At 36.6% G+C, this 57671-nt stretch carries 60 protein-coding genes and 2 riboswitches (2 of these 62 only partly in view); of the genes, 18 read left to right on the top strand and 42 right to left on the bottom strand.

Going from position 1 to position 57671, the window contains the following annotated elements; genetic code table 11:
* A protein-coding gene (locus HNR27_RS03710; protein WP_429338800.1) for a MalY/PatB family protein crosses the window boundary here: on the top strand, nt 1-39 show its final stretch. It extends 1128 nt beyond the left edge of the window; only the last 39 of its 1167 coding nucleotides appear in the window; its start codon lies beyond the left edge, outside the window; the stop codon is at nt 37-39.
* 91 nt (nt 40-130) lie between these two features.
* Here the strand turns inward: HNR27_RS03710 and HNR27_RS03705 are convergent, their stop codons facing one another.
* Both HNR27_RS03705 and HNR27_RS03700 read right to left on the bottom strand, forming a co-directional pair.
* A complete protein-coding gene (locus tag HNR27_RS03705; protein WP_429338799.1) occupies nt 131-712 on the bottom strand; it encodes a superoxide dismutase family protein in 582 nt (193 codons plus the stop codon).
* A gap of 120 nt (nt 713-832) precedes the next feature.
* Nucleotides 833-1030: a hypothetical protein gene (locus tag HNR27_RS03700; protein ID WP_212922077.1), complete on the bottom strand. Its 198-nt coding sequence runs from the start codon at nt 1028-1030 to the stop codon at nt 833-835.
* A 156-nt stretch (nt 1031-1186) separates the two neighbouring features.
* Between HNR27_RS03700 and kapB the strand changes: the two genes are divergently transcribed.
* A complete protein-coding gene (gene kapB, locus HNR27_RS03695) occupies nt 1187-1573 on the top strand; it encodes a kinase-associated lipoprotein KapB (RefSeq protein ID WP_429338798.1) in 387 nt (128 codons plus the stop codon).
* Between the two features lie 86 nt (nt 1574-1659).
* Here the strand turns inward: kapB and HNR27_RS03690 are convergent, their stop codons facing one another.
* A complete protein-coding gene (locus HNR27_RS03690) occupies nt 1660-1923 on the bottom strand; it encodes a phosphocarrier protein HPr (RefSeq protein WP_212922079.1) in 264 nt (87 codons plus the stop codon).
* A 210-nt stretch (nt 1924-2133) separates the two neighbouring features.
* Here HNR27_RS03690 and deoD point away from each other — a divergent pair, with 210 nt between their 5' ends.
* Together deoD and HNR27_RS03680 are read left to right on the top strand one after the other, a co-directional pair.
* A complete protein-coding gene (deoD, locus tag HNR27_RS03685; RefSeq protein WP_429338797.1) occupies nt 2134-2841 on the top strand; it encodes a purine-nucleoside phosphorylase in 708 nt (235 codons plus the stop codon).
* 173 nt (nt 2842-3014) lie between these two features.
* Nucleotides 3015-3491: a divergent PAP2 family protein gene (locus HNR27_RS03680; RefSeq protein WP_429338796.1), complete on the top strand. Its 477-nt coding sequence runs from the start codon at nt 3015-3017 to the stop codon at nt 3489-3491.
* Nucleotides 3492-3555: 64 nt separating this feature from the next.
* Here the strand turns inward: HNR27_RS03680 and HNR27_RS03675 are convergent, their stop codons facing one another.
* The 3 genes from HNR27_RS03675 to HNR27_RS03665 form a co-directional block, all read right to left on the bottom strand.
* Nucleotides 3556-4206 carry a 3D domain-containing protein gene (locus tag HNR27_RS03675; RefSeq protein WP_429338795.1) on the bottom strand — a complete coding sequence of 217 codons (651 nt, stop codon included), beginning with the start codon at nt 4204-4206 and terminating at the stop codon, nt 3556-3558.
* A gap of 121 nt (nt 4207-4327) precedes the next feature.
* A complete protein-coding gene (locus HNR27_RS03670) occupies nt 4328-4639 on the bottom strand; it encodes a YuiB family protein (protein WP_429338794.1) in 312 nt (103 codons plus the stop codon).
* Between the two features lie 112 nt (nt 4640-4751).
* Complete coding sequence (locus tag HNR27_RS03665) at nt 4752-5963, bottom strand: NAD(P)/FAD-dependent oxidoreductase (protein WP_429338793.1); 1212 nt, start codon at nt 5961-5963, stop codon at nt 4752-4754.
* A gap of 312 nt (nt 5964-6275) precedes the next feature.
* Here HNR27_RS03665 and HNR27_RS03660 point away from each other — a divergent pair, with 312 nt between their 5' ends.
* A complete protein-coding gene (locus tag HNR27_RS03660; RefSeq protein WP_212922085.1) occupies nt 6276-7265 on the top strand; it encodes an NAD(P)/FAD-dependent oxidoreductase in 990 nt (329 codons plus the stop codon).
* Between the two features lie 107 nt (nt 7266-7372).
* Here HNR27_RS03660 and HNR27_RS03655 read toward each other — a convergent pair whose 3' ends face one another.
* The 3 genes from HNR27_RS03655 to HNR27_RS03645 all read right to left on the bottom strand — a co-directional run bounded on the left by HNR27_RS03655 (nt 7373) and on the right by HNR27_RS03645 (nt 8996).
* Entirely contained in the window at nt 7373-7729 is a 357-nt protein-coding gene (locus HNR27_RS03655; RefSeq protein ID WP_212922086.1) for a HesB/IscA family protein, read from the bottom strand.
* A gap of 82 nt (nt 7730-7811) precedes the next feature.
* Nucleotides 7812-8645 carry a diaminopimelate epimerase gene (dapF, locus tag HNR27_RS03650; RefSeq protein ID WP_429338843.1) on the bottom strand — a complete coding sequence of 278 codons (834 nt, stop codon included), beginning with the start codon at nt 8643-8645 and terminating at the stop codon, nt 7812-7814.
* Between the two features lie 30 nt (nt 8646-8675).
* Nucleotides 8676-8996 (bottom strand): YuzD family protein, encoded by a 321-nt coding sequence (locus tag HNR27_RS03645; RefSeq protein WP_429338842.1) that lies wholly within the window; start codon nt 8994-8996, stop codon nt 8676-8678.
* Nucleotides 8997-9172: 176 nt separating this feature from the next.
* Between HNR27_RS03645 and HNR27_RS03640 the strand changes: the two genes are divergently transcribed.
* Entirely contained in the window at nt 9173-9397 is a 225-nt protein-coding gene (locus HNR27_RS03640; RefSeq protein WP_212922088.1) for a NifU family protein, read from the top strand.
* 42 nt (nt 9398-9439) lie between these two features.
* On the opposite strand, the gene HNR27_RS03635 is transcribed toward HNR27_RS03640, so the two are convergent.
* Nucleotides 9440-10426: a protein kinase family protein gene (locus HNR27_RS03635; protein WP_429338792.1), complete on the bottom strand. Its 987-nt coding sequence runs from the start codon at nt 10424-10426 to the stop codon at nt 9440-9442.
* 80 nt (nt 10427-10506) lie between these two features.
* Between HNR27_RS03635 and HNR27_RS03630 the strand changes: the two genes are divergently transcribed.
* The gene (locus HNR27_RS03630; RefSeq protein ID WP_212922089.1) at nt 10507-11004 is read left to right on the top strand and encodes a phosphatidylglycerophosphatase A family protein; all 498 of its coding nucleotides are present in this window, start codon (nt 10507-10509) and stop codon (nt 11002-11004) included.
* Nucleotides 11005-11050: 46 nt separating this feature from the next.
* Here the strand turns inward: HNR27_RS03630 and HNR27_RS03625 are convergent, their stop codons facing one another.
* Together HNR27_RS03625 and hepT are read right to left on the bottom strand one after the other, a co-directional pair.
* Nucleotides 11051-11818, bottom strand: a complete 768-nt coding sequence (locus tag HNR27_RS03625; RefSeq protein WP_429338791.1) for a TIGR01457 family HAD-type hydrolase — start codon at nt 11816-11818, stop codon at nt 11051-11053.
* A gap of 12 nt (nt 11819-11830) precedes the next feature.
* On the bottom strand, nt 11831-12268 hold the full coding sequence (hepT, locus tag HNR27_RS03620) for a type VII toxin-antitoxin system HepT family RNase toxin (RefSeq protein WP_212922091.1): 438 nt from the start codon (nt 12266-12268) through the stop codon (nt 11831-11833).
* A gap of 143 nt (nt 12269-12411) precedes the next feature.
* Here hepT and HNR27_RS03615 point away from each other — a divergent pair, with 143 nt between their 5' ends.
* On the top strand, nt 12412-12693 hold the full coding sequence (locus HNR27_RS03615) for a hypothetical protein (protein ID WP_429338790.1): 282 nt from the start codon (nt 12412-12414) through the stop codon (nt 12691-12693).
* Nucleotides 12694-12732: 39 nt separating this feature from the next.
* Here HNR27_RS03615 and HNR27_RS03610 read toward each other — a convergent pair whose 3' ends face one another.
* Nucleotides 12733-13005 (bottom strand): YutD family protein, encoded by a 273-nt coding sequence (locus HNR27_RS03610; protein ID WP_212922187.1) that lies wholly within the window; start codon nt 13003-13005, stop codon nt 12733-12735.
* Nucleotides 13006-13142: 137 nt separating this feature from the next.
* Here HNR27_RS03610 and HNR27_RS03605 point away from each other — a divergent pair, with 137 nt between their 5' ends.
* Both HNR27_RS03605 and HNR27_RS03600 read left to right on the top strand, forming a co-directional pair.
* The gene (locus HNR27_RS03605) at nt 13143-13718 is read left to right on the top strand and encodes a YhcN/YlaJ family sporulation lipoprotein (RefSeq protein WP_429338789.1); all 576 of its coding nucleotides are present in this window, start codon (nt 13143-13145) and stop codon (nt 13716-13718) included.
* A 45-nt stretch (nt 13719-13763) separates the two neighbouring features.
* The gene (locus tag HNR27_RS03600) at nt 13764-14735 is read left to right on the top strand and encodes a M23 family metallopeptidase (RefSeq protein ID WP_429338841.1); all 972 of its coding nucleotides are present in this window, start codon (nt 13764-13766) and stop codon (nt 14733-14735) included.
* Nucleotides 14736-14782: 47 nt separating this feature from the next.
* On the opposite strand, the gene HNR27_RS03595 is transcribed toward HNR27_RS03600, so the two are convergent.
* The 12 genes from HNR27_RS03595 to HNR27_RS03540 form a co-directional block, all read right to left on the bottom strand.
* Nucleotides 14783-14884, bottom strand: a complete 102-nt coding sequence (locus tag HNR27_RS03595) for a MetS family NSS transporter small subunit (RefSeq protein WP_429338788.1) — start codon at nt 14882-14884, stop codon at nt 14783-14785.
* A gap of 2 nt (nt 14885-14886) precedes the next feature.
* Entirely contained in the window at nt 14887-16422 is a 1536-nt protein-coding gene (locus HNR27_RS03590) for a sodium-dependent transporter (RefSeq protein WP_429338787.1), read from the bottom strand.
* A 341-nt stretch (nt 16423-16763) separates the two neighbouring features.
* Complete coding sequence (gene tatC / locus HNR27_RS03585; protein ID WP_244853706.1) at nt 16764-17492, bottom strand: twin-arginine translocase subunit TatC; 729 nt, start codon at nt 17490-17492, stop codon at nt 16764-16766.
* A 90-nt stretch (nt 17493-17582) separates the two neighbouring features.
* Entirely contained in the window at nt 17583-19127 is a 1545-nt protein-coding gene (locus tag HNR27_RS03580) for a Na+/H+ antiporter NhaC family protein (RefSeq protein ID WP_429338786.1), read from the bottom strand.
* Between the two features lie 133 nt (nt 19128-19260).
* Nucleotides 19261-19436, bottom strand: a riboswitch (Lysine riboswitch).
* 44 nt (nt 19437-19480) lie between these two features.
* Nucleotides 19481-20263, bottom strand: a complete 783-nt coding sequence (gene yunB, locus HNR27_RS03575) for a sporulation protein YunB (protein WP_429338785.1) — start codon at nt 20261-20263, stop codon at nt 19481-19483.
* Nucleotides 20264-20317: 54 nt separating this feature from the next.
* On the bottom strand, nt 20318-21403 hold the full coding sequence (locus tag HNR27_RS03570) for an HD-GYP domain-containing protein (RefSeq protein ID WP_429338784.1): 1086 nt from the start codon (nt 21401-21403) through the stop codon (nt 20318-20320).
* A 708-nt stretch (nt 21404-22111) separates the two neighbouring features.
* On the bottom strand, nt 22112-22414 hold the full coding sequence (locus tag HNR27_RS03565; protein ID WP_429338783.1) for a YunC family protein: 303 nt from the start codon (nt 22412-22414) through the stop codon (nt 22112-22114).
* A gap of 79 nt (nt 22415-22493) precedes the next feature.
* Nucleotides 22494-23891, bottom strand: coding sequence for a bifunctional metallophosphatase/5'-nucleotidase (locus HNR27_RS03560; protein WP_429338782.1), 1398 nt, complete (start codon nt 23889-23891; stop codon nt 22494-22496).
* Nucleotides 23892-23903: 12 nt separating this feature from the next.
* Nucleotides 23904-24722, bottom strand: a complete 819-nt coding sequence (locus tag HNR27_RS03555; protein ID WP_429338781.1) for a sulfite exporter TauE/SafE family protein — start codon at nt 24720-24722, stop codon at nt 23904-23906.
* A gap of 439 nt (nt 24723-25161) precedes the next feature.
* Nucleotides 25162-29538 carry an isopeptide-forming domain-containing fimbrial protein gene (locus HNR27_RS03550; RefSeq protein WP_429338780.1) on the bottom strand — a complete coding sequence of 1459 codons (4377 nt, stop codon included), beginning with the start codon at nt 29536-29538 and terminating at the stop codon, nt 25162-25164.
* Between the two features lie 177 nt (nt 29539-29715).
* Complete coding sequence (locus HNR27_RS03545) at nt 29716-31113, bottom strand: L-type lectin-domain containing protein (RefSeq protein ID WP_429338779.1); 1398 nt, start codon at nt 31111-31113, stop codon at nt 29716-29718.
* Between the two features lie 339 nt (nt 31114-31452).
* Nucleotides 31453-31668, bottom strand: a complete 216-nt coding sequence (locus tag HNR27_RS03540; protein ID WP_429338778.1) for a hypothetical protein — start codon at nt 31666-31668, stop codon at nt 31453-31455.
* Between the two features lie 479 nt (nt 31669-32147).
* On the opposite strand from HNR27_RS03540, the gene HNR27_RS03535 reads away from it, so the two are divergent.
* Both HNR27_RS03535 and HNR27_RS03530 read left to right on the top strand, forming a co-directional pair.
* Entirely contained in the window at nt 32148-33014 is an 867-nt protein-coding gene (locus tag HNR27_RS03535) for an ABC transporter ATP-binding protein (RefSeq protein ID WP_429338777.1), read from the top strand.
* Between the two features lie 154 nt (nt 33015-33168).
* Nucleotides 33169-33876 (top strand): hypothetical protein, encoded by a 708-nt coding sequence (locus HNR27_RS03530; protein WP_429338776.1) that lies wholly within the window; start codon nt 33169-33171, stop codon nt 33874-33876.
* Between the two features lie 297 nt (nt 33877-34173).
* Here the strand turns inward: HNR27_RS03530 and sufB are convergent, their stop codons facing one another.
* From sufB to HNR27_RS03495, 7 genes are all read right to left on the bottom strand, one after another.
* Nucleotides 34174-35571 (bottom strand): Fe-S cluster assembly protein SufB, encoded by a 1398-nt coding sequence (gene sufB / locus HNR27_RS03525; protein WP_212922105.1) that lies wholly within the window; start codon nt 35569-35571, stop codon nt 34174-34176.
* 36 nt (nt 35572-35607) lie between these two features.
* Nucleotides 35608-36039 carry a Fe-S cluster assembly sulfur transfer protein SufU gene (gene sufU / locus HNR27_RS03520; protein WP_429338775.1) on the bottom strand — a complete coding sequence of 144 codons (432 nt, stop codon included), beginning with the start codon at nt 36037-36039 and terminating at the stop codon, nt 35608-35610.
* Nucleotides 36029-37249 carry a cysteine desulfurase gene (locus tag HNR27_RS03515; protein ID WP_429338774.1) on the bottom strand — a complete coding sequence of 407 codons (1221 nt, stop codon included), beginning with the start codon at nt 37247-37249 and terminating at the stop codon, nt 36029-36031. The genes sufU and HNR27_RS03515 overlap by 11 nt, the downstream gene beginning before the upstream one ends.
* Complete coding sequence (gene sufD, locus HNR27_RS03510; RefSeq protein WP_212922108.1) at nt 37249-38556, bottom strand: Fe-S cluster assembly protein SufD; 1308 nt, start codon at nt 38554-38556, stop codon at nt 37249-37251. The genes HNR27_RS03515 and sufD overlap by 1 nt, the downstream gene beginning before the upstream one ends.
* A gap of 18 nt (nt 38557-38574) precedes the next feature.
* Entirely contained in the window at nt 38575-39360 is a 786-nt protein-coding gene (gene sufC / locus HNR27_RS03505) for a Fe-S cluster assembly ATPase SufC (protein WP_212922109.1), read from the bottom strand.
* A 270-nt stretch (nt 39361-39630) separates the two neighbouring features.
* Entirely contained in the window at nt 39631-39801 is a 171-nt protein-coding gene (locus tag HNR27_RS03500; RefSeq protein WP_212922110.1) for a YuzK family famiily protein, read from the bottom strand.
* Between the two features lie 248 nt (nt 39802-40049).
* Entirely contained in the window at nt 40050-42062 is a 2013-nt protein-coding gene (locus HNR27_RS03495; protein WP_429338773.1) for a penicillin-binding transpeptidase domain-containing protein, read from the bottom strand.
* Nucleotides 42063-42261: 199 nt separating this feature from the next.
* Between HNR27_RS03495 and HNR27_RS03490 the strand changes: the two genes are divergently transcribed.
* Both HNR27_RS03490 and blaI read left to right on the top strand, forming a co-directional pair.
* Nucleotides 42262-44040 (top strand): BlaR1 family beta-lactam sensor/signal transducer, encoded by a 1779-nt coding sequence (locus HNR27_RS03490; protein ID WP_429338772.1) that lies wholly within the window; start codon nt 42262-42264, stop codon nt 44038-44040.
* A 34-nt stretch (nt 44041-44074) separates the two neighbouring features.
* On the top strand, nt 44075-44479 hold the full coding sequence (blaI, locus tag HNR27_RS03485) for a penicillinase repressor BlaI (RefSeq protein WP_429338771.1): 405 nt from the start codon (nt 44075-44077) through the stop codon (nt 44477-44479).
* Nucleotides 44480-44546: 67 nt separating this feature from the next.
* Here blaI and HNR27_RS03480 read toward each other — a convergent pair whose 3' ends face one another.
* From HNR27_RS03480 to HNR27_RS03450, 7 genes are all read right to left on the bottom strand, one after another.
* Nucleotides 44547-45392: a MetQ/NlpA family ABC transporter substrate-binding protein gene (locus HNR27_RS03480; protein WP_429338770.1), complete on the bottom strand. Its 846-nt coding sequence runs from the start codon at nt 45390-45392 to the stop codon at nt 44547-44549.
* A gap of 59 nt (nt 45393-45451) precedes the next feature.
* Nucleotides 45452-46120: a methionine ABC transporter permease gene (locus HNR27_RS03475; RefSeq protein ID WP_212922115.1), complete on the bottom strand. Its 669-nt coding sequence runs from the start codon at nt 46118-46120 to the stop codon at nt 45452-45454.
* Nucleotides 46110-47138 carry a methionine ABC transporter ATP-binding protein gene (locus HNR27_RS03470; RefSeq protein ID WP_429338769.1) on the bottom strand — a complete coding sequence of 343 codons (1029 nt, stop codon included), beginning with the start codon at nt 47136-47138 and terminating at the stop codon, nt 46110-46112. The genes HNR27_RS03475 and HNR27_RS03470 overlap by 11 nt, the downstream gene beginning before the upstream one ends.
* A 150-nt stretch (nt 47139-47288) precedes the next feature.
* A riboswitch (SAM riboswitch) is annotated at nt 47289-47403 on the bottom strand.
* Between the two features lie 83 nt (nt 47404-47486).
* A complete protein-coding gene (locus HNR27_RS03465; RefSeq protein ID WP_429338768.1) occupies nt 47487-47804 on the bottom strand; it encodes a thioredoxin family protein in 318 nt (105 codons plus the stop codon).
* Nucleotides 47805-47824: 20 nt separating this feature from the next.
* Complete coding sequence (locus tag HNR27_RS03460; protein WP_212922118.1) at nt 47825-48175, bottom strand: toprim domain-containing protein; 351 nt, start codon at nt 48173-48175, stop codon at nt 47825-47827.
* Nucleotides 48176-48275: 100 nt separating this feature from the next.
* Complete coding sequence (gene gcvH / locus HNR27_RS03455; RefSeq protein WP_429338767.1) at nt 48276-48659, bottom strand: glycine cleavage system protein GcvH; 384 nt, start codon at nt 48657-48659, stop codon at nt 48276-48278.
* Between the two features lie 75 nt (nt 48660-48734).
* On the bottom strand, nt 48735-49097 hold the full coding sequence (locus HNR27_RS03450; RefSeq protein ID WP_429338766.1) for an arsenate reductase family protein: 363 nt from the start codon (nt 49095-49097) through the stop codon (nt 48735-48737).
* A 420-nt stretch (nt 49098-49517) separates the two neighbouring features.
* Here HNR27_RS03450 and HNR27_RS03445 point away from each other — a divergent pair, with 420 nt between their 5' ends.
* From HNR27_RS03445 to HNR27_RS03430, 4 genes are all read left to right on the top strand, one after another.
* Nucleotides 49518-50072, top strand: a complete 555-nt coding sequence (locus tag HNR27_RS03445) for a VanZ family protein (RefSeq protein WP_429338765.1) — start codon at nt 49518-49520, stop codon at nt 50070-50072.
* 662 nt (nt 50073-50734) lie between these two features.
* On the top strand, nt 50735-50953 hold the full coding sequence (locus tag HNR27_RS03440) for a helix-turn-helix transcriptional regulator (protein WP_429338764.1): 219 nt from the start codon (nt 50735-50737) through the stop codon (nt 50951-50953).
* Entirely contained in the window at nt 50950-51354 is a 405-nt protein-coding gene (locus HNR27_RS03435) for a hypothetical protein (RefSeq protein WP_429338763.1), read from the top strand. Before HNR27_RS03440 ends, HNR27_RS03435 begins: the two co-directional genes overlap by 4 nt.
* A 205-nt stretch (nt 51355-51559) precedes the next feature.
* Complete coding sequence (locus HNR27_RS03430; RefSeq protein ID WP_429338762.1) at nt 51560-52360, top strand: halocin C8 precursor-like protein; 801 nt, start codon at nt 51560-51562, stop codon at nt 52358-52360.
* A gap of 169 nt (nt 52361-52529) precedes the next feature.
* Here HNR27_RS03430 and HNR27_RS03425 read toward each other — a convergent pair whose 3' ends face one another.
* From HNR27_RS03425 to HNR27_RS03415, 3 genes are all read right to left on the bottom strand, one after another.
* A complete protein-coding gene (locus HNR27_RS03425) occupies nt 52530-54314 on the bottom strand; it encodes an acyl-CoA dehydrogenase family protein (RefSeq protein ID WP_429338761.1) in 1785 nt (594 codons plus the stop codon).
* Nucleotides 54315-54396: 82 nt separating this feature from the next.
* A complete protein-coding gene (locus HNR27_RS03420; protein ID WP_429338840.1) occupies nt 54397-55572 on the bottom strand; it encodes an acetyl-CoA C-acetyltransferase in 1176 nt (391 codons plus the stop codon).
* A gap of 19 nt (nt 55573-55591) precedes the next feature.
* Nucleotides 55592-57671: the 3' portion of a 3-hydroxyacyl-CoA dehydrogenase/enoyl-CoA hydratase family protein gene (locus HNR27_RS03415; RefSeq protein WP_429338760.1), read on the bottom strand. 320 nt of this gene lie beyond the right edge of the window; only the last 2080 of its 2400 coding nucleotides appear in the window; the start codon falls outside the window, past its right edge; it ends in the stop codon at nt 55592-55594.

Here is a 57671-nt window from a genome sequence, read left to right as displayed (position 1 = left end):
GGTGTACAGCGTATTATTGATGCTGTAACAAATAGATAAAGTAATTAAGCGCGGAAACACTCTAATTCCGCGCTTCTAATTTGAAGAGTTAATAAAAATGCTTTTGACTATAAAAATCAACGTGATTAATTTATTCATCTTTTTGTTTTTCATTAAATTCTGTTGGATCTGTAGGTGTTTGTTCTGGAACTTTTCCTTTACCAGATTTTATTTTACCACAAAGTATTCTTACTCCCGAGTCACCACCAGGCTGCGACACGCCGTCATCCTGTCCTTCTGTAACAACTAACGAGGTTCCCTCACCACGAAGTAAGGACATTTTTCCTTCCTTAAGCGTTGCCTTTGGTAGCATCAATTCGGCATCTACTAATCCATCTGAATCCGCCTCCACATTAGGTAAATCTCCTAAATGGGAACCCTTTGGATGCATTAATCCATGTTCCTTTCCCTCTGGATTTAAATGGCTACCTGCTGATTTAAAGTCTGGTGCATCACATTTTGGATATTCATGTACATGAATACCGTGAAATCCGGGAGTTAACCCTTCTAGTTTTAATTTTATCTTCACACCATCTGCCTCTTCTGATAATTCAGCTGTTCCTACCATATCACCCGATGCATTATACATGTCCACTGTTTTCGTTGTTATTATCTTACTTTGGCAAGCGGTAAGTAAGAATACTGCTAAAAGGAATATAAGCGATTTTCGCATTTACACTTCTCCTTTTGTGCTTAGTATAAGTAGTATTTGCAAAATTCATTAGGGTAAACATATGCGGTTTGAATTATTGAAGATAGCTATAAAAAAAGAGATAAAGCTATACGCTCTATCTCATTGAGTAGTTGAAGTATCATCATGCTTTTCAATTTTTAAATTTTTATATTGCTCATCAAATTTCTTTTCTTGTTTTTTGGAATATTTATAAATAAGGTATAATGCTACACCAGCACCTATCATAAATATTACCAGTGAAATGACAGCTGGGATATATTCTGATTTATCGTCAGGAAAATACAAAAATGGCATCATATTAAATCACAATCCTCTCCCAATAAGTATACCAAATATAAGGCAGTTACAATAGTCCTGAAGCCTAATTGTTCGCTAATTCGTCGAAAATTTGGCACAATGAGAGAAATGACCTGTTACATTATTGGAGAGGAAAAGGAGGCTCATTACGTTATTATGTCTACTCTTAAATTAGGAAAAATCATTCAAGTACCTTATAAATCGGGAATATATGTTGGAGAAATTGTGGAAGACCGTGGTGATAATTATCTTATAAAAACATTAGCTGTACTAAAGCATCCGATGCAAGGGGATCTGCACCATCCAAAACAAGTAGAAAATGTCATCTTTCACGAGAGAAAAGCATTATCACAATATGAGAAGTTTAATGCGTTAAAAGATATTGTAACAGCATATACAGAACCAGTACCTGATTATGGTACTTCTTTAAAAAATTCTGTAATAGCTTATAAAGAAAAATTAGCAAATAAAGCCAATGACTACAATACTGCCGCTCTAAAGGCATTAGAAACTGTGGAGAGTAGCTATTACTTAGGACTATGATTAGAGAATATGAGGTTTGACTCTTTTTGAGCTGCCTCTAAAATTTCCTGTAAAAAATAAAGCCAGAGTTTCCTCTGGCCCTTTGATTACTCACCCAAGTTTTCTTTAATTACTTCGGCAATTCCTTGAATTGCTTCTTCCTCGTCATTACCAGTAGCTGTAATCTTGATTTCCGCACCCTTTGGAATTCCAAGTGACATAACACCCATGATTGATTTTAAATTCACAGTTTTATCGTTATATGTCATTTCAATTTCTGACTGATACTGACCAGCTTTATTTACTAATAAAGTTGCTGGGCGCGCATGTACCCCTGTCTCTGCAGTGATTTTAAATGTTTGTTCCTTCATTTTGTTTCATCCTTCCAAACGTAATATTCGCCTGTACAAATTTTATGTACTTTTTTCCTTGATTATTCAATATTATACGTGAATAATTGAACTTACTTACATTATATACAAATTTATCACTTATTCAAAATAAAAAGACTGTGAAATTTGTTTTTAAATAGGGATTATGATAACTTTAGTTTTAGATTAGGCTACTAGGAGGGCATAAACATGAGTGTGCATATTGGTGCAAAAAATGGAGAAATTGCTGATAAGATATTATTACCAGGAGATCCTCTTCGCGCAAAATATATAGCGGAAACTTTTCTGGAAGATGTTAGTCAATATAATGAAGTTCGAGGTATGTACGGATTTACTGGTACATATAAAGGGGAACGAGTATCTGTTCAAGGAACAGGCATGGGTGTTCCATCTATTTCCATTTATGTTAATGAATTAATTCAAAGCTATGGCGTCAAAAAACTTATTCGTGTAGGTACATGTGGTGCTATCCAAAAAGATGTAAAGGTTCGTGATGTGATCTTAGCTCAAGGAGCAACAACAGATTCTCGCATTAACCAGCTTATCTTTAACGGAATTGATTATGCACCACTAGCCGATTTTGATTTGTTACGTACTGCTTATGAAATTGGTACGGAAAAAGGCTTAAGCATCCGTGTCGGGAACGTATTTACAAGTGATACGTTTTATCGTGATAATGCAAAAGAGGTGAATGAATTACTAGCCAAATATAAAGTACTAGCAATTGAAATGGAAACAACTGCATTATACACATTGGCAGCAAAATTTGATTGTCAGGCACTATCTGTCCTTACCGTATCAGATCACATTCTTACTGGAGAGGAAACAACCTCTGAGGAACGGCAGACTACCTTTAATGAAATGATGGAAATCGCTTTGGAAACAGCAATTAAATAGGTTTTCATAGGAAGCTTGGCTATCCCAGGCTTCTATTTTTTATTTATTAGATGGTTCTGAAGAATACCCAGTTAAAATAGTTTAAGCTAAAGGAATAGTATTCATAACATATTATCAGATGGTTATGATAAAATATCATCAACTATATACGTCTAACTGAAAGGAATCACGTAATGCAACTATTTTCCAATTATCCGTTAATTGCAGCACTATCTGCTATTATCTTTGCACAAGTCATTAAAATACCTATACGATTTATTGCCACTCGAGAGTTTTTGCCAGGCTTGGCATTTAGTACTGGTGGTATGCCAAGTAGTCATTCAGCAGCAGTTAGTGCATTATCGACAGCAATTGGCATCGTGGAAGGTTTTAGCTCAACCATATTTGCGGTTTCAGCAATTTTTAGTGTGATTACGATGTTTGATGCATCAGGAGTTCGCCGTCATGCTGGAGAACATGCTACATTATTAAATCAATTAGTAAAGGACTTCCAAATTGTCATCGCTGGCGCCAAGAACTGGGACAGTAAACGAGACTATGAAAAGAAAGAAGATTTAAAGGAATTACTTGGCCATAAACCGATTGAAGTATTTTTTGGTGCGTTATCTGGAATTATGGTCGCTATTTTGCTTTACCAATTATATGTGTAAAAAACACCACTTCATATGGAATACCATAATGAAGTGGTGCTTTTAATGCTAATTCAAACGAGTATCATTCACTTTTCCGAAATACTTGTAATGCTTGATTTTCATTAAGGTCCTTCATAACCTCTTCAGATAGTTCCCCTGTTCCTTTTTCAATAATATAAACATCAACCTCTCGTTTTCCCCACTCCGAATACACCTTTTCTACCGTATCAAAATAAAGGTCTATTTTATTACCGTTAATTGCTCGGCCCTTATCCGCTACAACCCCAAAACCATAATCTGGTATCCAAAGTATCGTTCCGATTGGGTACACGGATAGATCTGCTGCAATTGTAGAATACAAGTCCCGCTTTACCTTAACTCCAGAATAGGTTATACCGTACTGTGGGTGATCTGGTGTCTTTCCAGTTGACTCTACCCCAGCTGTATATCCAGTAGCGATTACTTTTGCCTTTGGGAACTTTTCAATATTTATAGCCTCTTCCACCTTTTTTGGGGCATCTATTTGTTCACTTGAAATATATTGCTTCTGCTTTTTTAACATCAATAGTTCTTTTTCATGTAACGCTATCTTTCTATGTTCCGCCAGTTCTGCATAATAAATATCTGCGGCCACAGCTTCACTATGCTTCAGCATCATGGCTAAATCTGTGTAAGTCACATTGGATATACTGGATAACGTTGTCCAAAATGCTAACAAAAATAGCGTCGTCATGCATATCCTTCTAAATATACTACTGATTTTCAATAATAACACCTCTCTGGATGTCATCATTTCCAATCTAGTAGGAAATTATGCATTTTGCATAGAAAAGTAATCTTTTGAAAAAATAATATTAAAACATCTGGTACCCACTTTTACGTAAAAATCGAATGACAAAACCAGATACTATCGTGCCTAAAAAGCCAGAAAGTAAAATGATAAAATCAAAACCAGTAATAGAAATTAATCGAGAGAAAGCAGTTGAAAATGCCTCACCTGGTGAAGTGAAATAGTTACTTATAGCTATGTTGTCAACGATAAAAAGAACAACAAAAGGATAAATAAAGGCCATTAGCCATGTTCTTCTAAGTAACATATTTAGGATAAATGCGATTCCGAAAAAAATAACAAAAAATAATATAATGGAAACGATAAATTGTATCAAGTTCTATGTTCTCCTTTGCATTCTTCGCTTATTTATAGTTTTAATTCTATAAGCAAATCATAAAAAAAGCAAAGACGAGGTAATCGCCTTTGCTTTCTAAGATTGGCATATATTAATAAAAGAAATTAAATTTACCTTTTTTAAGCATTAAGCCAACTCCACCTAATTTTAATAGGTAGCGGTTATCACTCATTTTCTTCATGAACGTTGCTTTCCAACCAAATAGCTTCTTGTCTCCAAATACAACACCCATAGCATCATTATGACCAAGTGAAGCAAGTGTTCCTAGTGGCTTATACTCAAAAGCTTCTAATTCATGTCCTTTTATAAGTGCTACAACATTATGAGCAACTATTCCAGACTGCTGAATTGCAATTTGAGCTGTTGGTGGATAAGGTCGGCCATTTTCTTCGTTCATGATTAGTGCACAATCCCCAACTACAAATACATTATCATATTCAGGTGAACGCAAATCAGGACGAACTTGGATTTTTCCACGATTTGTTTCAAATCCAGACTTCTCCACGATAGTGTTTGCTTTTACACCAGCCGCCCAAATCGTTGTTAGAGTTGGAATCTCATTTAATTTTCCATCTTTTTCGTATACAACACTTTCAGGCTTGCTTTCTTTCAATAGTGCACCTGTAACGAATTCAACACCACGAGCTTCTAAAGAATTCATCGCATACTCTACTAATTCAGGGTCAAATCCTGGTAAAACAGTTGGTGCTCCTTCAATATTAATGATACGAACTTGTGACTTATCGATATCATACTCTTTACATAATTCTGGGATTCTATTTGCTAATTCACCGACGAATTCAATACCTGTGAATCCGCCACCCCCAACCACAATATTTAAACGTGAAGGATTATTATCCTTATGAAACTCTGCAAAATTATAATCTAGATGCTCTCTAATTAAGCGAGAAGAATTAATATCATTAATCATGAAAGCGTTTTCTTCTAATCCTGGAATTCCAAACGTTGCAGATTCAAAACCTAAGCCAATGACAAGGTAATCGTACTCTAATTCACTATTTTGAAGTTTAACCTTGTTTTCCCCTGGTTTAATTTCAACAACAGTATCCTGCACAAAGTTTACTTTATGTTGATTGATAACATCCTTGATTGCAATTCTTGCTTGATCTTGATGAACTGTTCCAGCTGATACCTCATGTAACCAAGTTGTTTGGTAATGATAGTCGTTCTTGTTCACTAAGGTAATGTTTGCTTCATTTACTCCTAGTGACTTTTGTAATTTTACTGTGGTCATAATACCACCGTAACCAGCACCTAACACTACGATATTAGGCTTTTTCATTCATCATCACATCCATTTTAATATTTGTAATCTATTACATTGTGTATGTGACATTTTTCACGAATAAGATCAAAAAAAGAGATAAAACCAATAGAAAGTGATTGTCACATCTTCGTAATATATTGTCCATCCTATATAATAGCCCTTTTAACTATAATTTTCAACCCTAAAAATATTTTTAAACTCTTTTCGTAAAAGCCTGATTTATTACAAGTGAAACTATTTTATGGTACGATATTAGTGGTATTTTTTGAGATAACTAGAATGAACACTACTTTCATACCCAATAAAACTGTAAGAGGAGGTAAATATATGTCAGAGCAAGTATTCGATGTTACAATTATTGGCGCAGGTCCTGTTGGGCTTTTTACTGCTTTTTATGGTGGAATGCGTCAAGCAAGTGTAAAAATAATTGAGAGTTTACCACATACTGGTGGGCAATTAGCAGCCCTTTATCCAGAGAAATATATATATGATATCGCCGGATTTCCTAAGGTGAGAGCACAAGACTTAGTAGACAATCTTGAAGAACAAGTAAAGCTGTTTAATCCAACGATCGTATTAGGTCAATCTGTAGAGACTGTCGAACGACTTGAAGATAACTCGTTTAAATTAACATCTAGCACTGGTGAAGTCCACTATACAAAGACCATGATTATTACTGCTGGGAATGGTGCATTCCAGCCTAGAAGATTAAACATCATGAACTCTGAAGAATTCGAGGATATCAACCTTCATTACTATGTGAAAGATATGAACCGTTTTAAAGATAGAAAAGTAGCCATTCTCGGTGGCGGTGATTCAGCAGTTGACTGGGCACTAATGCTAGAGCCAATCGCTGAAAAAGTATACTTGGTTCATCGACGTAATGAATTTCGCGCGCATGAGCATAGTGTGGAAACTTTATTAAACTCGAAGGTAGAAGTACTTACTCCATATACACCGAATGAAATTACTGCTTCCGACAGAATTGAAAAAGTTTTGTTAGAAGAAGTAAAAGGTGAAAAAAAACTTGAGTTAGAGATTGATGATGTCATTTGCAACTATGGATTTATATCTACATTAGGTCCTATTAAGAACTGGGGTCTTGAAATCGAAAAAAATAGTATTGTAGTTAATACCAAAATGGAGACCAATATTCCAGGGATATATGCTGCAGGAGATATCTGTACCTATCCCGGAAAAGTAAAGCTTATTGCAACTGGTTTTGGTGAAGGACCAACTGCAATTAATAACGCAAAACAATACATCGATCCAAAAGCTCGTGTACAACCAAAGCACTCAACCAGTATGTTTGAATAATAATCATTGGTACCAGGTAGGGTTTCGGAGCCAACAATTCAACCTACCTAAATAAGGATAACTATAACGAAAAGCATGAAAAGGGAACATCCTCTTCATGCTTTTTATTAACATTTCTCTGGGGCACCAACTGTTTCTTTTGTGCGGAATGATGATCCACATCCACAAGAAATAATCGCATTTGGATTATCGATACTAAATCCGCCACCCATCATGTTTTGTTTAAAATCAATTGTTGTTCCTTGAATTATTGGAATGTCTTGTTTGAAGATGAGAACTGGGATACCGTTGATTTCTTCCTCATGATCTAATTCTTCATTTACATGTTCATCAAAACCGAGTGAATAAGACAATCCGCTGCAGCCGCCACCCTTCACTCCAAAACGCAAACGCACGTTTGGTGATTCTTCTTTCATCATTTCTTTTATTTGGAGACATGCACTATCTGTTAGCGTTATAACCATTCTTATTCCTCCTCATTAATTGCTTATGTTAAGTATACCTACGGTGGATCATGGTTTTCAAATATTAAGATTTTCCAATACATCATACATAGTGATAGGTACCTGCTGCTACTACCTCAGCTTGACCAGTCATCCATACAAAACCAGCTTGATCCCACTTTACCATTAAGTCCCCACCATCCAAGTGTACCCTAATGGTTTGGTCTTTCGGAATAAGTTGATTTAATGTCGCTGCAACTACTGCTGCACAAGCACCCGTACCACAAGCCATCGTTATTCCAGATCCACGCTCCCAAACGCGAAAATTTAATTCTCTACCGTTGACTACTTCCACAAATTCTACATTAACCCCTTCAGGGAATCGTGAATCTTTTTCAATAATCTCACCTAATTCATTCAAAGGGGCCTCCGCAATTTTATCTACGAAAAACACTGCATGAGGATTTCCCATCGAAACTGCTGTAACATATAATACTTGGTTACCCACCTTAAATGGTTCATTCACCACAGTCTCCAGCTCTTCCCCAACCATTGGAATCGAGGATCTGCTCAATCTAGGTCTTCCCATATTAATCGTAATTTCATACACCTTCTCATTATGAACCATAACTTCAACATCAACATTGCCGGATTTTGTCTCGATTTGGAAGATACGGTTCTTTACCAGCCCTGCTTCATAGGCATATTTAGCTGTACACCGTAGACCATTTCCACAGTTTTTTCCCTCTGACCCATCTTTATTAAATATTCGCATCCCAACATCCGCTTCTTCACTCGGATGAATTAATATTAGTCCATCTGAACCAATACCTGTATTAACATTTGATACCTTTTGAGCGAGATCCGAAAGAAGCTCTTCTGCTACCTGTGACTTAAATAAATCAAGATAAACATAACTATTACCTAAGCCATGCATTTTGATAAAAGGTATTTCCACGCTATACCCTCATTTCGCTTCATTCAATAATTTAACATTTCGGTTATCAAGAGCCTCATAAATAGTTTTCAAACGCGGAATTCCTTCTGCAACCATTTCATCATTCACAAATACAATAGGGTAAAATAAATCTTCATCAAAGATTCGTTCAATAAAGTTCTGATGCTTTTCATCCTGTTGTGGTTTATTAATATCAATATATTCATATTCAATAACATTGTCTTCGTATTTTCTAGCAATTGCCGCCTGTAGCCACTCATAAGTATCTTTGGAACCTGGTGCACCAACACAGCTTGCACAAATCTGTTCAGCACCGTAAACCGTAATCATCACTTTGGAATCCACCTTGTGTTCCCCCTTTTTTTCAATACATCCATTAGTTTCTTTTATTTTACAAAATCTTTATATAAAGATAAAATAATAATAACTATTTTAGTATTGATCTTATGCATAGATTTTTTCATAGAAGACCATTATAATTAGGTTAGGAAAGGAGAAGATGGATAATGCGTGAACAAGTTCAGGAAGTTTTAAATAAATTACGTCCATTCTTACTACGTGATGGTGGAGATGTGGAGTTAATTGATGTTGATGAAAATGGCATTGTACTTCTTCGTCTCATGGGTGCATGTGGTAACTGCCCTAGCTCAACGATTACTTTAAAAGCTGGTATTGAACGAGCACTAATGGCAGAAGTACCGGGTGTAAAGGAAATTGAACAAGTATTTTAATAAAATAGAAGCAGACAACTTTTGTTGCCTGCTTTTTGTATGTTATCCCTTTTCTAGCCAATGCAATACTGGAATATCGTATTCCCGAAAATTCACCTGAAGCAAATCGAATAAACGATTTAATCGTTTCTCGTACCGTACTTGTGTTTGTAATAAAGCTTCTAACTCATAGAAGTACCTCTCATACTCTTTCCCCTGAAAGCCAGCCTCCATTAGATCAAAAAAATGGATTGGAAATAATAGTCGTGCATATAGTAAACGCCAACCAAAAATCGATAATGGCTGTACCCCCTGATAATCTCTTATAAAAACGTACACCTCTTCTAATGCTGTCTCATTATTATCTAATAATTTGTAGCGTATGTACTCTGCGATATCCCGAGTTGGGTGATCAAATACGAGGTCATCTGTCCATATAACTGGTGCAATTAAATTATCTTGGTACCTTCTAAAAGCAAAGACTCCAGTGTCTGCCTGATGAAATCTTCTTTCCGATTCACTCTCCTGTATATATTGAATAGCATTTTCACTAATTCCTATAATATAAGGAAACACATCTACTAATAAACGGTAATAATCATTCCCATTTTCTTTCAACTCTTCTTGTAATTTATGTTCAAATGCAGTTAATTTTCTAATCCATAAGTCCTTCCACATTCCATAGCTTGAAATTTCCTGCGGTTCATATTGATAGGAAGCTGTTATATTATGAAATTGTGCCAACTGTTTCCCGTGTGATTCGATTGGAGAGTGCTGAAGGTTAGAAACACGTAGAACAAGATATTGTTGACCATCATTTTCAACGAACCAAGAATTATTCTTTGTTAATATTGGAATTGCAGTATGATTATAGCCATTCTCTGCTAGAAAATAGGCTAGCGCAGCTTGCTCCAGTAGTACCATTTCCTTGTTGGATGAAGAAATGATAAAATAGTTAGTATCATGATCACGAAAGCCTTCTCTACCATTTATTAATACATGCTCTTTAGCATAAATATTATAATTTACAAATAGTAATTCTTTCATCATATTTCCCTCCCACATACCATTACTATAATGTATGAAAATATTAGCCAATCTTAACCAAAAAAGGAGAAACGGTGATAAACATGAATAAAAAATTAAAAATGAGCGAACTGGAACAAAAAGCAAGAGAATTATTAGAAGAAAGAGGCGTTACCTTAAAGGATATTGCGGAACTCGTCTATTACCTACAATCCAATTATCATGAAAATTTAAGCTTAGAGGATTGCTTATACAATGTAGATAGAGTCTTAGAAAAGCGCGAAGTGCAAAACGCTATCTTAACTGGGATTCAATTAGATAAACTAGCAGAAAAGAAAATGCTGGAGGAGCCTTTGCAAAAAACAATTGAGACAGATGAAGGCCTTTATGGAGTAGATGAAATCATTGCTTTTTCAATCGTAAATGTTTACGGTTCCATTGGCTTTACAAATTACGGCTATATTGACAAACAAAAACCAGGTATTCTAAAGCGACTAAATGACAAATCAACTGGGGAATGCCATACCTTTTTAGATGACATTGTGGGTGCAATTGCAGCAGCAGCATCTAGTCGGTTAGCACATTCAGCAGTTCATGAATAATGAAACGAAAGGGATGCTCCACTGATTACAGTGTGAGCATCCCTTATTAAGAAAGCCATTCATTCAAATTTTTTACATAATAGGTTGGTTTAATTGGTAGTTCCTCATATTGTTCAAATGGCGTAACACCAGTAAAAACCATTAATGTATCGATCCCCGCATTAATTCCTGCACGAATATCTGTATTGTAATTGTCTCCAACCAGAATGGTCTCTGATTTAGACGTACCAAGAACTCGTAACGCTTCTTCCACAATAATGGTTTCAGGTTTCCCAATAAATTGCGCTTCCACTCCCGTACTTACCGTAATAACAGTTGTAAACGCTCCATTTCCAGGCACAAGTCCTTGTTCTGATGGAAATGCGTTATCACTATTCGTCGATATTAAGGCAGCACCCTTTTGTACTGCAAGACTGGCTTTTGCTAGCTTTTCATAGGTTATTTGATGGTCAATTCCCATAATCACAGCGTCACATTCCACATTATCTGTTATTTGTACCCCTTCCCTATGTAAAGCATCAAAAAGTCCTTCTTCACCGATAACGAAACAGGTACCATGAGGTAGCTTTTTCTTCACATATTTACCAGTAGCCATACTACTTGTAAATACTTCCTCTGGCTTTGCTTCAATACCAAGCATAGTTAACTTTTTCGCGACTTGCTCTGGCGTCTTAGAAGAATTATTCGTTAAAAATAAAAGGGATTTCCTTTCCTGGCGAAGCTTCTTAATAAAACTTGGTGCCTCTTCAATAACTTTATTTCCACGGTACATAGTCCCATCTAAATCAATCAAATAGCCATTATACTCTTTCAACTTAAAATCTCCCTATTCTTTTGTAAACGCATTTGCAACTCCTAGTTCGTTATGCAAATATTCTCTTACTCGTGAGGTGAACTGAAGAAGAACAGAATAGTTCTCCGTTATTACACGGTTTAATTTATCATAATCAATATGTAGATAGTCCTTTACAAGCATTTTTCTAAGCTCTATCACTGCTTTATATGCATTACTATCTGACGCTGGAATAACTCTTTCATCCACTAGAATATCAATAATATCCTCATAGCTCCCTGGGTCCCTCATGATAAAACCATCAATCATCATGTTACCCACATCAATAATGGCTTCTATTAATAGCTGAGTAAGTCTTTCTAAGGCTAACTTTTCTTGATAGCTTTCCACTGTTATTGTCTTATGTTCTGTTAAAAGTCGTTCAATAAACTGTAATGTTGCCTCTACTTTTTTCCGTTCAACAAAATACATCACGCAACCTCCAATAAAATCCTTCACTGATATCTTAACACAAAAATGTCATTCATTTAATTTTGTTGTATATGTAGACCAACAAATGGAATAGTAAGATTCTATTCAAAAGGGAAACTATTGATAAGAAAGGGATGAGAACCATGAATAAAAATGATAAAAAACGTTTTTCCGATTTTTCTACTGTTCGTAACCGAAAAAACCTATTAATACCAGAAGAATTTCCAGAAGGAGCCTTTGGGGCAAGTATTGGGCAGGACGATCCCGTATTTAGTAAATCTACCCCATGGGAAAAGGGACAACGTAGACTTAGTGCTTTCGTCTATCCATACAAAGAGTTGCATGAGGATCTTCCTAGACAAATTAGTGGTGCACATCCAATCCACGACCATCCAGATGATGTTACACCAGAGCAAGAAGAATAGACTGTCTCATAAGGGGTCTCCCCCTTTTTGTGACAGTCTTTAATCTATTTTCTGTAATACAAAATAAGCACAACCGAAATTACAATATTCATATAGATAATCATCTAACGTACTGATTTTCGAGTCTTCTGCAGCCTTTGAATTATGATCATGATAAAATCCTTTTAACCTTAGCTGCTCATAGCCCCAATCACCAACTATAAAGTCATATTTCTTTAATATTTCAGAATAGCGCTCTTCCAACGCCTCTTGTTGAAATCCATCTTTAACATTTTCGATTAACTCGTAATTTTTTCCAAATATCTCAACCAAAAACATTCACCCCTCCCGAGTTGTCTATAGTTTACCACATTTTCCGTTAGTACTGCCATTCTGTTTTTAATTGCATGATTTCCTCGTTATACAACAAACTAATATTATTCAGTCAGACATTAAAAGGAGGAGAAGTTATGAAGAATAAAGTGCTTATTTCTATCGTTAGCGTAAGTATATTGCTTTCAGCCTGTGCTCATACAGACACATCTACCGGTGAGCGTGAACAAGTTCTAGACCAATTAGATCCAAATCGTGAAAATAAAACGCAAAATACTACTGATATAAATGATAAATTTGGCTATGTGAACTATAAACGTGACCAATTAGTGCAAGATAGAGAAGATAACCATGTGGCGAGTATTAATCGAGTTGAAATGGCGGACACCATTGCCAGATTAATCCTACGAAACGAGGGCTTTAACCAAGTTGCAGCACTAGTTACAGATGAGCATGTCCTAATTGCATACGATCGTGACGAAGGCCTGAGTCCAGAGGTTGCTGCAGATATAGCAAGTAAGACCGCCGTTTCTGTAATGCCTGCCTTCTATGATGTTTATGTAACAGATAACGATACATTAATACCTGATATCCAAAGCCTGCATAACACAACTACATCAAGTATGAACTATAATAACACCATCAATCGCATTATTAAGGAAATGAAAAAGTCACCACAAGGAATTAAGCATAAAGAGGATGTTATGGACTAGCGATTCGTTAGTCCAACTCCTTTTCAAACAGGAGGTGGAAAATTGTTGAATAAGAGAATTATTGTAGCTTTGCTTTTTTTCCTATTGTTCATCATATTTCTTCCGTCCCATCGATTTGCTGAGGAGAAAAAAGAAGAACCTATATATGATAAACGGATGGCTTTATACAAGAAAACAGAATCACTAACTCAAATTCCTTGGTACTTTATTGCTGCAGTTGATCAATATGAAAGGCAGATTCATAAAGATTTAAAAGAAGATCAGATTATTTCCATTCGGATTCCACAAGAAATTTGGTTTGGTCCAGGTAACCAGTCGATGGATATGGAGATGATTGAAGTATTTAACGGAAAAGGCAAGGATGGAAATGGTGATGGAAAAGCAGACCCAAATAACGGTGAGGATGCTTTATTAACCTTTGCTACCATGATTCAAGCATATGGTCATAATGAGGAAGATTTTAAAATTGCTCTCTGGGAATATTATAAAAGGGATTTAACCGTTCAAACGATAAAAAACACTGCTCGTGTATTTAAAGAGTATAACAGTATTAACTTAACAGAACGAGACTTTCCTGTTGCCATTAATTATAACTATACGTACCGCAGTACATGGGGAGATCGGCGTGGTTTTGGTGGAAAACGGATCCACGAAGGAACAGATATTTTTGCTGGATATGGTACCCCTGTGCATTCTACCACTTATGGGGTTGTTGAACTTATTGGATGGAATTTATATGGTGGCTGGCGAATAGGGATACGTGACATTTTTAATATTTACCATTATTATGCACATTTAAGTGGCTATCAAGAAGGAATAGAGATAGGACAAATCGTAAAGCCTGGCGATGTGCTTGGAAGTGTTGGTTCCACTGGATACGGTCCGCCTGGAACTTCAGGAAAATTCCCTCCACATCTCCATTATGGAATGTATAAAGATAACGGCTATAGTGAATGGTCCTTTGACCCCTATCCTTATTTAAGGAAATGGGAAAGAATGGCAAGAGATAACAGATAAAAATCAGGGTGACATACAGAAAAAATCTATATGACACCCTGACTACTTTATTTTGCAGCTTTTGATTTCTTAACAGCATGAATGATACTTGCTGCAAGCCCTCCCCAAACAATTACAATGGACAAGATCATGAAAAAAATCCAAGACATCCTTATTGTGCCTCCTTTGTAAGTGTTTCTTTTTCGGCTTTTGCTGGCTGTTTCCATTTTACAAATGATAATAGGATACCAACCACTAGAGCTCCAATGGCAACTGCCCAGCCGCCCCACATAATAAAGACATCTGGATACCCTTCATAGTTTCCAGTTGGGGTATCAAATTTTTTGAATATATTCTGGTATAGTAATCCAACCATCATGTAACCAAGAACAATTGGTGTAATAACAGATAAACTAATCGTCCACCATGCTCCTAGACGGATATCAGAAATTTCATTAGAATGATCTTTAAGATTTTTTACTTCCCTTAAGATCCATGCTACTAGGACCACCTCTACTAATCCTAATAATGCAACACCAAACTGATTAATGAAATAGTCTGCTGCATCCAAGAAATACAATCCACCTTGTGTTGCGAATAACAACGAAATTACCGCTGCAAAACCACCACCAAATAAAACCGCTTTGGTTCTAGAAATTTTAAATTTATCTACTAACCCTGCAACATATGTTTCAGTAATGGACATTAAGGAAGTAAGTCCAGCTAATACAAGAGATGCGAAGAATAAGAATCCAAATAAAGCGTTCAATCCAGGGAATTGATTAATAATTTCTGGAAATACTACAAATGCCAATCCTACCCCCGCCGATACCACTTCACTAACTGGTTCCCCTACTTGACCAGCCATAAATCCTAAAATAGCAAATACACCGATACCTGCTAAAATTTCAAAAGCAGAGTTACCAAATCCAGTGATGAAGGCATTGTTGGTCAGGTCTGATTTTTTTGGTAAATAACTTGAATACGTAATCATAATGGCAAACGCAATAGATAAACTAAAGAAAATTTGTCCATATGCAGCTACCCATACATCCGGATCTAGAATAGCACTAAAGTTTGGAGTGAAAAATGCTTCTAGTCCATCGATAGCACCTGGTAAAGTAATTGCACGAATAACAATAATAAGGAAAATAACTACCAATGCTGGAATAAAGATTCTGTTGGCAATTTCTATACCTTTTTTAACACCTTTAAAGAGGATACCTAAAGTAATAATCCATACAAGAATTAAAGGTATTAAAACTCCAGGAACTAGACTACCCATTTCACCCGGTTCGACCGTTCGCTTTAAATAATCCCCCATTAAGAAAGCACCTGTATCAGAACCCCAATTCAACTTGAAAGAAAATACTGAATATGACATTGCCCAGGCAATAATTACGGAATAGTAGGTTGAAATAACAAAGGCAACTAATACTGCCCACCACCCAATAAATTCAGTCTTTTTATTCATTCTTCTGTACGTTAACGGTGCTGATCCTCGATACTTATGCCCCATTGTAAATTCTAGGATAAGAATCGGAATACCTGCGGTTAATAGAGCAAATAAGTAAGGAATTAAGAAAGCTCCTCCACCATTTTCATAGGCAACCGCTGGAAAACGCCATATATTCCCCAAACCAATGGCAGATCCAACTGCTGCAAAAATAAAGCCTGCCCTTGTTCCCCACTGAGAACGTGTTTCCATTAAAAGACCTCCTCCTATTTTTTTCTTATTACTCACTATTTTGTTGTAATAAGTTATTACCCCTATTTTGTTTAGCTAGTAATCCCAAGAACTAAAAAGGATTATATTTTCTGAAATTACTTAACTTGTCTGTATTATAACGGTACCTTTTGCCTATGTCAAAGTATTTTTAATATTTACTATATATTATATTTTCTAACTTGATTTACATTCTAGTAAAAATTTTATTTATCTTTATTTCTATTCGAAACAATAAATTCTGAACAAAAAAAGCAGGGGAAACTCCCCTACTTTTCCATTGTTTTATAGCTCATGTTCAATTCGATTCATTGACAAAATGTTTATTTCAATAAATTTTTGTTTCTTCTTTTTATACTCCATCCAGATATTTGGATACTAAATTCAAATAATAGAATTAACGGGATAATTACTAAAATATCGGAAACAAAATCTGGTGGTGTAAGTGAAACACCGATAATGACCAATATGAAATAAGAAACTTTTCTAGCCTTTTTTAGTCTGTCTGGGCTGAGTATTCCAATTCTCGATAGGAGCATGACAATAACAGGAAGCTCAAAAATAATACTAACTGGAAACACGATATTAAAGAGTAACGTGAAATACTGTGAAATTCCATAGGTTTCAGTAGCACCAATATTATGATTGATTGAACTCATAAAATTTAAAACCATCGGAAATAAAATAAAAAAGCTAAAAGAGACTCCTATACCGAATAATAGGAAAGAACTTGGAATATAGAAAAAAGTAGCCCTTGCTTCTTTTCTGGTTAAACCAGGTTTAATAAACCTCCATAACTCATAAACAAATACAGGTATCGTGCAAAAACTAGATACTAAAATGGAACACTTTAAATAAATCATAAAACCGTCGGTGAAATTAAATACATTCCATTCTATATTGTCTGGAAATGTATAATCTCTTATAAATTCTAATATTGTCGGTGATATCACATATCCAAAAATAAAGGAAAAAATAAATACAATAGCAACGATTAATAATCGTCTTCGTAATTCTGTTAAGTGTTCCAGAAATGTCATGTCGTGATTCATATTTTCACCTTTTCATTCCTATTCAATGATTTCATACATAATCATAACGCATAGCTAGGAAAAAATAAAAGGTTACTGGAGGTTATTTCATTATGTTCTTTGCCTTTTCCTACTACTTGTTCTACTCCAACTGAATGTAATCACAATAATTAAAGAAAGACTCACGACAAATCCTAATAACAGATGTTCCATGAAACCTATGATTAGATATCCTACGGCAGATGAAATGGCCACTATGAATGCATAAGGTAGCTGAGTCATCACGTGATCAATGTGATTAGCACCGGCCCCTGTTGATGACAATACCGTTGTATCCGATATTGGAGAGCAGTGATCACCAAATACAGAACCTGCTAACACAGCTGCCAAGGATGGGATAAGTAAATTGGTATCTGCAACCGCCATAATATTAGAAGCTATTGGTAGCATAATTCCAAAAGTCCCCCAGGATGTACCTGTTGCCAGTGCAATAAATCCAGAAATAACAAAGAAAATAAGTGGCAATAGACTAGTACTAATATTAGCATTTTCAACTACTTGAGCTAAATATTCGCCAATTTGCAGGGTAGATATAATGGAGCCAATCATCCATGCCAGTAGCAAAATATATATTGCTGGGAGCATTGCTTTAATGCCTTCTATAAATACAAGACTAGTTTTTACTTGATGTTCTCTTTGTAATAGAAACAAAACAAATGAAACAATTACTGCAGCCAATCCTCCATAAAATAGGGATAAGTTTACATTTGTATTTTCAAATATGGATAAAATCGTTATCTGTTCGCTACCCATTGCTCCAGTAACAAACATTAATACAATTGTAACGATTAGTAATACAACTATTGGAATAATCAAATGGTAAATGCGACCCTTTTTACTTGGTTCGAATACATTAGACAAGTCGCCAGGAATTTTCGCGCCCTTTGGAACTACCTCTCCATGATTCATAGCAAGATCCTCATGCTTTCTCATTGGACCAACATTTAAATTAAATAATGCTACTAAAAATACAAGGACAAGTGCACCAATTGCATACAAATTATAAGGAATCATTTGTACAAACGCTTGTAATGGTTTTAAGTCCGTAGTTACCACTAATCCACCTACTAGACCGATTAAATAAGCCCCCCAGCTAGAAATTGGTGAAATGACTGTAACTGGAGCTGAGGTAGAATCAATATAATAAGCTAATTTCGCACGGGAAATATGATGTCTATCTGTTAACGGTCTTGCAATTTGTCCAACAGCTAAGGCATTAAAATAGTCATCAATAAAAATGATAATGCCAAGTATTGGTGCCATTAATTGTGCACCTCTTCTTGTCTTCACTTTAGCAATCATCCAGTCACCAAAGGCCTGGCTCCCACCTGTAGCCTGAAGGAAGGCCGTCATGATTCCTAAGAGAATTAGAAATCCAATCAATTGGATTTCGCCAATGTTAAAGGCTCCATCGGAAATAAAAATACCAATAAATACGGACCAAATCTCCACAACACTATCCACAATATTAAAGTTGTGGATAAATAATGCTCCTACTATAATGCCTATCCCTAATGATAATAATACTTTCCTAGTAAGTAACACTAGAATCAACATAATTAGTGCAGGAATAAGCGAAAAAATAGTTCCTTCCATAAACGTTACCTCCAATTGTAAATAGTTTATGCTATTTGTTCATGGAGATACGCTTCACGAAGAAAGACAAAATAAAAAAGCAACAATAGAAAATAACCTATTATTGCTTCCTGCATATACGTTATCCTCCATTTCGATCTGTAGTACTCCATGCGAACAATAGCATGACAGTTTGCCTCTTATTCAAAGACAACCCAGCAAATAATAAGTTTGACCCTTATTACGCTTCGGCAAATAAGCCCTTCATCAATAATCATCGTTGTCATTCTCCTATTGATTACTCATCTTATTTGCGCCTCTACCTCACCGATCTGATAAGGTCATCTATTAAGTTATATGACTACTATACTAAATTATTTTTCATCTTGCAAATTTTCTTTTGGAATAGCTATAGATGGATTACCTCCAGCTCCTCCATAAAAGTCTGGAACTTCTCCCATAACTAATGACTTCCCAATTAATATTCTTGTACTTACAGGTGTAACACTTGTTGTAAATGGTACAACAATCTGGACGTCTGCATCAACTTGAACATATATGGATACAAAAACATTATTAATACCTAGCTCTTCTACTTCTTGGACTAATTCCGTACGTACACTTCCAACAAGCTCTAAGTTTACAGGAATTTTTGGACCTAGATTTGCCAAAATAGAATTCCCTGTAGCCTGACCAATTGGAATTTCAATTACGGTTGGATCACGATCAACTAGCTCATCCACCGTATCGCCATAAACATCAGGCTCACCTAATGGATCCGAATAGTGTGGTGGTGTCCCTCGGTTCATACTGTGAAAAAACTCCTCCACACGGTCTGTTGCAGCACGATTAATTTTGTTCACAACAGAAGAATCCCAATCAACAATTGAAATATTTCCCTGGGCATTTTTTTCCGTTATTGCTATATCCTCAAAGGTGTACTCCTCAGCAAATTTAACTGCTGCATTTATTCCTCTTGTAGCAAACTCTGTAGTCTTTCTTTCAGCTACCTCCATAATGGTTGGTGTGATTTTCTCGTCGATAAACTGTAAACTTAAATACGTGATTACGATAAATAATATGAAGGAAATCATGATTACGTATCTAGCTTGTGGAGGAGTTCCCCTTCCTCTAAATCCCATCCGATGCCTTTTCATAAAAAAACCTCCTCGAAACAATCTATGCTTGTTCCAAGAAGGGTATACTAGGATTTATTTAACTAAATTACATTTTGTAATGGTTACATTCAATGACTTTGATAAGTCAACTGTATATGGTTCCACGTCTTTATCATTTTCCTTTAATATTCGGATAATTGGCCGATCACATATCGTTTTGTTTTGCTTCATTACCACACCTTGGCGATTATCACTTAGTTCAACTGAAATTCCATTAGGATAGACTGCGACACTACTCTTAAATGCCTCCACAACCCGGATATCAAATTGCTCAACAGCACTACTATACAATAGTTCTACACCTTCATGTGGAAGCATTGCTTTACGATAAACACGGTTACTTGTTACCGCATCAAAGACATCTGCTACACCAATGATTTGTGCAAAAAGATGAATGTCGCTTCCTTTTAAACCTCTTGGATATCCAGTTCCATCTAGACGTTCATGATGCTGATATGCACAGTGTGCCACTACCGAAGAATAATTATGATTTTTTCGTAATACATCATATCCGAAAGTTGTGTGAGATTTCATTATTTCATATTCTTCATCGGTCAGTTTATCTGGTTTTTGTAAAATTTCAGGATCAATAAAAACCTTGCCTATATCATGTAGAATAGCACCCTTACCTAATTCTGCTAATTCTTGCGCATTCAAATTCAGTGTCGCTCCAATTGCTAGCGCATAAATAGTCACATTTAAGGAATGTTGAAATATGTAATCATCGGTAAGATATATATCTGTAAGCAAAGAAATAGATTCATCATGACTAGAAATTTCCTCCGCAATCCGGTGTATAATCTCAGTTAAATTCTTTTCTCCTTCATCCAACACAAATGAATTTTTATTCAATTTATTTTTCTGGACATCAGCAAAAAGAGACCTCATCGACGAAGTAGCATCCTGTCTTAGGCGATCTGACAGAACGGACTGAACAACAATATCCTTTGTCGCTTCATCCTCAATATACACATATGTAATTCCTTGTTCCAGTAAGCGCTTTACAAGTCTAGCCGTAAATTGTACACCACTGTGAAGGAGTATTGTACCATTATCTCGATAAATTGTTTGGCCAAGCACTTCCCCGGGTTGAATGGAAGCTGTAGCTACTAATCTCATAAGATTCTCCTAACTAGTATAAATACCGCAAATCTCGACAAATTACTATTCAAATACTATCATTTCTTAAGTAAAAAATCTATTCAAACATTTAACAATAATTGAAAGAGTAGAATGCATAGTAGCGGGCTCCGTGAACAATTTTCAACTTGATTTACTTCAAAAGATATTTAGAACTGGGGTATTCGTCATATAGACCAAGTATTTTTTTAGTAAAATGATGTTTAGCGGTGTCCTATACGTCATTTCATGCTAACTTTCTCCGTGAAATGATGTTTACACGGGCTCTATTCGTCATTTCATGCTAACTTTCTCCGTGAAATGATGTTTATACGGGCTCTATTCGTCATTTCATGCTAACTTTCTTCGTGAAATGATGTTTATACGGGCTCTATTCGTCATTTCATGCTAACTTTCTCCGTGAAATGATGTTTATACGGGCTCTATTCGTCATTTCATGCTAACTTTCTCCGTGAAATGATGTTTACATGGATTCTATTCGTCATTTCATGCTAACTTTCTTCTTGAAATGATGTTTACATGGATTCTATTCGTCATTTCATGCTGACTTTCTCCGTGAAATGATGTTTACACGGGCTCTATTCATCATTTCATGCCGACTTACTCTCCATATTGACGTATACATATAAAACTTCATTCAACAAATTTTCATTAAATAAAAATGCCCCCGAAAAGGAGACATTGTCGTTATGATATTCTTTTTAGAGCCTCTTTTCCAACCATGCCGACTTCCCAGCCATATTCTTTGGAAGCCTCTGTAATTTTTTCTAGTGGTGCACTTAATAGATCGTCGATTGTTCTGACACCAACTGCCCGTGCAGCAATTATTTTCCGATCCTTAAGTTCTTCACTTAACAAATCAACATCTAATGCACCGCACATGATATAGCCAATCTCATTAGTAATCATCAACAGATTGGTTTTGGGCAACTCGACTCGAATCGCTGTAAACATGATACCATCTACATCAAGGGGATTTACAGTAATCATAAACATGAGCCTCCTTTTATAAGTACACTATATGTCTATGCAAAATGGAGGGCTGATGTCACGATGCGAACTCTAGTAATTATTCACCATAATATTCACGGAGGGTATCCGCAAGATAGTCACGAATAAAGGTCGGTAGAATATAGGTCTTTTTCTCAGACTTCGCCACTTCCGGCAATAATCGGCCAAACGTGAAGGAGTCTGCTGTTACAACCTGATATGTTTTATCCAGACTTATAGGTTCCCCTTTATAATAAATTTCGTCCACATATTCCTTTCCATTAGGATGATAATCTGTTTGAACCTCAATTCCAGCAAACACCATTTTTCCTAATACTTTCCCACGAAACCCGAACCCTTTTAACTCAAAGTTCATAAATTCGTCTGTTAACGATGCTCGTACAACTTCTAACAATTCTGCTCCAGTTAATTCCACGATACAAGGATTAATCGGATGTGGACAGATCCTGTGAATATCCCCCAATGTTATTTCTCCAGTTGGAAAATGATCCAAAAGTAAACCAGCATTAAACATTGCACATTCCGCACCAGTTTCCCTTAAAATTTTCTCTACTAATTGCTCCATGATAGGTGTGTTCTCATACCAACCAATTCGTATTGGCTCTTCGATTGTAATAATTGTTTTATTTAATTTCTCATTTGCTGCATGCTGGAGATTCTTCAATAATGCCTTCGTCTCATGGTTTTCTGGATAATTAGAAATGTCTGTTGCAAATGCCTCCATGTTGATTAACTTATTTCCCTGGTGATCCCAGGTTAAAATAACCTCACCAGCAAAATAACAATGCTTGCCAGCTGCAGTTATAATAGCTTGATTTACTTGTTCCCCTGTACGCAATAAATGATGGGTATGCCCTCCAATGATGACATCAATTTCAGGAAATCTCCTTGCAATTTCCTCATCCTCGTTTATCCCCAAATGGGACATAAGCACAATAATATCAACAGACCCTGTTAATGTCTTAATTTGCTTTTCCAATACCTCATAAGGATCAGCCACATGCCAACCCAATAATTCATAGTAATCATTAAATGGGGCTGTTAATCCAATAACTCCTATTTTTACCCCTTGTTTTGTCTGAACCTGAATGGTAGATTTTAGCCATGGTGGTAACACATTATCCAAGCTTTGCAAATTTGCACAAACAACCTGAAAATTAGCTTCGTCATATAAATGGAATAAATCTTCATGGGCAAACGTTATCCCTTCATTATTACCAATGGTCACCGCATCATAGCCAATTTCATTTAGTAGATCTATATTCCCTTTTCCCATTAGACCTTCAGCGATTGGATGAACTCTGTCTACATGGTCCCCAATATCAAATAACCAATATGAATCATCGTTTCGTTGTCTCTTTTCCTTAGACGTTTTCATAAATTCAGCAACCTTTGGCCACTGTGCAAAATTACTATGTAAGTCATTCGTATAATATAAGTAAATTTTCTCCTGCATGTAAAAAGCTCCTTACGCCGTTAATCCATTAACAATCATCCGTATACCAATTAAAATTAGCATTACTCTCAACACCCACTCTAGAGTTTTCCCATTTAATCGCTCATTCAATCTAGCACCCAGCTTACCACCAATCCATGCCCCAGGAAGAAAGAGTAGTACATACTCCCACATGATATGACCAAGCGCTATGTGCGTAATTGACCCTACAAGACTAACAAAAAGTATCATAAACATGGAGGTTGCTGTCGCAATATGAACAGGGAATCCAAACAATAGAATCATTGCCGGCACCATAATCGAGCCTCCACCAATACCGAATAACCCAGATAAAGTACCTACTAAAAGCGAAAGAAAGAATGCAATCCCTATCGAGATAGAGTAATGGTATGTCTCTCCATCAACCTTGAATGTTCGCACACTTTTCGCCGTTAAATCGATTGGCTTTTGTGGAGCTCGTTTTAGAAAAAATAACAAAGAGATTAAAATAACGAGAAATCCAAAATAAAGTAAAAATGCTTCTGTTTCGATAAACTGGTTTAGCCAAGAACCAAACATCCCACCCGGAATGCTTCCTGTTAGAAATAATAGTCCAGTTTTATAATCAACCCTACCTCTTTTAAAATAGGTAATTGATGAGGAGATAGAGGTGAAAATCATCGTAAATAAGGAAATACCAACAATTGCTTGTGGTGTAGCCCATCCAAAACCCGGAACAAACTGATTTAACACGAGTAAGCTTGGGATGAGGATTACACCACCGCCAAGCCCTACTAAGCTACCTAGAAGAGCTGTTAATATTCCAATGAGGATGCAAATAATAAAAGTCATGTCTATACTCCAGTTCAATTCAATTCATTTCTATCAACTATTTTAGCATTCTTTTCGGTAGATTCCTAACGAGTAACTGTAAACAAATTTTTACCTTTTAAATTTTTAAAACATGATTAGTTAAAAATATTTTTTACTCTTAAACAATTTCATTCATGTGCATTTTGTTCCGACAAATATGCTCTTTTAACTGTTCTGCCTTCTTTTTCCATTTCATCTTCACTATGCTATATGTTCCATTTCTTTCAAATTCCTATTTCACATAATTTATTTTTGACTTGTTTCAATTAAATTTGGATAGTTTTTCATTTGACCTACTTACTATCATTTATCCTGTTTGTTCTAGCATTTATTTACTTTCAAAGATAGGAGAGGAAACCCTAAATAATTCAGTAAAAAAATAGCCCCCAATAATTGGGGAGCTATCTTTTATTATCAACTATGCTTTTCTTCTTCTTACAAATAGAATCGTCATTCCTGCAAGTAAGAGTAATGCACCGATTAAAAGGAAATTATAGTTATTGGTTGCTGTGACTGGTAGTTTCTTTCCATCATCTGGTTCTTTGCCGGTGTTATTATCTTGGTCTTTCGGACCTTCAGGTTGCTCTGGAGTAACCGTAACTTCCTTATCCACCGTTATTTCTTTCTTCGGTTTATCTGGTGTTTCGATATTGCTTCCATTGACTGCTGCAATATTTTCAATTCTTTTGCCAAATTGATCCGAATTAATTTGTGCTTCGAAGGTTACTGTTCTCCATGCTGTATCTGTCACATCACCAAAGCTTGCAGTTATCGTACCGTCTTCGTAAGAGTAGGTTCCTTCATGACTTACTTCAATACTTCCTTCCACAAAGGAAAGCCCTTCAGGCAATGCATCCGAAATGACAAGGTCTTCGACCACACTATCTTTTACCGTATTTCTTGCTTGAATCGTATACAGAATTGTGTCTCCTACTTCGTAGTTTTCCTTGCCTTCTTCGGCATTCACTGCTGTCTTCACTGATTCTAGTACCGGATTACGTGGGTAAATGTTTAATTCATTCTCCGGCTTATCTGGAACGGTAATATTATCTCCAGTTACAGTTGCGATGTTGACAATATCATTCCCTGCTTGCCCTTCCGTTACCGTTACTTGGAAGGTGACTTTATGCCAATACGTATCGCTCACATCACCATAGTTAGCTACTATCTCGCCGTTGACACTGTGGCCAGCATCATCGCCCGCTGCATCGGTAACAGCTACGCCATCAATGATGAGTGTACCTGGAACATATGCTACTCCTTCTGGAATCGTATCCGAGATTACTAGATTTTCGATCAGACTATCAACCTTCGTGTTTCTTGTTTCGATTGTGTACGTTAGAATGTCTCCAACCTCGGCATGTGCTGAATCGGTGTTTCCTTCTGCTTTTTCTGTCAATGTAGCAGTTTTTCTCGATTGCAATTTAGGATCTCTCGGATCGACGATAATTTCATTTTCTGGTTGATCCGGCTCATCCGTATTGTCTCCAGTAACTGTCGCTACATTTCGTAGTGTATTTCCGACTTGGACTGAATCAATGGTCGCTTGGAAAGTTACCGTACGCCATTCGGTATCCTCTACATCACCAAAATTAGCAGTAATCGTTCCGTTCGCATAGCTTACAGTTCCACCATGACTAGCTTCTAGGCTTCCATCTACGAAGGTAACCCCTTCTGGTAATACGTCAGAAATGACAAAGTTTTTGACAACACTTTCTCTTACCATATTACGGGATTGGATCGTGTATTCAATCGTATCACCGACTTGGTATTTCTCCGTAACGGTGTTTCCTTCTCCCTTTTCTGCGATGCTAGAGGTCTTCTCAGATTCAAGGTCTGGAAATCGTGGATAAACTAAAACTTCTTCACTTGGCTCATCCGGCACTTCGATATTGTCTCCATCTACGGTTGCGATGTTTTCAATATCTTTACTTGCTTGTCCTGCTCCAATAACCACTTGGAAGGTTACGGTATGCATCGCTGTATCCGTGATATCACCAAATGCTCCGAAGATCTCTCCGTCTACACTATGCCCAGCATCATCACCCTCTGCATCTGTGACAGCTACTCCATCTACGGTTAGCGTTCCTGCCACATATTCCAATCCTTCTGGTAGTACATCGCGTATCGTTAGATTAGTAACGAGACTATCTTCAATCGTATTACGCGTTTGAATCGTATACGTTAGGATATCGCCGACTTCTGGGTGCAGTGCATCTGTATTACCTGCTGCCTTTGTATCGATTTCTGAAGATTTTTTCGACTCGAGTTTCGGATCTCTTGGTTCAACCGTAATTTCGTTTTCTGGTTCATCCGGAACTACGATATTATCCCCATCTGCGGTTGCCGTATTTTTAATGGTCGTATTTGATTGACCAGAATCGATTGTTACTTGGAATGTTACCGTACGCCATTCGTTATCTGCCACATTACCAAAATTAGCGGTAACCGTTCCATTTTCATAATTTACGGTTCCATCATGACTAGCTTCTAAGCTTCCTTCTACGAAGGTAAGCCCTTCTGGTAGTACATCGGAAATCACAAAGTTTTCAACAACACTTTCTTTCACCGTATTATGTGCGCGAATCGTGTAAAGAATGGTATCCCCTACTTGGTAGGTATCCGTAAGCGTGTTACCCTCGCCTTTTTCTGCGATACTTGAAGTTTTTTCAGATTGAAGTACAGGAACTCGAGGATAGACAATTAATTCATGTTCTGGTTTATCTGGAATTTCGACATTATCTCCAGTAGCCGTTGCAATATTGATAATATCCTTTCCAGCTTGTCCTGCACCTACTATCACTTCAAAAGTTACGGAATGCCAATTGGTATCCGCAACATCACCCAACTGTGCGAGAATGCTTCCATTCACAACATGACCTTTGTCATCACCTTCTGCATCGGTAACAGCTTGTCCATCAACTACTAATGTTCCTGGAACATATTCCAAGCCTGCTGGAATCGTATCACTGATGGTAAGATTCTTAATCAAGCTATCCTCAATCGTGTTGCGTGTTTCGATGGTATAGGTTAGGGTGTCGCCTACTTCTGGATGTTCTGTATCTTCATTCCCATCCAATTTCTCAGATAGTTCCGATGATTTTTTTGATTCTAATACAGGTTTCTTATACGTAAGCCCTGTCGTTGTCTCATTGGATTCTGTTGTTTTACTTTCATTGGTTAATAGATTGTCATAGTTAATTTGTGCCTTATTCGTGATTTCACTGATGCTCTCATCTAGTAACGCTTTTACTTTAAATTGTACAGTTACGCCATTTGGTAAGTCGTTACTATTTGGCAGGTCGCCTACCTTCACGACTACTTTCGTACCGTCAAAATGACCAGCATCATTGTCCTCTGCATCAGTCAAATCTCCTGTACCAGGGCCATCAATAATTTTCAAGGAACCTGGAATATATTCGGTACCTGTAGGAATGGCGTCTTCAAGGATGGTATTTGCCGCAATATCTCCACCGTTATTCTTAACGGTAACTTCATACGTTAATTCATCACCAGCAAATACATCTCCACCTGGAGAAACAGTTTTCTCAGCTGTGGCACATGGTTCTGTACCTAGAAAAATATTATCAAGGTAGTTACCGAAAGCCAAAGCTCCGGTAGATGTACTAATTGCTTTAAATCCAAAACGAGTAACTGTTTGGCCTGCTGGAACTGTATAACTTCCTGAATACGTTTTCCATGTAGTCCCAGTTGAAATTCTCTCTATTTCTGGCGTGGTATTGAATGGATCAGCCGTAACTGCTCCTATATTAACACTCATTGTATCAACACCACTATAACCCCTGTGATCTAAGCGCCAATAAATCGTCTGCCCTGGTACGGTTGGTAATTCTTGATATAACATACTATTTGTATCAGCATTCAATTCTGCGAATCTACTCGTAAGATTTTCCCGATTCGGAGTATTTGAAGGTATCGTGCTCGGTCGAGCAGGGTCCATTATTTGAATAATCCCTCTTGGTGTACGGTTTAAATCAGTCGTTTTCCACCCTGGAACAGTATCAGCATAGTAATAACCGCCTCCTGCTACCGAGTTATCATAGGTACCTGGTCCCGCTGGCTCATCAAAATCACCATTAATCAATGCAACTGGTACCGCACAAGCATCAATTTCTTCTCTAGGTACGACAGTAGTCGTTGTTTCATTTGTTTCGGTTGATTCAGGTTCATTGGTTAGTAAATTGTCATAGTTGACCAATGCCTTGTTGGAAACCACTCTTTCGGTATCCGTATCTATTGCCCTTACTTTAAACTGAACGGTAATTCCGTCCGGTAGATTCGTTGTATTAGGTAAATCTCCTAAATCAATGATGACTTTCTCACCATTGAATTGACCTGCATCATTGTCTTCTTCATCAGTTAGGTCGCTAGCCCCAGGACCAGCAATAATTTTCAATGAACCTGGTACATATTCCGTACCTGCAGGAATTGCGTCTTCAAAGATGGCATTTGCCGCAATATCTCCACCTTGGTTCTTTATCGTTACTTCATAGGTTAACACTTGTCCAGCATAGACTTCTCCCTCTGGGGAAACGGATTTCTCTGCAACGACACAAGGCTCTGTACCTAGAAAGATGTCGTCTAAGAAGTTACCATTACCAATGATACCTGAGGCAGTATTTAAAGCCTCAAAACCAAATCTTGTAGTAGTTTGTCCTGCAGGAACAGTATAAGATCCTGAATATGTTTCCCATGCAGTATTTCCGGTAGACATCTGCGTTTGCGGCGTTGTATCATACGGATCATTTGTCGCTGGCCCGATACGAACCTGCATAGTATCAACCCCTGAACGTCCCATATGCGACAACCGCCAATAGATTGTTTGACCAGGGGTGGTCTTTACATCTTGATATAACATACCATTTTCATATGCGTTTAATTCTGCCCATCTGTCACCATCAGCAGGTGGTGGAAAACTAGTTACACCACTAGGGAGACCTAATTTATTATTTCAAATTTCTATTAGTTTTACTCCCTGAGCATCATCTGTTGTTAACCACCCTGGAACCTCAGATTCATAAAAATAGATTCCAGAAGGATGATAGGAACCTCTTTCTGGTCCTTGTTCAAAACTTCCATTAAACAACGACACTGGAACTGGACAGGTTCCAACTGGTGGTTCCTCAATATCTGGTGGCTGTTCAGAAGCCGGAATCGTTTCAGAAACCTCAATACAATTGATATTTGCTGAAACCGTAACATCTGCAGAATGATCCGCATTAACTAATACTGCATGGATCTTTCCTTCTGCATCTGAAACTAAATCCGCTAAAGGTTCTCCATTTAGCCCAGTTAGCTCTCCACTAGTAGTTGTAAAAGAATCCGGAACCGCACCAGAAACCGGGTTACCTAATGGGTCTGTCAAGGTTAACGTAATATTATATACGCCTGGATCACTAGTAGGCTCTGTTGCTAACTCCACACTCGTTGCTGCCTGCTTATAGTCATTTTGCGGATTAAGTGTTTCTATAGGCGCATAGTCATTTACAAAGTACCAGCTATGAATATCATGATTCTCATAATTAGGATATCCTGTAGAACCAGTAAAACCAGCATAGAATGGCTGACCACCGAAAATTGCGTTAAGATCTATGCCATTTACATCCAATACTTTGTTGGCATTAGCTCTGTCTGGACTAGTACCTAGATGAACCTGAACATTTTGAGCTGTACTATCATAGTCAATCCAGGTATAGTACATCGTTCCATTAGATAATACATAGTTGGTGCCATTATCAGCATTATACTGATTTAAGTCTGTATACCAACCATCCTGATTGCTTAGTCCCCCATTTTGTGCTAGTCCGATGTAATTTGAAGAAGGATCACCATAGCCTACATTCTGAAAGGTATCATATTTAATCGTAAAACTAGGTGAAAGACCGTAATAACCCAAGCTACCGCCAGTTGCAGGTTGACTAGTTGTGCCTGTCTGAAGCGTAAATGTTAATCCATCATTAGGTCCTTCTGTACTTGGATTACTCATCATAAATGAAAAGGCTGTACTAAATGAGTAATTGTTAATAGGACAAAGCTTATTATTATTAAAAACCGCTCCACTTTGCTCTGTTAACGTTGGTGTTAGCCGTATATAATTCGCCCCTTGAGGAACTTCAGCTGCACCGTTTGCTGTAAATAATTGATTAAAATTATCATTGGAAAATTCATCAAACTTATACGTTAACCACTTAGTATCAGTAGCAGCCACGTTCACATTCTCTACAGATCCTCCCTGTGCTTCAGCTAAGGTGGTTATAGATGGAAAAACACTACTAAAAATCACTAGTAATACTAATAAGTACATAGAAAAAAGATGAATTCTATTCCTCACTTTTCTTTTTATTCTCACACTTTTCCTCCTCTCATTTCTACAATCTACCAAAATTGGACATTGGTGTTAATTCCTAGGGGATTAATCATATTATACAATTCATTTCTATACAATATATCGACAAAATGTAACATTTTATATAGTAGTAAATACCCAAATTAATGAAATAAACTCATAATTACGATATTTAGTGGATTGAAAAAAACTTAGCGAATGGGAGGAAAATAGGTGATTATTAGCAAAAAGTAGTCGCCAAATTATGAATAAGATAGGGAGGAAAAGTAGTGTGGATTAGATTCAAAGGACTGCTGAAAACAATATTATCGAAGTATACTTCCACGATTAATTACATTCAAATTATGCACCTACTTTTTTTCTGATTGGTCCCGCCGATAAGATATTCTCAAGTTTAAAAGTTCTTACCTTCTTGCGCCAATAACAAAAAGCGGTAAGAGATTGTGTATTCATGTTGATAACCTGGATATACCTTTGTGTTACCTGGTTCTTATTATCGATATAAAAGATAATAATTTTCTCTCTGTTTTCGATGGAACGTTGAAACAAGCCTATCATATTTAGCCACCTCACAGAACATTTGTTTGCATTTATTATATAGGAACATTAGTTCGTTTTCAAGTCATGAATGTTTATTTCGCAACATTTTTATTCAGATGATTTACGGGTTTTACTAATAAGGCCGAAATAAATAAAAAATAGTAGATTATGTCGGAATCAACTTTTTATAGAGCTGAACTTCTTCACAATTAAAGAGTACGATTATAAATCCAGTGTGAATTAAAATTATATATATTGATTAAGAAAGAATTTCTTCTGGAAGAAGGAGCAAATAACAAACCACATATCAAATAGATTCGGTCCAATTGCACTGAAAAAATGAAACAAACAAGCTTAATTAAATCGCCATGATTAAAACATATGGCTTTCTACTTTATGATCACTATTCCTCATGGTAAAATTAAATAGGAATTTTCTGACAGCGATGGTAAATATACAATACAATAATAACTCTTTCGTATAGGAGTCGAAATTATATGAAGTTAATTTCTCTAGAAAATATCAATAAAACATATAGCGGAAAAACAGTTATTCAGGATATCTCCCTAGATATATTGAAACACCAAAGTATGGTGTTCATGGGTACTAATGGGGCAGGGAAAAGTACTTTGCTTAAGATTATCACAGGGCTGTTATTACCTAGTTCGGGACGTGTTATTAAACATTGTAAACCACTACATATCGGTTACGTACCTGAGAGATTTCCTAATCTATTACGCTTTACTCCTTTAGAATACTTAAACTATATGGGTAGAATCCAAGGTATACCCGTTATGGAGCTAGAAAAAAGGATTCCAATTTTATTAGATCGATTGGCACTGAGTCATGCAAAGGATAAAAGAATAGATACCTTCTCAAAGGGAATGGTTCAAAAAATAGGAATTATCCAATCAATCCTTAGAAAACCCGATTTGTTGATACTAGATGAGCCCCTTTCAGGTCTCGATATACATACGCAAAGCGAATTAGTCCATATCATGACAGAATTTAAAGATGAAGGGATAACGATAATTCTTACATACCATGAATCTGATATACTATTAAAAATTGCGGAGCGTATCGTTATCCTCGGTGAAGGTCAAATTAAAGGGGATTATCATGTAAAGGACATGGACAAGCCTCATATGGTTATAGAAACTTCTGGTATCGCTGAACAGATAATCCATACTTTTAATGGAATATTACGTGTATCCAAAAATGGAGAAACTCTACAAGCACATGCTCTTCAAGAAAAAAGCGACAATATCCTATTAGAAATTCTTAATAAAGGTGGAAAAATTCATTCAGTTGGGGTACATGATCCTTTAAATCAGCTCATCATGGAAAACTATGTTAACAATTAAAGGAAGTATACATAGCATCACGATATTCAAGTAATGAAACAGCTATTCTGAACCTTTATTCGGCACATCATCATGATTGTGACCAGGACCACTTTGGTGACAACCAATTCTATCACATTCTAATGAGTAGGAAAAAACTAGGAGGAACTTTTCAGTGAGAAATCTTGTTAAGTATATTTTGCATAACTATTTTCGTTCTAATCGATATTTCCCACTTCTTGCAATTTTTATCATGATGATTTTTATTTCTTATTCTTACAAACCAAATCCAATAGTTGATAGCTATTCCATTACTGCATTATATTTGTTCTTCATCTCAGCATTATTGTGTGTAAGTGTCTTTTCGACCGAATCATCTGTTCAAAAGGACGTTACACTTATCCATACCGGGAGTGTACCTGTATATTACCTTTCCAAACTCTTGAGTGTATGGTTAATTTCTTTTGTTCTAGTATTATTTGCATTCCTTTATCCTATCATTTTTGGCATGTTTGGTGAGTCTGTCACTCTGCAAGTAGGCTTTTTTACATTTATGAATCACCTTTTATTAGCTAGTCTTGGAATTTGTGTAGGTAGCTTTTTTACTAAAGATTTCATGAAATCCACGATCAATGCAATTGGTGGTTTATGGTTTGTATTATTGTTATCGATTCCCTTTGATTCTCTTGCTGAAATGCTGCCAGTTCTAGTTAGACCTATTCTGTGGATATTACCTCCTTCGATCCATACCATAAAGTCTCTGGAAAGTTGGAATCAAACAACAGTCGATTTCAATTTCCTGTTGCCTTTTATTTGGATTATCGTGTATTGTTCCATTTTACTATTTCTGTTCTTTACACTATTAAAAAAGATAGAAAGATAGATTTAGTGTTTGTTCTGTTGTCCGTTTCAGCTATTCGCCAATTCCATGGATTCCGAAATACACAGCTGTACCTCTTTTAGAATCAGGTGCAACTATTAAATTTGTATCTGATAGATTGTGACATAAATCCAATAAAACAACTTCAAACACCTATTTAGAAATTACTGAAAAAAATAGAAGGAGGCGAACTAAGCAAGTTCGCCTCCTACACTCAAAGATAGATACAAATCCGCACGATCAATTCATTTAACTTTCTGTATCCACCTAAAACGTTGTTGCATCAACGTTTCAAAGGTATTAACCGATAGAACCTTCCATTTCGAATTTAATCAAACGGTTCATTTCAACTGCATATTCCATTGGAAGCTCTTTGGTAAATGGCTCAATGAAGCCCATTACAATCATTTCAGTAGCTTCTTCTTCTGTTAAACCTCTACTCATTAAGTAGAATAACTGTTCTTCAGAAACTTTAGATACCTTCGCCTCATGCTCTAATGAGATATTATCATTCAATATTTCATTATAAGGAATCGTATCGGACATGGATTCATTATCTAAAATTAATGTATCACATTCGATGTTAGCACGTGCACCGTCTGCTTTACGACCGAAGTGTACTAATCCACGATATGTTACGTTACCACCCTGTTTAGAGAATGACTTCGAAACAATCGTCGAAGAAGTATTTGGTGCAAGGTGATGCATTTTTGCACCAGCATCCTGTACCTGACCCTTACCAGCAATAGCAATAGAAATTGTATTACCACGAGCACCTTCACCTTTTAAAATGATAGCAGGATATTTCATAGTTAATTTGGAACCGATGTTTCCATCAATCCATTCCATTGTAGCATTCGCATCACATACTGCACGCTTTGTAACTAAGTTATATACGTTGTTTGCCCAGTTTTGGATCGTAGTGTAACGGCAATAGCCATCTTTCTTTACAATAATTTCTACAACCGCACTATGAAGTGAGTTTGTTGTATAAACTGGAGCTGTACAGCCTTCAACATAGTGTACAGATGCACCCTCATCGACAATAATTAACGTTCTTTCAAACTGTCCCATATTCTCAGAGTTAATACGGAAATAAGCTTGAAGTGGTGTATTTGTTTTCACACCTTTTGGAACATAAATAAATGAACCACCTGACCAAACAGCAGAGTTTAGTGCAGAGAATTTATTATCGGAGTATGGAATAACTGTTCCAAAGTACTCTTTAAATAGTTCTTCATGTTCCTTTAGAGCTGAGTCTGTATCCTTGAAAATAATTCCTAAATTCTCTAAATCCTCTTTTAAACTGTGATATACAACCTCTGATTCATACTGAGCAGAAACACCTGCTAAGTATTTTTGTTCCGCTTCAGGGATACCAAGTTTATCGAAGGTTTGTTTAATTTCTGCAGGAACCTCATCCCATGTTCTACCTTGCTTTTCAGAAGGCTTCACATAGTAAACAATTTCATCAAAATCAAGGCCAGATAAATCTCCACCCCACTGTGGCATTGGTCGCTCATAGAAATGTTCCAATGCTTTAAGACGATAGTCTAACATCCACTGAGGCTCTTCCTTCATTTTGGATATTTCTTCTACGACTCTCCGTGTTAAACCACGTTCTGTACGGAAAATAGATACGTCCTTATCACGGAAGCCATATTTATATTCTTCTATTTCTGGCGCTTTTTTTGCCATAATATTTGCCCTCCTGTCAAGATTGATACTCACACACTACTTATGATTAATGCCTTTTTCCATTGCTTTCCAGGCAAGGGTTGCGCATTTAATTCGTGCTGGAAATTGTGAAACCCCACTTAATGCTTGTGCATCACCAAGGTCTAAATCCGAATCCAATTCTTCCCCTAACATCATCTCGGAAAAATGCTTTGACATTTCCAATGCCTCGGTTACGGTTTTCCCTTTGATTGCTTGGGTCATCATCGATGCAGAAGACATGCTGATGGAGCAGCCTTCACCTTGAAATTTAGCGTCTTTCACTTTACCTTCTTCTACTTGTAATTGAAGTTGAATACGGTCCCCACATGTCGGATTATTCATATCCACTGTTAACGCGTCACCTTCAATCACACCGCGATTTCGAGGGTTTTTATAATGATCCATAATAACTTGTCTGTAGAGTGTTTCCAAGTTGTTAAAAGACATGACCGAAAAACTCCTTCGTCTTTAAGAGTCCATCCACTAATTTTTCTACATCATCTTCTGTATTATACAAATAAAAACTTGCCCTTGCAGTTGCTGTCACATTTAACCACTTCATTAATGGTTGAGCGCAATGATGACCTGCGCGAACAGCAATACCAAATGAATCAAGTGCAGTTGCTACATCATGTGGATGGACATCCCCAAGATTAAAGGTCACGAGTGCTGCACGATGTTCAGGACCATAAATTTTAATATCCTCAACGGTGCTCAAGCGATCCATGACGTAATCAGCTAACTTTTGCTCATGATCTAGGATGTTTTCCATTCCAACATCCTCTAAGAAATCAATTGCAGCGGCAAGACCAATTGCACCAGCAATGATTGGTGTACCACCTTCAAACTTCCATGGGAGCTCCTTCCAGGTTGAATCTTGGAGTGAAACGAAATCTATCATCTCCCCACCAAATTCAACTGGCTCCATTTCCTCGAGAAGCTCTCGTTTTCCATACAGGACACCAATACCCGTCGGTGCACACATTTTATGACCAGAAAAAGCATAAAAATCACAGTCAAGATCTTGCACATCAACCTTCATATGTGGAGCACCTTGTGCCCCATCGATTAATAAAACCGCACCTTTTGCATGGGCTATTTGTGCAATCTCCTTAATCGGATTTATTGTTCCCAATACATTGGAAACATGTGCAATCGCGACAATTTTAGTCTGGTCTGTAACAAGGCTTTTAACATCCTCTAGTGCAACTGTACCATCATCTTGTAATGGTATATATTTTAAAGTAGCTCCTGTTGCCTTAGCTGCTTGCTGCCATGGAATAATATTACTATGATGCTCCATTGGTGTGATCAAAATCTCATCTTCCGGCTTTAGATTTGCCCGTGCATAACTATAAGCAACTGTATTAATAGAAGTGGTTGTACCACGAGTAAAAATTACTTCTGCTGTACTACCTGCATTAATGAACCTGCGAACTTTCTCGCGTGCACCTTCATATTGATCCGTTGCACGAGAACCAAGTGTATGAACACCACGATGAACGTTAGCATTATCAAAACGATAATAATTTTCAACAGCTTCAATAACCGATATCGGTTTCTGTGAAGTTGCTGAGGAGTCTAGATAAACTAATGGATGTCCGTTTACTTCCTGATCCAGAATCGGAAACATCTGCCTAATGGCTCTAACATCCATTAATTTACTTTCCTTTCAATGACTTGCTTTAACTGTTTTTTAACAGCAGCAATAGGTAATTGTCTTACTACAGGATCTAGGAATCCGTGAATTACTAATCGTTCCGCTTCTTCCTTCGTGATACCGCGACTCATTAAATAGTACAATTGCATTGGATCAACACGACCAACAGAAGCTGCGTGTCCCGCAGTAACATCGTCTTCTTCAATTAACAAAATAGGATTTGCATCCCCACGAGACTTTTCACTTAACATTAGAACTCGTGATGTTTGTTCACTATTTGCACCGGACGCACCATGTTCAATTTTTCCGATAGCATTAAATATAGATGATGCACTATCTTTCATAACCCCACGTTGTAAAATTTGTCCATCGGTGTTTTTTCCGAATTGAACAATTTTAGCTGTGAAGTTTTGTGTTTGTTGTCCACGTCCAACTGTAACAGCATTCGCATTGGAAACAGCTCCATCACCAATTAGGTGTGTTACATTCTCAGAGACCGTATTGCCATCATTCATTTGCCCTAAAGCCCAATCAATTGTTGCATTGCGATACCCCACGCCGCGACGGTTAACATAAGTTGTTGTACCAGCTGCAAAGTTATCTACCGCACCAAATGAAATTCTAGCATTATCCTGTGCAATTACTTCTGTTACGATATTTGCTACAGTTGCTTCATCTTGATTATTAGATATATAGTTTTCCACATAAGTTAATTCACTATTTTCTTCTGCAACAACTAATACGTGATTGATAAGAGCTACTTCTGCGTCCTCTTGCCAAAATATAGATTGAAGTGGTTCTTCAATTTTTACGTTTTTAGGAACATAAACGAATACTCCACCATTCATTAAAGCAGCGTGAAGTGCAGTTAATTTATGCTCATCTACAGAAACCGCATCTTTCATAAAGTAGCGCTTCACTAATTCCTCGTGATCACGTAATGCTGTGAATATATCAGTGAAAATAACACCTTTATCAGCTAAGTCTTTGTTTAATTGTTGAAATGCTACGGTATGATTACGCTGAATAACAATGTTTTCTGGAAGATTTTCTTCATCAAAGAAATCATGAATTTCAGAAGGTAATTCCTTCAATGATGCAATTTTTCCACCTGTAGCAACATGCTTAAAACGTGTGAAATTCCATTTGCCTATTTTCGTTTTATCTGGTTTAGGCAATTCTAGTAGTTCTGCTTTTTCCAGTGCGTTAAGACGTAACTCTTTCATCCATACTGGTTCATTACGCTCACTGGAAAACTGCTCGATATAACTTCTATCATAAGGTAGCTTTGTGTCCACAGTCATATTACCCCTCCTAACTTCTTAAGCGTTTTGCTCTACTGTTTCGTCTTCAATACCTAATTCCTCTTTAATCCAGTCATATCCCTCTGCCTCAAGACGTTGAGCTAACTCAGGACCACCAGATTTAACAACACGACCTTGCATCATTACGTGAACAAAGTCTGGAGTAATATAATTTAATAGACGTTGATAGTGTGTAATGATTAAGCAACCGAAGTCCTCACTGCGCATTTTATTAATACCTTTTGAAACTACTTTCAGTGCATCAATATCAAGCCCAGAGTCAATTTCATCAAGAATTGCAATTTCAGGCTTTAACTGCATTAATTGAAGAATTTCGTTACGCTTCTTCTCTCCACCGGAGAAGCCTTCATTTAGATATCTTGTAGCCATGCTTTTATCGATTTCTAAAAAGTCTAAATCACTATCTAATCCTTTGATAAACTTCATTAATGGAATTTCATCGCCTTCCTCACGACGAGCGTTGATAGCTGAACGTAGGAAATCAGATGTAGTAACACCACTAATTTCACTTGGATATTGCATTGCTAGAAATAGACCTGCACGAGCACGTTCATCTACTTCCATTTCAAGTACATCTTCTCCGTCTAAGAGAATGCTTCCTTCAGTAACTTCATACTTTGGATGCCCCATAATTGCAGAAGCTAATGTTGATTTACCAGTTCCGTTTGGTCCCATAATCGCATGGAATTCCCCACCCTTTACGGTTAAGTCAACACCCTTTAATATCTCTTTACCTTCAATTGAAACATGAAGATTTTTAATTTCTAATGTAGATCCTGCCATATTGATACCTCCATATATTGTATGTTTTTGGATATGTAACTTAATGATATCCATTCTCAATTTATTCTCATTACAATCTTATAGCATTTCGAATTTATAATCAACTGTTTTAGGTCGTGGAAATAGACCACTATTATAATAGGAAAAGACTGGTTTTTTCCGCTTTATTATTAGAAAAACTTTGGATTTTAAAAAGCTTTCGGAACAGTGTAATCCTGACTAAAAAATTACTGAGGATTTCCCTATAAGGGCCATCCTCAGTTTTACTAATTATCTATGAATATTACTATCAAGATCAGCTACAATATGCTTACATTTATTGTACTCTTCCTGCCTTTTTCTTTCAACTCTTAGTCGGTTTTCCAGCTTACGGCAATAATCTGCATAGCCCATATGGTGAGAGCCTTGCATTGCTTTTTCCATATCAGCTGTGTACTTCATGTTTATCTCACTATGAATAGTGAATCATCCCTTTCGTTTAATTGACATTGATAATTTTAACACGCCAATTAACAGGACACCAAGTCTTATAGAATCTTATAATTGAATGAAATGAATTGAATTCCCTCTTAAGAGCTGTATAGAATATCCTCCGATAAACATTTGAGCAATTTCTCATGAATGCTCCGTATACCTTGTAAAGATATTTCCACATTAGTTCCTATTTTTCAAAATCCACCAACCTTCCTTTACTGGTGGTAGAATTCAAATATACTTTTTACTTTCGGAATCGCAAAACTACTACCACCTCGTTCCTTTACATCCTCGATCATCATCGTTAAGAGAAGCTGGGAATTTTCAGTATCATATCCAATAAACCAACCATTCTCTGTGCCGCTATCATCATCCTTACTTGCTTTTATCTCTGCAGTACCAGTTTTACCAGCAATAGACATGCTAGGAATATATGTACCGTGAGCTGTGCCAGCAGGATCTTCTACCACTTGAAGAAGATAATCATTCAATTTTTCAACGATTTCAGTATCAATTAGATTTTCTTTCCATACCTTACGTTCATCATCTGCTAAGAGATGCGGGTACAGCATATCACCATTATTCGTAAATGCTGTATATATTGCTGCAAGATGTATTGGGCTTATCATCACCTCGCCCTGACCATATGCGGTATCTGCTAACTGAATTTCATTTTTGATTTCTCCATTAGCAAGGGTAGAAGGGGTCATTGAAAAAGGAAATTCCATTTCTTCTTCAAATCCATACATCGTTACTTCTTTTATGAAAGTTTCCTTTCCCATCTCAAGAGCCTCTTGGGCAAAAAATATATTATCAGAGAATACAAATGCATCTTTTAATGTGACAGATGATTTTTCATGAACACGTGTGACATAATAGTCTCCCCATGTGTCATCCTTAGACCAATATCGCCCATCAATTTTTCTCACTTCATCCAGCTCAGTTACCCCTGTTTTTAAACCAACTGCAGCAGTAATTGTCTTAAAAACAGAACCTGGTGTATACCGATTCATAAAGCGGTTTAAAAATGGACTGTTTTCATCATTACTCCAACTCTCCCATTGTTCCTCTGAAAGGCCCCGAACAAAGGCATTTGGATCAAAGGCTGGTGTACTAACCAATGACAAGACAGAACCATTTGTTGGATTTAGTGCTACAGCTGTTCCGACTTCATCAGCTAACTGTTGATATATCTTTTCTTGCAAAACCGCGTCAATTGTTAGTTGAATATCCTTACCTGGAACCGGTTCTAATTTAGCAAGTGTCTCTTTAAACTCACCGTTCTTATCCTTAATAAAGATATGTCCACCGTTTTTTCCTTTGAGGTCTTTCTCAAGGATAGACTCTAATCCCGATTGCCCTATAACATCACCTGATGAATATCCCTTATCTTTTAGTTCTTCTAACTGTTCTGCATTAATTTCACGTACATATCCAGTTAAATGGGCAGCTGCTTCACCAAATGGGTAGGTTCGGACAACCTTCTCTTGAATAGCCACACCAGGGACTTGAAGGAAAGGCTCTATATCCTGTTTATCGAGTGGAAGTGTGCTGATTGGTACAAATAGCTCTGGCCTTACCCAGGATGCGTTTAATTTGCTATCAATCTCTTCTATCGATGAATCTAACAATTCAGCTAGTCTAGCTTTAGAATCACTGGGATTATCACCAAGTTTATTTGGTACAACACCTACTACATTGGCATTCGCATTAATCGCTAAACCACTTCCATTTTTGTCCCTAATTTCTCCTCGTGTCGCTTTTATTATTTGTGCAGAAACCTGTTCACCTTCCTCTAGATTCGGAAAAATAAGTGAAGGTCCCCAATCGATATACCAGTCTTCTCCTTTTTCATTTTCCTCTTTAATCAATTTTGCTTCATTAGTAAATTCAATTGGCCCAGCAAGCGTTTCCATGGTAACACTATATGGTAATGTAATCATTTCATTTTCTGTATTTTGCTTTTCTTTCTCTACAAGCTTACTATCAATCTTCAAATTGCTTACATTAATTCCCGAATAAATATTTTCGTATCGCTCTATAAAGTCTTGCTTATCTATCTCTTCCTTTGATTCTTGAGAAAGATAACCATACATAGCTGCAAAATCCAATTCTTCCCAAGCGGAGAGGTAAGATGTAAACGTATCTTCTGGTAGTTTTTCTTTCGAACAGCCTGTAATGCTAATAATTATCCCCATCAAGATCAAACCAAATAAACTTTTCCTCATATCATTCATCCCCTTGTTATAAGTAGAAATCTACTATCCAACACATAAAACGATTACACTTGTAATACAATACTACAAGTGTATTGTATTTATGTCAATTACTAGAAAAACGAGCCGATTATGTAATTGTCATTCTATAGTCAAAATGCTACTATGTATGTATTACAAATGAAATCTCAAAACATGGGAGATGGAATAATTGTTCCTCACTAAGTTCAGCATTTGCCTACTGGTATCTACGTTTACTGTTGCGATTCTATTGCTAATAAAAAAAGTATTTCATAACCAATTGTCAGCAAAGTGGCAGTATAATATCTGGTTTCTCTTATTGGTCGCAATGGCACTACCGTTTATTCCGTCACAATGGATAGATATTGGAGAGAAATTTATCTTGTTCAATTGGAATCCACCTGAAGAAATGAATACAACCGCTATTCATTCCAGTAATGACCATTTGTTAAACGAAAAAAACTGGATACAGGACTTTACAGTTTCTGTAAATCATAGTACTTCTGATATTTTAAATATGACAATTGGGATCCTTTGGTTAACAGGTATCATGATCTCGGCAATATTCGTGTCAATTGCTTGGCTACAATTAAAGAAAATAAAACGAAGTGTCTCGAAAATAACCCAGGATGACTATCTCTCTTTATTTGAACAAGCCAAGCAAAGGCTAAATATTTCGAAGCAATTAATAATTGGGGAATCACCATTAGTTAAATCGCCAATGACTTTTGGTATATTCCATACTTATATTGTATTACCAGTACATTTTGACAAATATCTTACGAAAGAAGAGGTTAACTATATTTTTCTACACGAATTAAACCATTTTAAGTTTAAAGATATACTATTAAATTACTGTATTGTTATTTTTCAAGCTTTATATTGGTTTAATCCACTTGTCTGGTATGCATTTAAGGAAATGAGGTTAGATAGAGAAATTGCCTGTGATATTGCGGTATTAAAACTAGTAAATCAGCATCTCCATACAGCTTATGGAAAAACCATTCTTCGTTTTGCTAATCATACATCCATTCAACGTTCCTTCTCATTTGTGAATCAACTAAATGGATCAAAAAAGCAATTAACAAAACGGATTAAAAATATTGCATCCTTTCAATCAGAATCAAAACTATTGAAACTAAAGAGTATAATCATATTCTTGTTAGTCGGGGTATTCGTGATGATTCAAATCCCGTTTGTTTCAGCGATGGCAGCTGACAATAATCAATATCATTTTGATAATAAACATACAGAATATATTGATTTAGTGGATTACTTTTCAGGCTATAAAGGAAGCTTTGTCTTATACGATATGCAAGCAGATCAGTTCAGAATTTACAATGAAAAATTAAGTACCATGAGAGTTTCACCCGATTCTACTTATAAAATTTATAGTGCGCTATTAAGCTTAGAATCAAATATTATTAGCCCTAATAATTCCCTAATAAAGTGGGACGGAACAACATATGATTATAAAGCTTGGAATCAGAATCAAGATTTAAATACAGCGATGACATATTCAGTTAACTGGTACTTTCAAGAATTGGACAGAAGGTTGAAAATAGACACCATTCAAGCATTCCTAAAAAATATAAAATATGGTAATCAAGATTTGTCTGGGGGAATAGACCATTACTGGTTAGAATCATCCTTAAGGATATCCCCTGTCGAACAAGTACAGCTATTAAATGCTTTCTACTCCAATGAATTTGGATGGAAAGAGAAAAATATTCAAAGCATTAAATCCGCATTAAAACTAGAGGAAAAAGATAATGCTGTACTTTATGGAAAAACTGGCACAGGAACAGTAAACGGACAAGATATAAATGGTTGGTTTATTGGATTTGTTGAAACGAATGATAACACCTATATATTTGCAACAAATATCCAAAATGAGATTAATTCAAATGGAAGTAATGCAGTAGAGATTACACTAGAAATTTTGAAGGATTTCGGTATCTACAGATAAAAAAATGCGCAGCTCTTGAAGGAGGAGATAATAGATGTCTAAAAATGTTCCTAGAATCTCTGAAGCCGAATGGGAAGTTATGAACATCCTTTGGAAAAAAAGCCCACAAACAGCAAATGAGGTTATCCTAGCTCTACAGGATAAAATCGACTGGAAGCCCAAAACGATTCGAACGATGTTGGATCGTCTTGTTCAAAAAAATGTTGTAGGCGTTCATAAAGATCAAAAAGTGTATACCTTTTTTCCACTCTACTCTCAGGACGAATGTCAACAAGCAGAAGCAAAGTCTTTTATTAAACGAATCTATGGAGGCACACTTAAGTCACTCCTAGTCCAATTTATGGAAGAAGATTCCCTAACTGTGGAAGATATAAATGAATTGAAAAGTATTTTAGAAAATAGTAAAAAGGAAAAACCGGCTACTAACAAAAATAAATAAAGCGATTGGATAAAAAGAAAAGACCAAGTCCTATATAGAAGGATTTGGTCTTTTATTTTACATATTCTTATTTGCTTTCTCCACCAACTGGTACTACTGCACCCTTATATTTTTCAAGAATGAAATCCTGGATTTCTTTGGACTGGAGTACTTCTACTAATGTTTTCATGTTTTCATTATTTTTGTCCTCTGAACGTACCGCAATTACGTTTACATACGGTGAATCCCCATCCTCAATAAATACAGAGTCCTTTTGAGGGTCTAATCCTGCTTGTAGTGCAAAGTTCGTATTAATAACAACTAGTGTATCATCTTCAGACTCATACAACTCAGGAAGTAGCTCAGCTGCATAATCAGGGGAGAATTTTAGTTCTTTTGGATTTTCGACAATATCGTCAATCGTTGCTTTTGATTTATCAACATTTTCGTCTAATTTAATCAATCCATTAGCTTCAAATAACGTAAGTATTCGACCATGATCTGGTACCGAGTTACTTAATAAAACCTCTGTTCCGTTAGGGATATCATCTATGTTACTAATTTCCTTTGAATATACTCCCATTGGTTCAATATGAATTCCTGCAACATAGTCTAAATCATAGCCTGTTTTCTCAACTGTATCCTTTAAATATGGTATATGTTGAAAAAAGTTGGCATCCAATGTACCATTTTCAAGGTCGTCATTCGGGAGTATATAGTCTTCGTATGGCTCAATTTTAATTGTAATACCTTTTTCTTCAAGAATTGGCTTCGCCTTTTCCAAAATCTCAGCATGTGGAACACTAGATGCCCCAACTACTAATACATTAGACTCTTTACCTTCTGCATTTTTTCCGTTAGAATCTTTTTCTCCCCCACATGCTGCTAAAAGTACAATTAATAATAATGATACTAGCGCTATAATTTTTTTCATTTGTATACTCTCCTCTTATATGTTGTATATGAATATCGGCAATGGCCGTATCTTCTAAATTATCGTTTATCCACTTTATTAGAGATAAAGTCTCCAATGAATTGAAATACAAAAACAATAATAACAATAGCTATCGTGCACACAAAAACAACATCAAAATCTCTTCGCATAAATCCAAAGTAATGGGCGTAATTTCCTAGACCACCTGCTCCAATAACACCTGCCATCGCTGTATAACCAATTAGAGCAATCGCAGTAACAGTTATTCCTGAAATTAAGGCAGGCAATGATTCTGGAAGTAGAACCTTGAAGATAATGGTTTTCGTCTTTGCTCCCATAGCCAGTGCTGCTTCCACAACACCTTTTGATACTTCCTTTAATGCTATTTCTACTAATCTTGCATAAAACGGCGCTGCTCCAATAATTAAAGCTGGTAATGCAGCATTTGGACCTCGGACTGTACCGATGAGCATTTTTGTGAAAGGGAATAGCAATAAAATTAAAATAATAAAAGGTATTGCTCGAAATACATTCACAATTGCACCAACGATTACATTGCATATTTTATTTTCCCAAAGGCCGCCTTTTGCAGTTAAATAAAGCAATAATCCTAAAATGATACCAATTATAAAGGTGCCGATAAGGGATATGCTCGTCATATAGAAGGTTTCAAGAGTTGCCTCCCACAAATCCTCCAATTTTATATTTGGAAATAGATTAGTTAGCATGCTGTATCACCTCCAATTGAACTGAGGTATCATTTTCAATAAATGAAATCGCATGTGCAATTTCCGCATCTTCTCCCTGAAGCTGAACAGTTAATTTTCCATATGCGCCTCTTTGTGTCTGGGTTATTTTTCCTTGGAGAATATTAACCTCTATTTCAAATTTCTTAGAGATCGTACTAATTAAGGCCTGATTCGTAGATTCCCCAACAAAAGTGAGTTCAACTAATTTTCCTCCCGTATAATGAACTAGGAAATTTTCTAATTCCTCTTCATCACTACTACTCATTACCTGTTTTACAAATTTCTTTGTGACGTCCTGTTCTGGCCTTAGAAAGACGTTTAATACATCACCTTGCTCAACGATCTTCCCATCCTCCATTACTGCAACACGGTTACATATCTTCCGTATTACATGCATTTCATGTGTTATTAAGATAATAGTTAAGCCGAGCTTCTTATTGATATTTACTAATAACTCAAGGATGGAGTTGGTTGTTTCTGGATCGAGTGCTGATGTTGCTTCATCACAAAGTAATACTTTTGGTTTATTCGCTAACGCCCTCGCAATACCAACACGCTGCTTTTGTCCACCACTTAATTGAGAAGGATAGGAATTCTCTCTTCCAGTAAGACCAACTAAATCAATTAGCTCCTTCACTCTTCTTACTCGTTCTTCGGCAGGTACCCCTGCAATCTCTAGTGGAAATGCAATATTTTCACTTACGGTTCTAGACCAGAGTAGATTAAAATGCTGAAAAACCATCCCAATATCTTGCCTAGCAACACGAAGTTCAGATTTTTTCATCGAAGTGATTTCTTTCCCTTGTATGGTAACTTTTCCCGAGGTTGGCTCTTCTAACCGATTTAGAAGACGGATAAATGTACTCTTTCCAGCGCCACTATAGCCAATCACTCCAAATATTTCCCCATCCTCAATAGATAGGCTTAGGTGATCAACAGCAGTTATATCTTTTTTATTTAAACGAAATATTTTCGTAAGACCATCAATTGAAATCATTGGTGACCCTCCTTCTTTTTATCATGTACCAAAAATGTCCCCTTATTGCACCAAGTAAAAACTTTCCATACATACAGGTCCATTGTCAAAAATAAAAAACGCCTTTCTGTAAGAGAACAGAAAGACGTAATCATGTTATATCTTCACGTTCTCTCATCTTTCAAAGCAAATTTGCTTTGTAGGAATTAGCACCTTTTTCAAACACGAATGTTTGAAGGTTGCCGCGGTTTCATAGGGCCTTTCCCTCCACCGCTCTGGATAAGAGATATAATATATAAAATTGTTAAATTCGATAGATTAAACTATACCACCGTAATGTACAGGTGTCAATAGTTTTTAAAAAACAATTTATTTTTTTTCGGTAAATAACTCCGGACAATGCTTGTATAAATAACTATATATATTGCCAATAGATTGAAATGCATAGACTTTTTCTAGCACCCTATCTCCCTTTTTAATTAATAAGCATGGCACACTTTCAACCTGATATTGTTGCATAAATTCTGGTTGAAGTGATGCATTCATTTCATAGAAGATAGTTTCCTTATGAACATCCTCAATCTTTTCTAGCATGGTCCTTGCAACATGACAGGTTCCACAAAATGGTGTATAGATATATAACAAATAGTCCGATTCTTGTATTTCCGCTGTAGTTATTTCCTGCAAAAAATCACCTACTCCAAAAACTATGCCAAATATTGAGGGTTTACTGCAATGTGCTTACCAAGTAGAAGCATTGCTAAAATACGTTCCGGAGTGGCAGCAACCTCTCGATATTCACTACTAACATAAATATGATCGGCGTGTGGAAGCTCCGATGCGAGTTGCTTTCTTAATTTTAATCCAGACTTATCCTCATCGACTAAAATAAATACATCCTTTTCATCCAATTGATAGGTTTCTAACAGTTCATCAAAGCGCTCAATATCAAACGTTCCATTCGTACATATAATCGTAACTTGATCATCAATCACTTTTTCAAGCTGCTTCTTATCTGTCAGTCCTTCTACAATAATGACACAATCCTGTGAAATCATAATAGATCCCCCTTTAAGAATGGCGCCTCTGGGTAAAACACAATTGTAATGAAAAGCTGACTCCGCTTCTAAGAACAGGAGTCAGCTTTATTGCATACTATTAGTCTTGCTCAATAACTTCTTTATATGCTTCTGGTGAAAGTAGCTCATTAATTTCTGCTTCATTTGAAAGCTCTACTACAATCATCCATGCATTTTCATATGGAGATTCGTTAACAAGCTCAGGGCTGTCCTCAAGCTCAGAATTAACTTCCACAACTTTTCCACTTACAGGTGCATATAACTCTGAAACTGTTTTAACAGATTCTACACTACCAAATGGCTCGTTCACAGAAATTTCATCGCCAACCTCTGGAAGCTCAACGAATACAATATCACCTAACTCATCTTGAGCAAAATCCGTTATTCCAATTCGTACTACATTTCCTTCTCTTTTAACCCACTCATGTTCTTTTGAATAAAGAAGATCGTTTGGTAAGCTCATTCAAGATCCCTCCGAAAAATATTTGATTGTATATTAACTATACAAGCTATAATTATTTTGCGCTAGTATTTATACTTATTTTTCCGCCCATTTTTGACGAAATTCTTCTTCCTTAAATCCAACCGTTACAGCATTGCCATCTGTAACAATTGGTCGTTTAATGAGCATTCCATCAGAAGCCAATATCTCTGCCATTTCCTCTACAGAAGCATCTTGAATTTTTTCTTTAATATTTAATTCACGGTATTTAACTCCACTCGTATTGAAAAACTTTTTAGCAGGCAAACCACTTTTTTCAATTAAATCCAATAGAACCTCTTTAGAAGGTGTTTCTTCCACAATATGTATGCTGCTATAGTCAATGTTATGCTCATCTAGAATTTTCTTAGCATTTTTACAAGTACCACAGTTCGGATACCAATAGAATGTAAGTGCCAAAAGATTCCCCTCCTTTGCTAAGGCTATTTTACCATTTATAGAAAAGAATTATAAGGTAAATGCTGGTTCTATAGCTTGATTATCGTAAACTTCAGTGAGTTGGTGGGAAACTTCAGGATTTTCCGTATAGACTTCAGGAAGATGTATGGTTACCTAAGCAATTCTCATAAAACTTCCGTATTTCATCCTATTTTTACTTAACCACACTTGATGATAAAGCTAGAAGTCTATTATAATTTATGTATAGAGTGAAACTTCATACAGCAGGGTTTCTATTTCTCCCCCACTTTATGTTAGTTGAACGAATCCGGCGTTTGACGTGCTACCCGACCCCCACTTATTATTCTCTATTTCTTGCGAATTCTTGATAAAGGGTCCTACAGCCAGTTAACCTGCGATAAATTCTTCGAAGGAGCTATTATGAAATATATTAACGATATCCCTGTTCTATTAATTCTGATCACATTACTAGTCTATGCTTTCATCCGTCTAATACAGAAAAAAAAGCATGTAAAGGTTTACCGAGAAATCATTAACATGCTATTAATTGCTTATGTGGAATGTTTGCTCTATTTGACATTATTTCCGGCAAATGGAACTTCTACTCCTAGCTTAGCTTCGATAAATCTTATTCCATTCCGAACGATTAATCTATATATAAATTTTCAAGGAGACTTTTCCCTACAAATCATAAATTTATTGGGTAATATTGTTGTGTTTATTCCTATTGGCATTTTTATCGTCCTATTTATAAAGAAAGCGACTTTCATACATAGTCTATTAATCGGTATAGGGAGTACATTATTCATTGAAGTAATGCAGCTAGTATTATCAATTAATGGCGTCATTTCTAGAAGTTTTGATGTGGATGATTTACTGTTAAATACGATTGGTGTTTTAATTGGTTACTTCATGGCTATCCTACTTCGTGCGTACTTGAAAAGAGCCGATAGTAGAATAAGGACATTAAAGTAAAGAATACCTGGAAGAGCTCCTAATAGGAATAGAGGCATAATGGAAATTTCAATTACGCTTCCCTGAAAAATGGAAAACAGGGTGGCGATCCCGGCGCCAGTGATGCCATATAGTAGTAGCGACATTATATAGCGATGAAAGGTTCTAACCCTATTCATTTTTCCAATCAAGTTATCTATCACTAACGATGTAATAGTCCCACCAATCAAGAAAACATAGAAAGAAACTAGTAAAATTGTCATATAATAACCATTACCATTATTTAATAGTAATGCTAGCAAAATGGAACATAATATAGCCGTGATAATCCTTTCCAGTAACTTCACTTCATCTTCCTTCTCTAGCTATTTTATTATCTAACCTTCACAAATCCAAATATAAGTTGAGTGTCCATGCCACTTGAAATCCCAATTTCATAATCCATAGAACATCTTACTCTAAAAACTTCTTCTATCTCCTTTATAGGAGCTAAATCTCTTTATATTATATTACCATAATATTTTGAAATTTCGTCCGTATTTCTTACCATTTCTGGGAATTATCAATTAAAAAATAGGACCTATGATTCATTTATAAAATAAAAATGTATAGATATCTTTACATTTTCTTTTACCCATATATAATTATATGTAAATATATCTTTACATCTCGTGGTGATAAACATGAAAGTAATCAATCATATTCGTGAGGTACGACAAAGAAAAGGGATAACGCAAATTAAATTAGCAGAAGATTTACAAGTTACCCGTCAAACAATCAATGCAATAGAAAAAAACAAATATAATCCTAGTTTAGAACTCTCCCTTAAACTAGCAGAGTATTTAGACGTACCTTTTACAAGCTTATTTTATTTGGACAAAAGTGAGGAGAATGCTAAATGAAAAACCAAAAATTACAGGTATGGATATGGCCACTTATCATTGTTGGAATGATTCTTGGGGTAATTATGGGTATTTATTTCTTTAATGATAGTACGAATAATTTGTCATTAGCGATATCAATTCCTTTTGGAGCTGTCCTTGGATTTATAATTTTCTACCTCTTATCGAAACGAAATAAAAGAAAAAATGGCAATACTCCTAGTTTTGATGAAAGAAATACATTAATGATGCAGCAATTTTTAGTAATAGCTCAAAATGTTATCATGCTTGCAGTAGGAACTGCATTAGTCATTTCCTACGCAAAAGGTATTACTTCCATTAATATAGAAGTCTTGATCGTTTGTTGGATGATTCTTTTTATTCTAATCGGACTAGGTGCCTTAGTAGCTAAAAGATTATAAGATGAATGTATAAACCCACAGATAGTCAGTAAAAACTTTTTTCACTGATTATCATAACTCTACTTATTCTTTCTCTACACATGTTTATTCCCAACATTTTACCTATGTATCGAATCTATGTATGTGAAACTTCATTTTCAGATACATAATTCATAGATTCAATTTTTTCAGGAGGAGGATGGTTATCAAGATCAAAGGATAATATTTGGCGCCTGTCGGTCGTTTCATGGTAAGTAATATATTTGATTGGGGGAGATCATATGAAAAGTGGAGTTCAAAAAAACTATTACTACTAATCACCTTTGTATTACTACTTTTACCAACAAACTCAGTATTTGCCTCGTTAGGAAACACCTCTTGTGACGGTAACAATTGCCTAGAAGCACCTACATCCAATGTAAATGAAAAAGAGTTTAAAGATATTTGGAATAAAGTTAAAAAGACAAAAGAGTACAAAAAGCTAGCAAAAGACAGTATAGTTAATAGCCTAAATAAAGATGACATAGTAATAAATAAGGCTGAGAATGGCGTTCAACAGGTAGCTTCAATAGGCTTTATCATCGGGAACAAAGTTAGTTCGGATAATCTTGCCTATGTAGAAATTCTATTTGACCTAGAGAAAGAAAACGTGTTGACGGTCAAAAAGATGTATGGAGAACTTACGGAAAGTGGTCTTATTAACATTAGAATGGTAGTAAATGATGATATAGGCTTTTCCATGAATATAAATATGGATGGAGAAATAGTTGGTGAAAATGGGGATATTATTAGCCAAGATGAATTTTTTGAAGAGGTAGTAAACGATATGGCACCAGAATTCTCGACGTATGGTTGGTGTGAGTGGGTCGTGGGTGCCTTATGTGGAACTGGTGGAGGCGCTGGTTGCTTTGCCTTAGCAGCCGCCTTAGGAATTACAACTGGTGTTGGCGGATTAGCCTTAGCTTCTGTATGCGGTTTAATCGGTGCATTGGGTTGTACTGCTGCAACAATTGCTATTTGTGGTTGATAGGAATTTAGCTTATAATCCAAAACGATGTAATATATATAACAGCAACATTTTCCAATTAATAAGTTATCCCCAAAATAATTATTTTCAATCGGTTATAAATAGAATCGCACAAGGACTAGTGCAAAGACCTATGTCCTTGTGCGATTCTTTTAATTCCATTTACTATTTAAACAATATACTTCTCAGCCTCAATAATTCCTACTGCAATTTCACGTTTCTTCGCAATCACATTTGTTGGTGTGTGACGAGTTAACTTACGAAGTGAAGAAAGCATCATACGTAATGTGTCACCATCTTCCACTGCAATAAGTGTTTCCTTCGCATCTGCTTCAATACGGTTGAATGCTTCTTGTACATACACTTGCGTATATAGAAGCTTTTGCTTGTTTTTCTCCACGCCAGAGTTGTTGATTGCTTTTTCTGTACGAAGAATGGCACTTTCCATGTTATAAACCTCTGCCACCATATCTGCTAGGTTTACTAAGATTTCTTGTTCATTTTCAATCTTCTGCATGTACTTTTGTGCAGCTAATCCAGCTCCAAGAAGGACGATTTTCTTCGCATTTCTTAGTAAATACTTTTCTTGCTCTAATGGCTCTGTACCTGGCTCTTCTGGCATCATCATCATTAGCTCTTCTTGAAGTGCCATTGCTTTTTGGAATAGAGGTAAGTCACCTTTCATTGCTTTCTTCAGTAATGTTCCAGGAACTAGTAAACGGTTAATTTCGTTAGTTCCTTCAAAGATACGGTTAATACGGGAATCACGATAAATACGTTCTACCTCATATTCTTGCATAAATCCATATCCACCATGCATTTGTACTGCTTCATCTGCAGCGTGATCTAATAATTCCGTTGCCGTGTATTTATTCATGGAGCATTCGATTTGGTACTCAGCAATTGCTCGGGCAATTTCACGACCGTCTTTTAATTGTTCATCTGTTAAAGCACCCATTCGCTGCTCGAACAATCCAACTGTACGATAAACTGCACTTTCATTTGCATAAATTTCAGATGCAATAGTGGCTAATTTTTCTTGTGTTAATGTAAACTTAGAAATCGGTGTGTTAAACTGTTTACGTTGGTTTACATATTGTGTTGCAACCTCTAGTGCACGTTTCGCACCACCAACACCACCAATCGCTAGCTTATAACGTCCTACGTTTAAGATATTGAATGCGATGATATGACCGCGGCCTTTTTCACCCAAAAGGTTTTCAACTGGAACCTCTGCATCCTCTAAAATAAGGGTACGAGTGGATGATGCTTTAATACCCATTTTCTTTTCTTCCGGACCAGTTGAAACTCCTGGGAATTCGCGCTCTACAATAAAGGCAGAGAAATGCTCTCCATCAACTTTTGCATAGACAACAAATACATCGGCAAAAGCAGAGTTCGTAATCCATTGTTTTTCACCATTTAAAATATAGTGAGTTCCTGCTTCATTTAATTTCGCAGTAGTTTTTGCACCTAAAGCATCGGAGCCTGATCCTGGCTCTGTCAGTGCATAAGCAGCAATTAATTCACCAGTTGCAAGCTTTGGTAAATATTTTGCTCTTTGTTCTTCATTACCGAAAAATACAATTGGAAGGGATCCGATACCAACATGTGCACCGTGTGTAATCGAAAATCCACCAGCTCGTGCAAACTTTTCAGTAATTAAGGATGAACTAATTTTATCTAATTGTAGTCCACCATATTCTTCTGGTACGTCAGCCCCTAGTAAACCTAGCTCTCCTGCTTTTTTTAGAAGTTCTACGGAATGTTCGAATTCATGATTCTCTAATTTTTCTGCTACTGGTAATACTTCGCCAACCACGAAATCCTCAGTTGTTTTAGCGATCATTTTATGTTCATCTGTGAAGTCTTCTGGTGTGATGATGTCTTCTCCATTTAGGTCTTCAACTAAAAAGGATCCGCCTTTGAACAATTTTTCTTTTGTTTCACTCATGTTTAACATCCTTTCTTTTCCTATATGTTATTTTTATTCTTTTAATACACATCGTTTATTTTCCAAGAAACAGATTACGAACTTACAAGAGTTCAAATACTCCTGCTGCGCCCATTCCGCCTCCAATACACATCGTTACAATACCGAATTGAACGTTACGGCGCTTCATTTCGTAGGCTAGGCTTAAGGTTAATTTTGTTCCTGTCATGCCAAGCGGGTGACCAAGAGCAATTGCTCCACCGTTGACATTGACAATATTCGTATCTAGGTCAAGTGCCTGGATAACCCGAACAGATTGGGAAGCAAATGCTTCATTTAATTCGATTAAGCCAATGTCTGATAGGCTTAGTCCTGCTATCTCAAGTGCTTTTGGAATTGCTTTTACTGGCCCTACTCCCATAATTTCTGGCTCAACACCAGCTACAGCGAAGGAACGGAATTTTACTAATGGCTTAAGACCTTCTGCTTCTGCTTTTTCTCGGTCCATAACGAGTACAGTAGCTGCCCCATCACTCATTTGTGAAGAGTTACCAGCTGTTACGGATCCATTGACATGGAATACTGGGCGAAGCTTTGCTAAGACCTCCATCGTAGTTCCTGGACGAACTCCTTCATCTGTATCAAATAAGAAGGATTTTTCTTCTACCTTGTTGTTTTTACCAATAAATCGTTCCGTGATTTCTACGGGTACGATTTCATCTTTAAATCTACCTTCTGCGATTGCCTTTGCAGCACGTTCATGACTCTGAACCGCAAAAGCATCTTGGTCCTCACGAGAGATGCCGAAGCGATTCGCAACCTCTTCAGCGGTGTGTCCCATTCCCATATAATAACCAGGTGCATTTGCAACTAATGTTGGATTTGGTTTAATGACATGACCAGGCATTGGTACTAGACTCATAGATTCTGCTCCACCAGCAATAATCGTGTCACTAGCACCAAGCATGATACGCTCCGATGCGTAAGCGATACTTTGTAAGCCTGAGGAACAATAACGGTTAATCGTAATACCTGGTACGTCATTTTTTAATCCCGCAAGACCAGCAATATTTCGAGCCATATTCATTCCTTGCTCCGCTTCTGGGATTGCACAACCAATAATGACATCATCGATATTGCCTTCATAATTTCCAGCACGTTTTAATGTTTCTTTTATGGTCAATGCCGCTAAATCATCCGGACGAGTGTTACGCAATGACCCTTTTTGCGCTTTACCAACAGGGGTTCTAGCACCTGCTACAATAACTGCTTCTCTCACCATTTCTTCCCCCTTTTTCCTAGTTCCTTAATGGTTTACCCTTTATGAGCATATGTTGCATACGAGCTTGAGTTTTTGGTTCAGCAATTAAGCTTAAGAAAGCTTCACGTTCTAAATCTAGCATGACTTGTTCATCGATTAGAGAGCCCTCTTTAATACGTCCACCTGATAATACATATGCTAATTTTTCAGCAATCTTCACATCATGATCAGATGCATAGCCACCAAATTGAAGTGTTTTCGCTCCTAATACCATTGCAGCATAGCCAGCTTCTCCAACTACAGGAATCTTTTCACGTTTTGGTGCACGGTAGCCTGCTTTTGCTAGCTCTAATACGCGCTGTTTTGCATCGTAGATTAAATGGTCCGGATTCACACTTATTCGATCGTTTGCATCTAAAAAGCCATTTTCTCTAGCTTCAGCCGCTGAGGTTGATACTTTCGCCATGGCAACTTTTTCAAAGACGTCATTTGCAACTTTAGTTAGGTCAAAATTAATACCCTTTGGTAGGTTACGAAGCTGCTTTAAGTAAAGCCCTTTTGTACCACCACCACCTGGAATTAAACCAACACCAAATTCAACTAACCCCATATAGGTTTCAGCTGATGCTTGGATGGCAGTAGCTGGTAAAGATACTTCCGCACCACCACCTAGTGTCATGTTAAACGGGGCAACAACTACTGGCTTTTCCGAATATTTGATTGTAGTTCCCATATCCTGAAACATTTTTACAACCATATCCAGTTCAAAGAAGTTATCATCCTGGGCTTCCATTAACATTAAGGCAAGGTTTGCACCGACACAGAAATTCTTTCCTTGGTTACCGATGACAAGACCTTCATAGTTGCGACTAACCTCTTCAACTGCAAAGTTCACCATTTGAATAATATCTAAACCAATCGCATTACTTTTCGAATGGAACTCAAGTAGTGCAACACCATCACCTATATCAATTAAGCTTGCACCAGTGTTCTTCTTAATAACCCCATTCACGTCCTTTAGACGTTTTAAATTAATTTCTTTTGGATTAAATGATTTTTCTTTGTATGCACCTTGGTCAACATACTGAATAGTTCCATTTTCAGTTTTATAGAAGGAAGAGTTTCCTGCATCGATTAGTTTTAAAACCCAATCTGGAATCGTTTCTCCTTCTGCTTTCATGCGTTCAACAGATGACTTTAGACCAATTGCATCCCATGTTTCAAATGGACCAATTTCCCAGCCAAAGCCCCATTTCATTGCTTCATCAATTGCAACAATATCATCAGCTATTTCGCCAACTAACTCCGCAGAATAAAGCAATGCTGGTTTTAAAATATTCCAAATCAAGTCTCCAGCACGGTCACCTTTCGCATTTATAAGCGCTTTCAATTTGTTGCGCGAACCTTTTGCCTGCTTTGCCATTTCAATAGCAGGTGTTTTTAATTTCTTACGTTCTTCGTATTCTAATGTTTCTGGATTAAGTTCTAAAATCGTGCTCCCGTCTTTTCCTTTTTTCTTTAGGAAAAATCCTTGGCCACTTTTAGCACCTAACCAGCCATTTTCCTGCATTTTTAACATGAATTCTGGTATGTTAAATACTTCTTTTTCAGTTCCCTCTACCTGGTCATATACATTTCGTGCCACATGAACAAAGGTGTCTAAGCCTACTACATCTAATGTTCGGAAGGTAGCACTTTTCGGGCGTCCAATTAATGGCCCTGTTACGGAGTCAACTTCCCCTACACTATATCCACCTTTTAACATTTCTCTTACCGTTACTAAAAGTCCATACGTTCCAATTCTATTTGCGATAAAGTTTGGTGTATCTTTTGCTTCGACAACACCTTTTCCTAATACATCCTCACCAAACTGTTTCATAAATGTTAAAACTTCTGGATCAGTATGTTTTGTAGGAATTACTTCTAATAATTTTAAGTAACGTGGAGGATTGAAAAAGTGCGTCCCTAAGAAATGCTTTTGGAAATCCTCTGAACGTCCTTCTGCCATTGCCTCAACAGAAATCCCAGAGGTGTTCGAACTTATGATAGAGCCTTTCTTACGGTACTGGTCGACTTTTTCAAATACACTTTTCTTAACATCTAAACGCTCAACAACA

This window comes from Ornithinibacillus bavariensis, assembly GCF_050433565.1.
Lineage (GTDB): Bacteria > Bacillota > Bacilli > Bacillales > Amphibacillaceae > Ornithinibacillus > Ornithinibacillus bavariensis.
This window is presented reverse-complemented; position numbering and strand designations above follow the sequence as displayed.

Bases quoted from the DNA above. Each gene is read 5' to 3' on its own strand.
- HNR27_RS03655 (WP_212922086.1), bottom strand. From the start codon at position 7,729: ATGGTTATAACGCTAACAGATAGTGCATGTCTCCAAATAAAAGAAATG.
- HNR27_RS03665 (WP_429338793.1), bottom strand. From the start codon at position 5,963: ATGAAAAAGCCTAATATCGTAGTGTTAGGTGCTGGTTACGGTGGTATT.
- HNR27_RS03535 (WP_429338777.1), top strand. From the start codon at position 32,148: ATGAAGTTAATTTCTCTAGAAAATATCAATAAAACATATAGCGGAAAA.
- tatC (WP_244853706.1), bottom strand. From the start codon at position 17,492: ATGAATCACGACATGACATTTCTGGAACACTTAACAGAATTACGAAGA.
- HNR27_RS03515 (WP_429338774.1), bottom strand. From the start codon at position 37,249: ATGGATGTTAGAGCCATTAGGCAGATGTTTCCGATTCTGGATCAGGAA.
- deoD (WP_429338797.1), top strand. From the start codon at position 2,134: ATGAGTGTGCATATTGGTGCAAAAAATGGAGAAATTGCTGATAAGATA.
- HNR27_RS03550 (WP_429338780.1), bottom strand. From the start codon at position 29,538: ATGCAGGTTCGTATCGGGCCAGCGACAAATGATCCGTATGATACAACG.
- HNR27_RS03495 (WP_429338773.1), bottom strand. From the start codon at position 42,062: ATGAGGAAAAGTTTATTTGGTTTGATCTTGATGGGGATAATTATTAGC.
- HNR27_RS03660 (WP_212922085.1), top strand. From the start codon at position 6,276: ATGTCAGAGCAAGTATTCGATGTTACAATTATTGGCGCAGGTCCTGTT.
- HNR27_RS03445 (WP_429338765.1), top strand. From the start codon at position 49,518: ATGAAATATATTAACGATATCCCTGTTCTATTAATTCTGATCACATTA.
- HNR27_RS03590 (WP_429338787.1), bottom strand. From the start codon at position 16,422: ATGGAAACACGTTCTCAGTGGGGAACAAGGGCAGGCTTTATTTTTGCA.
- HNR27_RS03675 (WP_429338795.1), bottom strand. From the start codon at position 4,206: ATGACGACGCTATTTTTGTTAGCATTTTGGACAACGTTATCCAGTATA.
- HNR27_RS03615 (WP_429338790.1), top strand. From the start codon at position 12,412: ATGAATAAAAATGATAAAAAACGTTTTTCCGATTTTTCTACTGTTCGT.
- sufU (WP_429338775.1), bottom strand. From the start codon at position 36,039: ATGTCTTTTAACAACTTGGAAACACTCTACAGACAAGTTATTATGGAT.
- HNR27_RS03540 (WP_429338778.1), bottom strand. From the start codon at position 31,668: ATGATAGGCTTGTTTCAACGTTCCATCGAAAACAGAGAGAAAATTATT.
- HNR27_RS03570 (WP_429338784.1), bottom strand. From the start codon at position 21,403: ATGAGATTAGTAGCTACAGCTTCCATTCAACCCGGGGAAGTGCTTGGC.
- sufC (WP_212922109.1), bottom strand. From the start codon at position 39,360: ATGGCAGGATCTACATTAGAAATTAAAAATCTTCATGTTTCAATTGAA.
- HNR27_RS03640 (WP_212922088.1), top strand. From the start codon at position 9,173: ATGCGTGAACAAGTTCAGGAAGTTTTAAATAAATTACGTCCATTCTTA.
- HNR27_RS03460 (WP_212922118.1), bottom strand. From the start codon at position 48,175: ATGATTTCACAGGATTGTGTCATTATTGTAGAAGGACTGACAGATAAG.
- HNR27_RS03690 (WP_212922079.1), bottom strand. From the start codon at position 1,923: ATGAAGGAACAAACATTTAAAATCACTGCAGAGACAGGGGTACATGCG.
- HNR27_RS03580 (WP_429338786.1), bottom strand. From the start codon at position 19,127: ATGGAAGGAACTATTTTTTCGCTTATTCCTGCACTAATTATGTTGATT.
- HNR27_RS03425 (WP_429338761.1), bottom strand. From the start codon at position 54,314: ATGAGTGAAACAAAAGAAAAATTGTTCAAAGGCGGATCCTTTTTAGTT.
- HNR27_RS03705 (WP_429338799.1), bottom strand. From the start codon at position 712: ATGCGAAAATCGCTTATATTCCTTTTAGCAGTATTCTTACTTACCGCT.
- HNR27_RS03500 (WP_212922110.1), bottom strand. From the start codon at position 39,801: ATGAAGTACACAGCTGATATGGAAAAAGCAATGCAAGGCTCTCACCAT.
- HNR27_RS03560 (WP_429338782.1), bottom strand. From the start codon at position 23,891: ATGCAGGAGAAAATTTACTTATATTATACGAATGACTTACATAGTAAT.
- HNR27_RS03680 (WP_429338796.1), top strand. From the start codon at position 3,015: ATGCAACTATTTTCCAATTATCCGTTAATTGCAGCACTATCTGCTATT.
- gcvH (WP_429338767.1), bottom strand. From the start codon at position 48,659: ATGAGCTTACCAAACGATCTTCTTTATTCAAAAGAACATGAGTGGGTT.
- dapF (WP_429338843.1), bottom strand. From the start codon at position 8,645: ATGCATGGCTTAGGTAATAGTTATGTTTATCTTGATTTATTTAAGTCA.
- hepT (WP_212922091.1), bottom strand. From the start codon at position 12,268: ATGTATTTTGTTGAACGGAAAAAAGTAGAGGCAACATTACAGTTTATT.
- sufD (WP_212922108.1), bottom strand. From the start codon at position 38,556: ATGACTGTGGACACAAAGCTACCTTATGATAGAAGTTATATCGAGCAG.
- HNR27_RS03480 (WP_429338770.1), bottom strand. From the start codon at position 45,392: ATGAAAAAAATTATAGCGCTAGTATCATTATTATTAATTGTACTTTTA.
- HNR27_RS03565 (WP_429338783.1), bottom strand. From the start codon at position 22,414: ATGATTACTGTAAATCCCCTTGATGTAGATGGTATCATGTTTACAGCG.
- HNR27_RS03440 (WP_429338764.1), top strand. From the start codon at position 50,735: ATGAAAGTAATCAATCATATTCGTGAGGTACGACAAAGAAAAGGGATA.
- HNR27_RS03555 (WP_429338781.1), bottom strand. From the start codon at position 24,722: ATGACTTTTATTATTTGCATCCTCATTGGAATATTAACAGCTCTTCTA.
- HNR27_RS03645 (WP_429338842.1), bottom strand. From the start codon at position 8,996: ATGATTACGGTTTACGGTGCTGAACAGATTTGTGCAAGCTGTGTTGGT.
- HNR27_RS03700 (WP_212922077.1), bottom strand. From the start codon at position 1,030: ATGATGCCATTTTTGTATTTTCCTGACGATAAATCAGAATATATCCCA.
- HNR27_RS03475 (WP_212922115.1), bottom strand. From the start codon at position 46,120: ATGCTAACTAATCTATTTCCAAATATAAAATTGGAGGATTTGTGGGAG.
- HNR27_RS03630 (WP_212922089.1), top strand. From the start codon at position 10,507: ATGAATAAAAAATTAAAAATGAGCGAACTGGAACAAAAAGCAAGAGAA.
- HNR27_RS03605 (WP_429338789.1), top strand. From the start codon at position 13,143: ATGAAGAATAAAGTGCTTATTTCTATCGTTAGCGTAAGTATATTGCTT.
- HNR27_RS03470 (WP_429338769.1), bottom strand. From the start codon at position 47,138: ATGATTTCAATTGATGGTCTTACGAAAATATTTCGTTTAAATAAAAAA.
- HNR27_RS03435 (WP_429338763.1), top strand. From the start codon at position 50,950: ATGAAAAACCAAAAATTACAGGTATGGATATGGCCACTTATCATTGTT.
- HNR27_RS03635 (WP_429338792.1), bottom strand. From the start codon at position 10,426: ATGATGAAAGAATTACTATTTGTAAATTATAATATTTATGCTAAAGAG.
- sufB (WP_212922105.1), bottom strand. From the start codon at position 35,571: ATGGCAAAAAAAGCGCCAGAAATAGAAGAATATAAATATGGCTTCCGT.
- HNR27_RS03595 (WP_429338788.1), bottom strand. From the start codon at position 14,884: ATGTCTTGGATTTTTTTCATGATCTTGTCCATTGTAATTGTTTGGGGA.
- kapB (WP_429338798.1), top strand. From the start codon at position 1,187: ATGTCTACTCTTAAATTAGGAAAAATCATTCAAGTACCTTATAAATCG.
- yunB (WP_429338785.1), bottom strand. From the start codon at position 20,263: ATGAAAAGGCATCGGATGGGATTTAGAGGAAGGGGAACTCCTCCACAA.
- blaI (WP_429338771.1), top strand. From the start codon at position 44,075: ATGTCTAAAAATGTTCCTAGAATCTCTGAAGCCGAATGGGAAGTTATG.